The 57,157-nt window shown below is 68.8% G+C and carries 56 protein-coding genes (2 of these 56 cut by a window edge); 27 read left to right on the top strand and 29 right to left on the bottom strand.

The window, feature by feature from the left end; translation table 11 throughout:
- Nucleotides 1-611: the 3' portion of a glycoside hydrolase domain-containing protein gene (locus TY25_RS17825; RefSeq protein ID WP_052383035.1), read on the top strand. The gene continues 400 nt to the left of window position 1, outside the view; 611 of the gene's 1,011 nt are visible here — the last part of the coding sequence; the start codon falls outside the window, past its left edge; its stop codon occupies nt 609-611.
- A gap of 448 nt (nt 612-1,059) precedes the next feature.
- The gene (locus TY25_RS17820; RefSeq protein ID WP_029899998.1) at nt 1,060-1,284 is read left to right on the top strand and encodes a hypothetical protein; all 225 of its coding nucleotides are present in this window, start codon (nt 1,060-1,062) and stop codon (nt 1,282-1,284) included.
- Between the two features lie 55 nt (nt 1,285-1,339).
- Here TY25_RS17820 and rpmF read toward each other — a convergent pair whose 3' ends face one another.
- The 3 genes from rpmF to mrf are packed head-to-tail and all read right to left on the bottom strand — an operon-like array spanning nt 1,340 to nt 3,100.
- Nucleotides 1,340-1,513 carry a 50S ribosomal protein L32 gene (gene rpmF, locus TY25_RS17815; protein WP_042257679.1) on the bottom strand — a complete coding sequence of 58 codons (174 nt, stop codon included), beginning with the start codon at nt 1,511-1,513 and terminating at the stop codon, nt 1,340-1,342.
- A 1-nt stretch (nt 1,514) separates the two neighbouring features.
- Entirely contained in the window at nt 1,515-1,778 is a 264-nt protein-coding gene (locus TY25_RS17810; protein WP_042257676.1) for a type B 50S ribosomal protein L31, read from the bottom strand.
- Entirely contained in the window at nt 1,775-3,100 is a 1,326-nt protein-coding gene (mrf, locus tag TY25_RS17805; RefSeq protein WP_081868939.1) for a ribosome hibernation factor-recruiting GTPase MRF, read from the bottom strand. Before mrf ends, TY25_RS17810 begins: the two co-directional genes overlap by 4 nt.
- A gap of 96 nt (nt 3,101-3,196) precedes the next feature.
- Between mrf and rpmB the strand changes: the two genes are divergently transcribed.
- Genes rpmB through rpsR form a run of 4 tightly spaced genes read left to right on the top strand, consistent with a single transcriptional unit; the run spans nt 3,197 to nt 4,212 of the window.
- Nucleotides 3,197-3,433 (top strand): 50S ribosomal protein L28, encoded by a 237-nt coding sequence (gene rpmB, locus TY25_RS17800; protein ID WP_014988311.1) that lies wholly within the window; start codon nt 3,197-3,199, stop codon nt 3,431-3,433.
- 12 nt (nt 3,434-3,445) lie between these two features.
- Entirely contained in the window at nt 3,446-3,616 is a 171-nt protein-coding gene (gene rpmG, locus TY25_RS17795; protein ID WP_014988312.1) for a 50S ribosomal protein L33, read from the top strand.
- A gap of 1 nt (nt 3,617) precedes the next feature.
- Nucleotides 3,618-3,923: a 30S ribosomal protein S14 gene (rpsN, locus tag TY25_RS17790; protein ID WP_014988313.1), complete on the top strand. Its 306-nt coding sequence runs from the start codon at nt 3,618-3,620 to the stop codon at nt 3,921-3,923.
- A 34-nt stretch (nt 3,924-3,957) separates the two neighbouring features.
- Nucleotides 3,958-4,212, top strand: coding sequence for a 30S ribosomal protein S18 (gene rpsR / locus TY25_RS17785; RefSeq protein ID WP_014988314.1), 255 nt, complete (start codon nt 3,958-3,960; stop codon nt 4,210-4,212).
- A gap of 63 nt (nt 4,213-4,275) precedes the next feature.
- On the opposite strand, the gene TY25_RS17780 is transcribed toward rpsR, so the two are convergent.
- Nucleotides 4,276-5,163 carry a TIGR01777 family oxidoreductase gene (locus TY25_RS17780; RefSeq protein ID WP_042257673.1) on the bottom strand — a complete coding sequence of 296 codons (888 nt, stop codon included), beginning with the start codon at nt 5,161-5,163 and terminating at the stop codon, nt 4,276-4,278.
- A gap of 306 nt (nt 5,164-5,469) precedes the next feature.
- Here TY25_RS17780 and TY25_RS17775 point away from each other — a divergent pair, with 306 nt between their 5' ends.
- Genes TY25_RS17775 through TY25_RS17755 form a run of 5 tightly spaced genes read left to right on the top strand, consistent with a single transcriptional unit; the run spans nt 5,470 to nt 10,609 of the window.
- A complete protein-coding gene (locus tag TY25_RS17775) occupies nt 5,470-6,459 on the top strand; it encodes a beta-ketoacyl-ACP synthase 3 (protein WP_042257671.1) in 990 nt (329 codons plus the stop codon).
- Nucleotides 6,460-6,510: 51 nt separating this feature from the next.
- Nucleotides 6,511-7,500: an AvrD family protein gene (locus TY25_RS17770; RefSeq protein ID WP_042257669.1), complete on the top strand. Its 990-nt coding sequence runs from the start codon at nt 6,511-6,513 to the stop codon at nt 7,498-7,500.
- Nucleotides 7,497-8,165: an AAA family ATPase gene (locus TY25_RS17765; protein WP_042257667.1), complete on the top strand. Its 669-nt coding sequence runs from the start codon at nt 7,497-7,499 to the stop codon at nt 8,163-8,165. The genes TY25_RS17770 and TY25_RS17765 overlap by 4 nt, the downstream gene beginning before the upstream one ends.
- An 18-nt stretch (nt 8,166-8,183) precedes the next feature.
- Nucleotides 8,184-9,812 (top strand): MFS transporter, encoded by a 1,629-nt coding sequence (locus tag TY25_RS17760; protein WP_042257665.1) that lies wholly within the window; start codon nt 8,184-8,186, stop codon nt 9,810-9,812.
- An 8-nt stretch (nt 9,813-9,820) separates the two neighbouring features.
- Nucleotides 9,821-10,609, top strand: coding sequence for an AAA family ATPase (locus tag TY25_RS17755; RefSeq protein ID WP_029900019.1), 789 nt, complete (start codon nt 9,821-9,823; stop codon nt 10,607-10,609).
- 75 nt (nt 10,610-10,684) lie between these two features.
- On the opposite strand, the gene TY25_RS17750 is transcribed toward TY25_RS17755, so the two are convergent.
- Nucleotides 10,685-11,254, bottom strand: a complete 570-nt coding sequence (locus TY25_RS17750; protein ID WP_029900020.1) for a LysM peptidoglycan-binding domain-containing protein — start codon at nt 11,252-11,254, stop codon at nt 10,685-10,687.
- Between the two features lie 232 nt (nt 11,255-11,486).
- On the opposite strand from TY25_RS17750, the gene TY25_RS17745 reads away from it, so the two are divergent.
- Nucleotides 11,487-11,948, top strand: coding sequence for a hypothetical protein (locus TY25_RS17745; protein WP_226887160.1), 462 nt, complete (start codon nt 11,487-11,489; stop codon nt 11,946-11,948).
- Nucleotides 11,949-12,041: 93 nt separating this feature from the next.
- Here TY25_RS17745 and TY25_RS17740 read toward each other — a convergent pair whose 3' ends face one another.
- The 10 genes from TY25_RS17740 to sucC all read right to left on the bottom strand — a co-directional run bounded on the left by TY25_RS17740 (nt 12,042) and on the right by sucC (nt 23,917).
- Nucleotides 12,042-12,617 carry a family 20 glycosylhydrolase gene (locus tag TY25_RS17740; RefSeq protein ID WP_052383034.1) on the bottom strand — a complete coding sequence of 192 codons (576 nt, stop codon included), beginning with the start codon at nt 12,615-12,617 and terminating at the stop codon, nt 12,042-12,044.
- Between the two features lie 86 nt (nt 12,618-12,703).
- On the bottom strand, nt 12,704-14,287 hold the full coding sequence (purH, locus tag TY25_RS17735) for a bifunctional phosphoribosylaminoimidazolecarboxamide formyltransferase/IMP cyclohydrolase (RefSeq protein ID WP_042257661.1): 1,584 nt from the start codon (nt 14,285-14,287) through the stop codon (nt 12,704-12,706).
- Entirely contained in the window at nt 14,274-14,966 is a 693-nt protein-coding gene (purN, locus tag TY25_RS17730; protein WP_370466209.1) for a phosphoribosylglycinamide formyltransferase, read from the bottom strand. The genes purH and purN overlap by 14 nt, the downstream gene beginning before the upstream one ends.
- A gap of 56 nt (nt 14,967-15,022) precedes the next feature.
- Entirely contained in the window at nt 15,023-16,531 is a 1,509-nt protein-coding gene (locus TY25_RS17725; protein ID WP_052383032.1) for a cell division protein PerM, read from the bottom strand.
- 72 nt (nt 16,532-16,603) lie between these two features.
- A complete protein-coding gene (locus tag TY25_RS17720; RefSeq protein WP_042257659.1) occupies nt 16,604-17,692 on the bottom strand; it encodes a DUF5336 domain-containing protein in 1,089 nt (362 codons plus the stop codon).
- Nucleotides 17,693-17,952: 260 nt separating this feature from the next.
- Complete coding sequence (locus TY25_RS17715) at nt 17,953-18,183, bottom strand: hypothetical protein (protein ID WP_042257658.1); 231 nt, start codon at nt 18,181-18,183, stop codon at nt 17,953-17,955.
- Between the two features lie 45 nt (nt 18,184-18,228).
- Complete coding sequence (locus TY25_RS17710; protein WP_042257656.1) at nt 18,229-18,489, bottom strand: hypothetical protein; 261 nt, start codon at nt 18,487-18,489, stop codon at nt 18,229-18,231.
- A 102-nt stretch (nt 18,490-18,591) separates the two neighbouring features.
- The gene (locus TY25_RS17705) at nt 18,592-21,531 is read right to left on the bottom strand and encodes an AfsR/SARP family transcriptional regulator (RefSeq protein ID WP_146154128.1); all 2,940 of its coding nucleotides are present in this window, start codon (nt 21,529-21,531) and stop codon (nt 18,592-18,594) included.
- A 293-nt stretch (nt 21,532-21,824) separates the two neighbouring features.
- Nucleotides 21,825-22,739 carry a succinate--CoA ligase subunit alpha gene (gene sucD, locus TY25_RS17700; protein WP_042257652.1) on the bottom strand — a complete coding sequence of 305 codons (915 nt, stop codon included), beginning with the start codon at nt 22,737-22,739 and terminating at the stop codon, nt 21,825-21,827.
- A gap of 11 nt (nt 22,740-22,750) precedes the next feature.
- The gene (gene sucC / locus TY25_RS17695) at nt 22,751-23,917 is read right to left on the bottom strand and encodes an ADP-forming succinate--CoA ligase subunit beta (RefSeq protein ID WP_014988331.1); all 1,167 of its coding nucleotides are present in this window, start codon (nt 23,915-23,917) and stop codon (nt 22,751-22,753) included.
- 546 nt (nt 23,918-24,463) lie between these two features.
- Here sucC and TY25_RS17690 point away from each other — a divergent pair.
- Nucleotides 24,464-25,633 (top strand): M23 family metallopeptidase, encoded by a 1,170-nt coding sequence (locus TY25_RS17690; protein WP_042257650.1) that lies wholly within the window; start codon nt 24,464-24,466, stop codon nt 25,631-25,633.
- An 830-nt stretch (nt 25,634-26,463) separates the two neighbouring features.
- On the opposite strand, the gene TY25_RS17680 is transcribed toward TY25_RS17690, so the two are convergent.
- Both TY25_RS17680 and TY25_RS17675 read right to left on the bottom strand, forming a co-directional pair.
- Complete coding sequence (locus tag TY25_RS17680; protein ID WP_042257647.1) at nt 26,464-26,841, bottom strand: hypothetical protein; 378 nt, start codon at nt 26,839-26,841, stop codon at nt 26,464-26,466.
- Nucleotides 26,842-27,296: 455 nt separating this feature from the next.
- On the bottom strand, nt 27,297-27,689 hold the full coding sequence (locus TY25_RS17675) for a hypothetical protein (protein WP_042257645.1): 393 nt from the start codon (nt 27,687-27,689) through the stop codon (nt 27,297-27,299).
- 1,057 nt (nt 27,690-28,746) lie between these two features.
- Between TY25_RS17675 and TY25_RS17670 the strand changes: the two genes are divergently transcribed.
- Entirely contained in the window at nt 28,747-30,126 is a 1,380-nt protein-coding gene (locus TY25_RS17670) for a DUF1731 domain-containing protein (protein WP_081868937.1), read from the top strand.
- A gap of 112 nt (nt 30,127-30,238) precedes the next feature.
- On the opposite strand, the gene TY25_RS17665 is transcribed toward TY25_RS17670, so the two are convergent.
- Both TY25_RS17665 and pcrA read right to left on the bottom strand, forming a co-directional pair.
- On the bottom strand, nt 30,239-30,664 hold the full coding sequence (locus TY25_RS17665) for a hypothetical protein (RefSeq protein WP_042257642.1): 426 nt from the start codon (nt 30,662-30,664) through the stop codon (nt 30,239-30,241).
- Between the two features lie 68 nt (nt 30,665-30,732).
- On the bottom strand, nt 30,733-33,339 hold the full coding sequence (gene pcrA / locus TY25_RS17660; protein ID WP_042257640.1) for a DNA helicase PcrA: 2,607 nt from the start codon (nt 33,337-33,339) through the stop codon (nt 30,733-30,735).
- A gap of 384 nt (nt 33,340-33,723) precedes the next feature.
- Here pcrA and TY25_RS17655 point away from each other — a divergent pair, with 384 nt between their 5' ends.
- Complete coding sequence (locus tag TY25_RS17655) at nt 33,724-34,017, top strand: chorismate mutase (protein ID WP_014988338.1); 294 nt, start codon at nt 33,724-33,726, stop codon at nt 34,015-34,017.
- A gap of 138 nt (nt 34,018-34,155) precedes the next feature.
- Here TY25_RS17655 and TY25_RS17650 read toward each other — a convergent pair whose 3' ends face one another.
- Nucleotides 34,156-35,610 (bottom strand): NAD-dependent succinate-semialdehyde dehydrogenase, encoded by a 1,455-nt coding sequence (locus TY25_RS17650; RefSeq protein ID WP_042257638.1) that lies wholly within the window; start codon nt 35,608-35,610, stop codon nt 34,156-34,158.
- A gap of 146 nt (nt 35,611-35,756) precedes the next feature.
- Here TY25_RS17650 and pgi point away from each other — a divergent pair, with 146 nt between their 5' ends.
- Nucleotides 35,757-37,394 (top strand): glucose-6-phosphate isomerase, encoded by a 1,638-nt coding sequence (gene pgi / locus TY25_RS17645; protein ID WP_042257636.1) that lies wholly within the window; start codon nt 35,757-35,759, stop codon nt 37,392-37,394.
- Nucleotides 37,395-37,401: 7 nt separating this feature from the next.
- On the opposite strand, the gene TY25_RS17640 is transcribed toward pgi, so the two are convergent.
- The 4 genes from TY25_RS17640 to TY25_RS17625 all read right to left on the bottom strand — a co-directional run bounded on the left by TY25_RS17640 (nt 37,402) and on the right by TY25_RS17625 (nt 42,366).
- On the bottom strand, nt 37,402-38,079 hold the full coding sequence (locus tag TY25_RS17640; RefSeq protein ID WP_042257633.1) for a nucleoside/nucleotide kinase family protein: 678 nt from the start codon (nt 38,077-38,079) through the stop codon (nt 37,402-37,404).
- Between the two features lie 84 nt (nt 38,080-38,163).
- Complete coding sequence (locus tag TY25_RS17635) at nt 38,164-39,783, bottom strand: M4 family metallopeptidase (RefSeq protein WP_052383031.1); 1,620 nt, start codon at nt 39,781-39,783, stop codon at nt 38,164-38,166.
- Nucleotides 39,784-40,109: 326 nt separating this feature from the next.
- Nucleotides 40,110-41,729, bottom strand: coding sequence for an acyl-CoA dehydrogenase family protein (locus TY25_RS17630; RefSeq protein ID WP_042257632.1), 1,620 nt, complete (start codon nt 41,727-41,729; stop codon nt 40,110-40,112).
- On the bottom strand, nt 41,716-42,366 hold the full coding sequence (locus tag TY25_RS17625; RefSeq protein WP_042257630.1) for a TetR/AcrR family transcriptional regulator: 651 nt from the start codon (nt 42,364-42,366) through the stop codon (nt 41,716-41,718). Before TY25_RS17625 ends, TY25_RS17630 begins: the two co-directional genes overlap by 14 nt.
- 65 nt (nt 42,367-42,431) lie before the next feature.
- Here TY25_RS17625 and TY25_RS17620 point away from each other — a divergent pair, with 65 nt between their 5' ends.
- Together TY25_RS17620 and TY25_RS17615 are read left to right on the top strand one after the other, a co-directional pair.
- Nucleotides 42,432-43,193 (top strand): crotonase/enoyl-CoA hydratase family protein, encoded by a 762-nt coding sequence (locus TY25_RS17620; protein ID WP_172595718.1) that lies wholly within the window; start codon nt 42,432-42,434, stop codon nt 43,191-43,193.
- Nucleotides 43,190-44,437 (top strand): hypothetical protein, encoded by a 1,248-nt coding sequence (locus TY25_RS17615; protein ID WP_042257626.1) that lies wholly within the window; start codon nt 43,190-43,192, stop codon nt 44,435-44,437. Before TY25_RS17620 ends, TY25_RS17615 begins: the two co-directional genes overlap by 4 nt.
- Nucleotides 44,438-44,444: 7 nt before the next feature.
- Here the strand turns inward: TY25_RS17615 and TY25_RS17610 are convergent, their stop codons facing one another.
- The 3 genes from TY25_RS17610 to TY25_RS17600 form a co-directional block, all read right to left on the bottom strand.
- Entirely contained in the window at nt 44,445-45,641 is a 1,197-nt protein-coding gene (locus tag TY25_RS17610; RefSeq protein ID WP_146154127.1) for a PucR family transcriptional regulator, read from the bottom strand.
- Between the two features lie 141 nt (nt 45,642-45,782).
- Nucleotides 45,783-46,661 (bottom strand): DUF4436 domain-containing protein, encoded by an 879-nt coding sequence (locus TY25_RS17605; RefSeq protein ID WP_052383030.1) that lies wholly within the window; start codon nt 46,659-46,661, stop codon nt 45,783-45,785.
- A gap of 110 nt (nt 46,662-46,771) precedes the next feature.
- Entirely contained in the window at nt 46,772-47,464 is a 693-nt protein-coding gene (locus TY25_RS17600; protein ID WP_042257622.1) for a pyridoxamine 5'-phosphate oxidase family protein, read from the bottom strand.
- Between the two features lie 79 nt (nt 47,465-47,543).
- Between TY25_RS17600 and pdxR the strand changes: the two genes are divergently transcribed.
- From pdxR to TY25_RS17580, 4 genes are read left to right on the top strand one after another with little or no spacing between them, the layout of a single operon-like run.
- Nucleotides 47,544-48,911 carry a MocR-like pyridoxine biosynthesis transcription factor PdxR gene (gene pdxR / locus TY25_RS17595; RefSeq protein WP_042257620.1) on the top strand — a complete coding sequence of 456 codons (1,368 nt, stop codon included), beginning with the start codon at nt 47,544-47,546 and terminating at the stop codon, nt 48,909-48,911.
- A 10-nt stretch (nt 48,912-48,921) separates the two neighbouring features.
- Nucleotides 48,922-49,167 (top strand): DUF2630 family protein, encoded by a 246-nt coding sequence (locus tag TY25_RS17590; RefSeq protein WP_014988351.1) that lies wholly within the window; start codon nt 48,922-48,924, stop codon nt 49,165-49,167.
- A gap of 8 nt (nt 49,168-49,175) precedes the next feature.
- Entirely contained in the window at nt 49,176-50,609 is a 1,434-nt protein-coding gene (locus TY25_RS17585; protein WP_042257619.1) for a dihydrolipoyl dehydrogenase family protein, read from the top strand.
- A 13-nt stretch (nt 50,610-50,622) separates the two neighbouring features.
- Complete coding sequence (locus TY25_RS17580; RefSeq protein WP_042257617.1) at nt 50,623-52,140, top strand: carboxylesterase/lipase family protein; 1,518 nt, start codon at nt 50,623-50,625, stop codon at nt 52,138-52,140.
- On the opposite strand, the gene TY25_RS17575 is transcribed toward TY25_RS17580, so the two are convergent.
- Entirely contained in the window at nt 52,133-53,002 is an 870-nt protein-coding gene (locus TY25_RS17575; RefSeq protein ID WP_042257616.1) for an Fpg/Nei family DNA glycosylase, read from the bottom strand. The genes TY25_RS17580 and TY25_RS17575 overlap by 8 nt on opposite strands.
- 53 nt (nt 53,003-53,055) lie before the next feature.
- On the bottom strand, nt 53,056-53,793 hold the full coding sequence (cobF, locus tag TY25_RS17570; protein WP_042257615.1) for a precorrin-6A synthase (deacetylating): 738 nt from the start codon (nt 53,791-53,793) through the stop codon (nt 53,056-53,058).
- A gap of 43 nt (nt 53,794-53,836) precedes the next feature.
- Between cobF and TY25_RS17565 the strand changes: the two genes are divergently transcribed.
- The 5 genes from TY25_RS17565 to TY25_RS17545 all read left to right on the top strand — a co-directional run.
- Entirely contained in the window at nt 53,837-54,640 is an 804-nt protein-coding gene (locus TY25_RS17565) for a thymidylate synthase (protein WP_042257614.1), read from the top strand.
- Complete coding sequence (locus TY25_RS17560; RefSeq protein WP_081868936.1) at nt 54,637-55,173, top strand: dihydrofolate reductase; 537 nt, start codon at nt 54,637-54,639, stop codon at nt 55,171-55,173. Before TY25_RS17565 ends, TY25_RS17560 begins: the two co-directional genes overlap by 4 nt.
- Nucleotides 55,174-55,371: 198 nt before the next feature.
- Nucleotides 55,372-55,698 carry a cupin domain-containing protein gene (locus TY25_RS17555; RefSeq protein ID WP_014988358.1) on the top strand — a complete coding sequence of 109 codons (327 nt, stop codon included), beginning with the start codon at nt 55,372-55,374 and terminating at the stop codon, nt 55,696-55,698.
- A gap of 60 nt (nt 55,699-55,758) precedes the next feature.
- Complete coding sequence (locus TY25_RS17550; protein WP_014988359.1) at nt 55,759-56,778, top strand: Dyp-type peroxidase; 1,020 nt, start codon at nt 55,759-55,761, stop codon at nt 56,776-56,778.
- Nucleotides 56,775-57,157 carry the 5' portion of a family 1 encapsulin nanocompartment shell protein gene (locus TY25_RS17545; protein WP_042257611.1) on the top strand. It continues 418 nt past the right edge of the window, so only the first 383 of its 801 coding nucleotides appear in the window; its start codon is at nt 56,775-56,777; the stop codon falls past the right edge of the window. Before TY25_RS17550 ends, TY25_RS17545 begins: the two co-directional genes overlap by 4 nt.

Raw genomic sequence — 57,157 nt, 5'->3', positions numbered from 1 at the left:
ATTGGTCGGTGAGCCGCGCCCTGGACGCGGGCAGTGCCGAGTGGGCCTGGCAGACCGATGCGTGGTCGGGCGGCAACGTCGAGACCCGCCGCAATATCCATCAGACGTCGCGGCAGCAGATCGTCGGCGGTGTGGTCTGCGATGTGAACGTGGCCGAGACGACCGATTTCGGCCAGTGGGATTCCGGACAGGAGGGCGGCGACGTGACGCCGGAGCAAGAGGCAGTGCTGCGCGATATCCAGACCCAGTTGCGCGGACCGGGTTTGGCGGGCTGGCCGCAGCTGGGTACCGACGCGGAGGGCCGCAAGCGCACGGTGGTGGACGGGCTGGCCGCCGCCTTGGCGCGAATCGATGAGCTCGAGGGCGAGGTCGGCGAATTGCGCACCGAGATCAGCGAATTGGAGGCGACGACCGCCGACCTGGTCGAACAGGTGGAGCGGTTGAACGGCGGGCATTGGCCGTGGCCGTTCTCGCTGATCGAGGGGCCCGCGGCGTTGGTCGGCGAGCAGTTGGCCCGCCTGGAGGCACTGTTGCCCGACTTGCCCGGTTTGCCGGGTAATGACGCGGGCAAGCCGGGCAATAATGCCCGGGGATCGCGTACTGCGCGGTGAGTTCGGCTGCTGTCGCGGCTCGAGCCGCGGGCGAGAAGGCCTTGTAGCCAGGAAGTTTGGCGATGAGCGGGCTCTCCCGGGAACCGGGAGAACCCGCCCTCTCGCACGAGGGTACCGGCGTCGGGACACGAACGCATCACTTCATGAAGACTTTTCCGACCGCCAATAACCAACCCACAGTAGGTATTTCACCCATCAGCTATTCGGGCGCAATTCCATCGCCCACGAGGTCACCCAGTCACTTCGAACATGCCGATTGCTGCTCGATTGCGGATGGCGTTCTCGGTCGGCCGCCACCGCTCATCAACCCCGCGTGACAAGTCTCGCGAGCGGCTCGTCCGTCGCTCGGCGCGTTCATCGCCCACGACGGCACAGGGCGCGTTATCGTCGGCTGGCACAAGGCGCTCGATCGGGCGCCGCACATTCAGGTTCGTTCGAAGGAGTTCGCATGGCCGTCAACGTGGTGCTCGACAAGGCTCTCGACAAGGCGTACGAGAACAAGTCGCTGAAGGAAATCCTCTCCGCTCCGCCCTCGGCCCTCGCCGGTCTCACCGAAGCGCACGACAAGCAGCTGCTCGAGGCGCTCAAGATCAAGTCGATCGCCGACCTCGCCAACAACAAGTACTTCCGGCTCGCCGCGACGCTCGCGGACCTCGCCGAAAAAGAGGGATAACCGGTAACGACGGCGGGCCCGCAGAGTTTTCTGCGGGCCCGCCGTCGTGCACGCGCTAGAGCCGGTCCAGATCGATCAGTCCGCGCCGCACCGCCGCGACCAACCGGCGCGGCACCCTGTGCACGACACCGCCGACGGTCACCGGCACCAGGTCCGGCGGCGTCGCCTTCCACTGCGCCCGCCTGCTGCGCGTGTTCGAGCGCGACATCCTCCGCTTCGGCACCGCCATCTCAGACCTCCCCGCGCCGCGTGCGCTTGCCGTACTTGCGCTCGAACTTCTCCACCCGGCCCTGGCTGTCCAGCACGCGGTGCGCGCCGGTCCAGAACGGATGCGAATCGGCGGTCACGTCGACCTTGATCAGCGGGTAGGTGTTGCCGTCGGACCACTGCACGGTGTTCGCGCTGGTGGCCGTCGAGCGGGTGAGGAACTGCTTGCCGGTGCCTGCGTCCTCGAACACCACCGGGTGGTAGTCCGGATGAATCCCTGTCTTCATAGTGCTTCTCCTCTCGGGCTGTTGCTCTCTTCGACCGGCATGGGCACGTCGCTGTCGCAGGGGTCGGCGTGCCAGCTGCCGAACGGGTCCTCCCATTCGGCGACCCGCTCCGGCGACCGCTCGACCAGCCGCAGTTCGTCGTCCTCCACCAACGCCCAGTGCAGCGCCGTGCGGATCTCGGCCGGGTCGGCGTCGTGCACCAGGATCACCAGCGAGATGTCGCGATCGCCGAACTGGTCGTCCCAGCGCAGCGCGGCCATCGCCCGGCGATCCGGATCTGCCTGCGCCAGTTCCGCTTCCGACATGGCGGCCAGCCAGCGACCCGCACTGCCGACACGCAGGCCACCGCCCGCGGATTCCAGCCACGCCACCTCGTCCGGTTGGGTGGCCAGCCACATCCGGCCGCGCGCGGTCACCACGCCGTCGAAGAGCACGTCGAGCGCCTCGTGCAGGCGAGCCGGGTGGAACGGTCTGCTCGCGGCGAACTCCAGCAGGGTGACGCCGTAGTCGCTGCTGAGCGGCGGCTGGCCGCGCAGCAGTGGCGCATGCGCGTCGAACACCCGGCCGCGCCGCGCGTGCCCGGGAATCCGCGCGAGCAGTGCCTCGACCTGCGCGTTGTGCAGCGTGGCCGGATCGTCGACCCAGACCACCGGCGCGTCGGGCACCAGCCGGGTCAGCACCGCGGCCAGCCGGCCGCGATCGGCCTCGCCGCCTGCCTCGACCGGCCCCAAAGCCAGGACGGCATCGGCGAATTCGACCTGGCCGACGGCCAGCTGCGCCACCGTGCGCTCGTCGTCGGCCCGGGCCAGGCCACGCTCGGCGAGCGTCTCCTCACCGGTCGCATCGGCCAGCCAGGCACTCGCGTCCAAACAGGTCAGCACCGCTTCGATCCGTACGTCACGTCCGGCCGGGGCGTCGACCCGGCCCAGGATGCCCTCGACCACCACGTGTTCGATCGCCTGGCACACGGCCTCGGCTTCGAAAGCGGGATCCAGGGCGAGCACGATGCGATCGACGGAGTCCCGCGCGGCCAAGGTACGTAGCAGCGGCAGCAGATCCCGTCGCAGCGTGCACGAGACGCAGCCGTGCGCGAGCTCGAGCACGTCCGAGGTCTCGTAGGTCGCGCTGCGCACCGTGCGATGCACGATGCCTTCGCGCAGCTGCCGCAGGTCGTGCTGGACGACCACCGTGCCCGTGCCCGCGGATACCTGGCACAGCGCGGTCGCGACCTGGTGGACGCCTGCCTCGGCGAGCCCGGCGAAGCCCGCGAGCACTACGACGGGCGTGCGTCGGTCGGCCTCAGGTGGGAGCACGGACAGCACCTCTTTTCGATAACGATTTTCATTTGCCGTAAGCCGACGGTACATTGTCGAGCAGTCGTTGTCGAAAATGATTGTCATCTACCCGAAGGAGCCCGCATGTCGGCGCACTGCCAGGTCACCGGGCGCCGGCCCGGGTTCGGCAAGTCCGTTTCGCACTCGCACAAGCGGACGAGCCGCCGCTGGAACCCCAACATCCAGCGCAAGACCTATTACCTGCCCAGCGAAGACCGCCGCATCACGCTCACCGTGTCGGCCAAGGGCATCAAGACCATCGACCGGGACGGAATCGAAGCCGTGGTGGCGCGTATCCGGGCCCGCGGCGACAAGATCTGATCAGGAGCAGCCATGGCGTCCAAGTCGACCGAGATCCGGCCGATCATCAAACTCAAGTCCACCGCCGGCACCGGGTACACGTACGTGACCAGGAAGAACCGCCGCAACGATCCCGACCGCATGGTGCTGCGCAAGTACGACCCGGTGGTCCGCAAGCACGTCGATTTCCGAGAGGAACGCTGAGATGGCGAAGAAGTCGAAGATCGCCCGCGACGCGCAGCGCCGCGCCGTGGTCGAGCGCTTCGCCGACCGGCGCGCCGAGCTGAAAGAACTGATCCGCAAGCCGGGCACATCGGCCGCCGCGCGCGCCGAGGCCCAGGCTGAGCTGCGACGACAGCCGCGCGATGCCAGTCCGGTACGATTGCGCAATCGGGACGCCGCCGACGGACGACCGCGGGGTCACCTTCGGAAGTTCGGCCTCTCCCGTGTGCGTGTGCGCGAGATGGCCCATCGGGGCGAGTTGCCCGGTGTGCGCAAATCGAGCTGGTAGACAACCACTGTTCTCGTACGAAGGATCCCGTCATATGGCAGTCAAGCGAGCACCGTCGAAGAAGGTTCGCGCCGAGCAGGCCCGCCGTCCGAAGAAGAACCCGCTCATCGCCGCCGGCATCGAGAAGGTCGACTACAAGGACATCAACCTGCTGCGCACGTTCATCTCCGATCGAGGCAAGATTCGCAGCCGCCGGGTCACCGGGCTCACCCCGCAGCAGCAGCGCCAGGTCGCCGTCGCGGTGAAGAACGCCCGCGAGATGGCCCTGCTGCCGTTCACCAGCCGGTAGACCCAGAACCTCCCCGTCCGGCGACGCCCCCGTCCACGGGGGCGTCGCCGGTTGGCGTATCGGCTACTTCTCGGCGAAGGCCCAAGCGAAGGCGCTGCGCAACGTGGCGTGCTCGAATTCGAAGCCGTTGGCCACCAGCACGTTCGGACGCATCTTGTGCCCGTGCAACAGTTCCGCGCCCGCCTCGCCGCCGATCAGCTTCAGCACCGCCCCGGGCAGCACCAGTTTGGCGGGCCGGTGCAACGCGGCCGCGAAAGCTCGGGCGAATTCCGCGTTGGTGACCGCCTCCGGCGCCACCAGATTGACCGGCCCCGCAACCGTGCCGGTCAGTAGCGAGGCGACTGCCGCGGTCCAGTCACGCAGCGAGATCCAGGGCAGGTACTGCGTGCCGGAGCCGAAGCGGCCGCCCAGTCCGAGCTTGAAGATCGGCCGCAGCCGAGTGATCATCTCGGATTCCGCCGCAAGCACATTCGAGGTGCGCAGCAGCACCACGCGAGCACCCGCCGCGGCGGCGACCGCGGTGGCTGCCTCCCAGTCCCGGCACATCGTGCCCAGGAAGTCCGTTGCGGCAGGCCTGGACTCGTCCACGTCCTGATCACCGGTGTCACCGTAGAACCCGGCTGCCGACGCGTTCAGCAATACCGGCACACCGGCCTCGGCGACCGCCCGCGCGAGCACCTCGGTGGGTACGATGCGACTGTTGCGCAGCTCTGCTTTGTAGGCGGGGGTCCACCGCGCGCCCGCGACGGGGGCGCCGCAGAGGTTGAGCACCGCGTCGGCCTTGGCCACGATCTCCGCGCCGAAGGCCGGACCGTAAGGATCCCAGGTGATTTCGTTCACATCCGCGGCCGGGCGGCGCACCAGCCGGACCACCTCATGACCGCTACGGCTCAACTCGGCGACGATATCCCTGCCGAGGACTCCGGACGACCCGGCCACCACGATACGCATGGGCGTCATTCTGCCCCAAAGGAATCCGGTATGCGCGACCGGCGCACAGCACAGCGCCGCCGAAAACACGTGCACTGCTGGACACTTCGCATGAACCGAATGTTCACCTACCCGGCGGTAGCTCGAACACTTTGTCGCACAGCGGATTAACGGGCAACCCCCAGCGCTGTGACATCGATCACATCCGCCGGTAGTTCTGGTGTTATAGCCAAACGTACTCACACCCGGTCACGCGCAGAATGTTAGATTACCTCACTGGTAACAGACCAGTAACGGACCTTCGCCGGGTGATTGAGAGGTCGTGACATGACTTTGCAGGCCGGCATATCGATGATTGGCGTCTATCGGCCCGAAAGGATCGTGTCCAACGCCGAATTGGCACCCGGCCTGAACGTCGACAACGAGTGGATCATCCGCCGGACCGGAGTCGCCGAACGCCGCTTCGCCGGCGACCACGAGACGGTGACCTCCATGGCCGCCGCGGCGGCCGACGCGGCATTGCGCGCCGCCGAAATGCGGGCCGGTTCAGTCGATGTCGTGATGCTCGCCACCTCCACCGAACTCACCCAGACCCCGGCGGCCGCCCCGGCCGTCGCCGCGGAACTCGGCTGCGACCGCCCGGCCGCCTTCGATATCTCGGCAGGCTGTTCCGGATATTCCCACGGAATAGGCCAAGCCGCCGCACTCGTCAATTCCGGACAGGCCGACACGATATTGGTCATCGGCTCGGAAAAGCTCAGCAACAACATAGATCTGGCGCAGGCGTCCGTCGGGCCGATCTTCGGCGACGGCGCGGGCGCGGCCCTGGTGACCCGCGCGGAGACCGGCCATATCCGCCGTACGGTGTGGGGCAGTGCCGGCGCGTACGCCGGGTTGATCCGCCAAGAGCCGACCTGGGACGAGTTCCGCGCCGACCCCACGCTCGTTCGTCCGTCACTGCAGATGGACGGTACCTCCGTATTCCGCTGGGCCACCGCGACGGTTCCAGGATTGGTGCGTGAGATCGCCGAAGCGGGCGAGGTCGCGCTGAGCGAGGTGGAGGTGTTCATTCCACATCAAGCGAACCAGCGCATCATCGACAGCGTGGTCCGCGAACTCGGCTGGGAGAACCAGTCGGTCGCGATCGCCGACGACGTCCGTAGATCGGGTAACACCTCCGCCGCGGCCCTTCCCCTGGCCATCGACGACCTGGTGACCTCGGAGCGGGCAAAACCCGGACAGCTCGCGTTGCAGGTGTCGTTCGGGGCCGGATTGTCGTACGCGGGACAGGTATTCGGCCTTCCACCGGTCGCCTGATCCGCCCTGTGTCATCTGTTCGATCTGTGTTCGAAAGTGCGGTGCCAAAATATGAAACATTCATTCTCCAGTTATGACGAACCCCTTGGCCCGCACACCAGCCGATACTTCGGAGACGGCTACAAGAACGTCGGCCGGGAGTTCACCCGGCTCGCGCTCAGCAGATCGAATCAGTTGGGCGCCAAGCATTCCGGGCGGGCGCGTCTGACCTACCCGGCGGGTTGGTCCACCAAGCGCGAGGGCGAGCTCGTCCCGCACGTGAGCAGCGTCGACACCGTCATGCTCGCCGCGGCACTGTGCGACGCCGCGGTGGCCCGCTCCCGTGAACTCTCCGCGGCCGAGTCGGCGCGTTCCTGGGTGCGCCACGCCACCGTCCGCGCGGGCGCCTCGCCACACGAGGATCTCGCCGACGTGCCGGTGACCGCGGAGGTCGTCGGCGCCTCCGACACCACCGAATCCGAGATCGAAACCACCTTCAAGTTCCAGGTCGGCCCGCTGAACGGCACCCTGTCGATCGTGCACCCGCCCGGGTCCGGCGCGCAGTCCGAGCCTGGGTTGGACGAATTCGATGGCCTGGCCGATATTTTCGGTCCCGCACCGCACTACTACCTCAACGGCCTGGTCAATCACACGCTGACCGCGAGCGAACTCACGGTCGACGAGACCGGCACCAGGATCACCGGACAGCACCGGATCACCCCCGGCCAGGTCGGCGGGTTCGCCGGCGCCGAGTCCGCGTACTCGTACAGCTCCTCCCCCATCGATTCCGTGGTCGGCGCGGCCCAGTCGTCGCAAATCCTGCTCTATCACCTGGATTCGCTCACCCGGGCGAACAGCAACACCCTCTGGATGCGCAAACTCGAGTTCATCACGGCCGGTCCGCACCGCCCGATCGACGACTCCTTCGAGGGCATCCTGGAGATCCGGCGCGCATCGATCATCGATCGCGGCGGAAGTCGCTGGCGCAGTGCCGATATCCAGATCAAAGCGTTCAACGGCGTCACCGGCTCCTGCCTGCTCGCGCACCAGCTACCTGAATGACCGCCGACACCATGCTGCGGCCCGCACCCGCCCCGCCGCTGACCGAACTGCCCGCGGTGCGGCTGGCCGTCACGGGTGCGCCTGGCACCGGCAAGACCACGTTGACCACCGCGCTCTCCCTGGCGACCGGGTTACCGCACGCCGGATTGTCCTTGGAGACAACGGTGGTGACGGCCCGGCGGCGATTGGCCGAGACCGTCGAACTGCCGGTGCGCATGTTCGAACGCCGAGTGGACGCCGAAGCCAGGAGCGAATCCGGTTTCGTCTCCGACGGTTCCGTCCTGAACGAGTGGGCGCTGGCCGAAGCGGTCCGGCGCAGCCGCAGCCTGCTCAGTTTGCTGGCGCATCCGCGGGACTATCCGAATCGACTGTTCGAGAAGGGCTTTCTGGCCGCGCACGCCGGAATCGTCACCGGTCATGCGGTCAGGGCCTACGATGCGGTTGTTCATCTACGCATAGACCCGGCGACCCGGGACGGCGACGATGCCGACCGGCGCGCACTCATCGACCGCTTACTGCTGCAGACCCTGCACGCATCGTCGATCCCCTATTTCGTGTTCGGGGGACCGCTCGAGGATGTCGTCACCCACGTGACGCGGCTGTATCGCCTGCCCGAACTGGTACCGGCGGGTGCGGCGGTCGCCGCGGCGTCGAACGCCGCTTGAACAGAGGACAATTCGCTTATGGCCATCGGACCGACCGACACCTCGCACCAGCGCTCGGACGCCGCGATCTGGACCCTGGTCGGGGTGGCCGTCGCCACCTTCATGCTGATGCTCGATCTCACCGTCGTGAACGTGGCGCTGCCGGATATTCGTACGGCCTTCGATTCCTCGTTCTCGTCACTGCAGTGGATCCTCGACGCCTACGCGCTCGGTCTCGCAGCCATCCTGCTCGCGGCGGGCTCACTGGCCGACCGGATCGGGCGCCGCACGGTCTTCAACGCGGGCATGATCCTGTTCGCCGTCTCCTCGCTCGCGTGCGGCCTCGCGCCCAATGTCGCGGTGCTGGTGATCGCCCGGTTCGCACAGGGTCTGGGTGGCGCGATACTTTTCGCCGTCGGACCGGCCCTGCTCGGCCACGAATTCCGCGGCAAGGACCGTGGCATGGCGTTCGGCGTCTTCGGTGCGGTCACCGGTCTGGCCATCGCGTTCGGTCCGCTCATCGGCGGCGCCCTCACCGAGACCGCCGGCTGGCGCTGGATCTTTCTGATCAACGTGCCGCTCGCGATCGGCGCACTCGCCGCCGGCTATCTCAAGATGCGCGAATCCCGCAGCTACACCACACCACCGGTGGACTGGCCGGGCATGATCACCTTCTCCACCGGCCTGTTCTTCCTCGTGCTCGCGCTGCTGCGCGGTCAGCAGGACGGCTGGTTCAGCGTGCGCATCGTGGTGTGCTTCCTGCTCGCCGTCGCGCTGCTCGCGTGGTTCGCCCGGGTCCAGATCACCCGGCGCAGCCGCGCGATGTTCGATCTGAATCTGTTCCGCAACACCACCTTCGGTGGTCTGTCCGTGGTCACCGCGCTCTGCGCGTTCACGGTCATGCCCGCGCTGTTCCTGCTGATCTCGTTCGTGCAGAACCAGCTCGGCTACTCGGCGCTGGCCAGCGGAATCCGGTTCCTGCCTTTGACTTTGCTGCTCTTCGTCGCGGCGGCCGTCGCGGGCGGCCTGGTCACCCGGCTGGCGCCCGCGGTCCTGGTCGGCACCTCCCAGCTGCTCATCGCGGCGGGTCTGATCGCGTTCCTGTTCGTCGACGTGGATTCCGGCTGGACCGCGCTGATTCCGGCCATGGTCCTGATCGGCCTGGGCATGGGCATGTTCAACCCGCCGCGCGCGGCACTGTCCATCGCGGTCACCGTGCCGGACAAGGCGGGCATGGCGTCGGGGGTGAACGAGACCTTCCAGCAGGCGGGGCTGGCCATCGGCATCGCCGCGATCGGCGCGTTCTTCCAGAACCGGGTGGCCGACGCCTTCGCCGATTCCGAGGCCGCCGCGACGATGGCCGCCGACAAGGTGTCCGAGCTCGCCGACGTGATCGCGGCGGGCGGCAGCGCGCACGTGGCGACCACCGGGCCGGTCCGGACCGCCGCGGAGGCGGCGTTCCTCAGCGGGCTGCATCAGGCGATGCTGCTGGCCGGTGTACTGGCCGCGATCTCCGGCATCGTCGCCTTTCTCACCCTGCGCCGCGGCGACCTCAACGAGGCCGCGCTGGCGACCCCGGGTATCCCCGCCGAGGACGAGAACCTCACCCAGCCGCTGCGCCTGCCCGGCAAGGTGCCCGGCCGCAAGCAGATTCGCACGAAAAGCTAGGCGTATCCGTGTACCTGATCGGCGGGCAACGCCGCGCCCACATCAAGCTGGCGATCTCGGGCACCTACGGAGTCGGCAAGAGCACGACCACCGAGACTTTGTCGATCGCCACCGGCATCCCCCGCACGCACGCGCTGACCTCCCGCGAACTGCTCGTAGACCTGGCACCGGGCAAGACGGTGATGGAGTTGAACTCGATCGAACTGCTGCAGTTGGGGTTACGCCGGTTCGAGGAACGGGTGCACAACGAATCACGGGACGGCTCTTTCATTTCCGACGGTTCGGTGGTGCACGAGTGGGTGTACGGCACGGCCCGGATGGCGGTGGGCATCAACCCCGGCGCGTCGTGGCTGCTGCGCTCGGTGAAGTCGGTCGCGGGCATCGGACGCAAACAGCCGCTGCGCGAGTACACCGACATCATCGGCGATGTGGTCAAGGACCGGGCCCGCTACCTGTACGACGCCTTCGTGCATCTGCCGGTGGAGTTCCCGATGAAGCTCGACGGCCACCGCCCCGTCTCGGAGCCGTTCCGAAAGTTGTCCGACGACAGCCTGATCGGCGTGGTCGCCGAACTCGGCCTGCCCTACGAGATCGTCGGCGGTTCGGTGCACGAGCGGGTGTCCCGCATCATCGAGCTGTTCGATCTGGACACCATCATGCCGGTCGAGGAGGCGATCGCCCGCGCCCAGCAGCGGGTCGCGGGCGCGACCAAGGTGCTCGAGCAGGACGACAGATTCAAAGCGGCACAGCGCAAGAAGTCGCTGGCGCGCCGTATCTCGTACGCGATGCGGTACTGAACGCACCCGGGCAACGCCGTGGGGCCCGGCGCACATTCGCGCCGGGCCCCACGTTTTGCCTTGCCCCGCAGTGTTTTACGGGATGGTCAGCACCTGGCCGGGGTTGATCAGGTCCGGGTTGTCGATGCCGCTCGCGTTCGCGATCTCCTGGTAGCGGTTGCCGTCGCCGTAGAAGCGCTCGGCGATCGCCCACAGGGTGTCGCCCGGCTCGACGGTGTAGGTGCGCACCTCGGGGGCCGGCGGCGGGGGCGGCACCTCTTCGGCGGCGGGCGCGGCCTCGGCTGCGGGCTCCGGGGCGGGCAGCGGGTTGTCGGTCTTGGTGTCCGACGCCCACAGCGCGCTGCCGTCCTTGCCGTACAGCACGACGTTGCGGTCCGCCTGCACGACCAGGCGATCCGGGTCGCCCTTGCCGTTGGTCTCGGTGGACCAGGCCGCGCCCTCACCCTTGTACAGGACGAAGTTGCCGTCGGACTGCAGGGTCGCACGCTCGACACCCTGGTTGTGAGTCAGCGTGGACCACACAACATTTCCGTCCGGCTCGGTCAGCACGAGGTTGCCGTCGCTCTGCAGCGTGAGGCTGTACGCACCCCCTTGCAGAGACTGGCCCAGTCCGAGTTCTTCGCCAACGCGCAGCGTGTCGCCCACGGTTCTTCCTTTCGAAGGTTCTGAAGAGCATCCGACATCGACGCCCGCCGTCCACACCCAAGCGCGCATCTAGGCCGAAGATACTGCTCGAGTGGGAGTTACGGAGGGATTACGCGCATGGTTCGCCGAAAGTTCACTGTGGGGTGCGTCCTATTGCGGTCCCACGCCCGCTATGGGATGGGACCGGACGGCGGCCACACGCACCGGCGCATCCGCCACTAGGGTTGTCGCCATGACTCGGATGTCCGGCGGCCGTAGCGCCGCAACCCTGGCCGTCGTGCTCGGGTGTCTCGTTGCCGCAGGCTGCGGCAGTTCGGATGATGGTGCGGCACAACCGAAGACCAGCACGACGAGCAGCGCGGCGCCGAGCACCCCGACGGAGGACTCCGGCGCGAACCGGGGCCGCGAACTCAGCGCCGACCCGACCATCGTCGGCGCCCGCCCGACCCCGTTCACCTCGTGGACCCGCCTGGCCGACGATCGGATCGCGGTGAACTTCCAGACCGGCTCGCCGGAGTGCTACGGCGTGGACGCCACTGTGCGCGAGACCGATTCGACCGTCACCGTCGAGCTGCGCTCCGGCACCCGCGCCGACGCGGTCGGCCGGATGTGCACCATGATCGCCGTCTTCGCCTCGCTCGACGTGCAACTGAAGTCACCGCTGGGCAACCGTCAGGTACTCAGCGCGGTGTAGCGGCGTTCCGCGCTACGGTGCCGGTTCGCCGACCGCATCGCCCAGCGCGGCGAACTCGGGGTAGCTGCCTGCTTGCGGAGCACCCGCGCTGCGCTACTTCAGCTCCGGATGCGCGGCCAGAATGCCGTTCATGTGGCCAGGCAAGTCCACCTCGGGCACGATCTCGACCTGGTGCCGGGCCGCGTACACGATCAGGTCACGGATGTCCTGCTTCGAATAGTGCTGTGCGGCGGTGACTTCCGGATGACGCACGCTCTCGAGCCGGAACCCGGAGGTGTCCGAGAAGTGCAGGTGCAGCAGATTCAACTTCAGCTGACCCATGCGGCGGATCTGCGCACGCAACAGCTCCACCGGCATGAACTCGCGGCCGGCGTCCAGCATCAGGCTGCGCTCGCGGTAGCGTGGCCAATCCGTCACGGTGCCACCGGGTATCGCGGTCTGCCCGCGCAACATCTGCAGGGCCGACCTGGTGGCGTAGAACGCGCCCGCCGGGTCCGCGCCACGCAGCTCCAGCGTCTCGCCGACCGAGATGCGGTAGGCCTCGGGGGTTTCCGGGGCATCGGGTATCGGTCCGGTGGTCAGGACGATATCGCCCGCGCCGCCTGCCGTGCCGGATTGCGCGCGGACGTCGCGACCGGTGAAGACTCGTCCGCATCGCCATGTGGCCACTCTACGAACTCGCGCGCCCTTCGCTGCCCGCCTCCCGAAGCACAGGCGATTCGGGCGGCGAAGCGAAGGGCGCGCGGTGGTCTCGGCTAGTGGGCGAAGTGCCGCGAACCGGTCAGGTACAGCGTGACGCCCGCTTCCCGGGCCAGGTCGATGGTCTCCTGGTCGCGCACCGACCCGCCCGGCTGCACGATCGCCCGCACCCCGGCCTGGATGAGCTGCTGCGGGCCGTCCGGGAACGGGAAGAAAGCGTCCGAGGCCGCGACCGAGCCCTTGGCCCGATCACCCGCGCGCTGCACGGCCAACTGCACCGCGTCCACCCGGTTGACCTGCCCCATGCCGACGCCGACCGAGGCGCCGTCGTGGGCCAGCAGGATCGCATTGGATTTCACCGCCCGGCAGGCGCGCCAAGCGAATTCGAGGTCGGCCAGCGTCTCGGCGTCGGCCGCCGCGCCCGCCACCAGCGTCCAGTTGGCCGGGTCGTCGCCGGCGGCATCGAGGATGTCGCGCTGCTGCAGCAGCGCGCCGCCGCTGATCGGGCGCAGCTCGGCGCCTGCCCGGCGCGGCGGCTCGGCGACCAGGATGCGCACGTTCTTCTTGCGCTGCAACACTTCCACCGCGCCGTCGGCGTAGGCGGGAGCCACGATCACCTCGGTGAAGATCTCGGCGACCTGCTCGGCCAGCTCGACGGTGACCTCGCGGTTGGCCGCGATCACCCCGCCGAACGCGCTCACCGGATCACACGCGTGCGCCTTGCGATGCGCCTCGGCGATATCGGCGCCGACCGCGATGCCACACGGGTTGGCGTGCTTGATGATCGCGACGGTCGGGCCGGTGTGGTCGTAGGCGGCGCGCCACGCGGCGTCGGCATCGGTGTAGTTGTTGTACGACATCTCCTTGCCGTGCAACTGACGCGCCTGCGCGAGGCCGGCGCTGCCGCCGTTGTCGGTGTACAGCGCCGCCGCCTGATGTGGGTTCTCGCCGTAACGCAGCACGGCGGCGCGCTCCCAGGTGCCGCCGAGCCAGCCGGGGAACTGCTCGCCTGCCTCGGCGGGGGCCTGCGCGACACCGGGCACGAGCACCGAGGTCATCCAGCTCGCCACCGCGACGTCGTAGCTTGCCGTGTGCTGAAAAGCCTTGGCCGCCAGTGCCGTCCGCTCGGGCAAGGTGAACCCGCCGGACTGTGCCGCGGCGAGCACCTGGTCGTAGTCGCCGCTGTCCACGACGACCGCGACGGACGGATGGTTCTTCGCGGCCGCCCGCACCATCGACGGCCCGCCGATGTCGATCTGCTCGACGCACTCGTCGGAAGTCGCGCCGCTGGCGACGGTCGCTGTGAACGGGTAGAGGTTCACCACCACCAGTTCGAACGCCGCCACGCCCAGTTCGGCGAGCTGATCGGCGTGCTCCTGCTTGCGCAGGTCGGCGAGGATGCCCGCGTGCACCCGCGGATGCAGCGTCTTCACCCGCCCGTCGAGGGTCTCCGGGAAACCGGTGAGCTCCTCGACCTTGGTCACCGGGATACCGGCGTCGGCGATCTTGCTCGCGGTGGAGCCGGTCGAGACCAGCTCGATGCCCGCGGCGTGCAGACCGGTCGCGAGTTCGACGAGGCCGGTCTTGTCGTAGACACTCACCAGGGCCCGGCGCAACGGCTTGCGCTCATACTCGCTCATCAGGGATTACTGCCTTTCGTCCGTCGGAAACAATGCCCCGCGTCGCGGCGGCGGCGACCACCTGCGCCAGCAACCGCCGTTCGACAACCTTGATGCGCTCGTGCAGGCTCGCCTCGTCGTCGTCGGGCAGCACCGGCACCGCCTCCTGCGCGAGGATCGGGCCGGTGTCGACGCCCGCGTCGACCAGGTGCACGGTCGAGCCGGTGACCCGCACGCCGTAGGCGAGCGCGTCACGCACCCCGTGCGCGCCGGCGAACGCGGGCAGCAGCGCGGGATGGGTGTTGATGATCCGGCCGCCGAAGCGGCCGAGGAAGCGTGCGCCGAGGATCTTCATGAACCCGGCGGAGACCACGAGATCGGGCGAGTACTCCGCGACCGCGTCGGTGAGCGCGGCGTCCCAGGCGGCGCGATCGGGAAACTCGTTCAGCGCCACCCGGAAATGCGGCACACCCGCCGCTTCGGCATGCGCCGTCGCCGGACAGGGACGGTCGACCCCGACGGCGACGATCCGCGCCGGGAAGTCGGCGGCGGTGGCCGCGTCGAGCAGCGCGCGCAGCAGCGATCCGGTGCCCGAGGCGAGCACGACTACGGTCGCCGGAGTCGCGGTGGGGGTCCACCGGGCAGTGGGCGACGCGACGGGGTCGGCGGCCGGCGAAGGCGGCGGGGTGGGTGAGCTCAGGGCTCTACTCCTGCGGTCGATCGGACGGCGGTCGGAACGGCTCCGCCGGGTAGAGCCTAACGACCGTCTACCCGGTGACTTTCCGGCAGGTCCGCCTCGACCACCTCGGCATCGACGATGTCCGGTGTGGTATTCGCGCCGGGGGCGCGCACCGTCTCGATGGACGTCTGTTCCTCGACGAGTTCGCCGTCCAAAGCCTCGTCCGGGTCCTGGTACCGGTAGTCGTCGTACTCGTCGTCGAGGTATTCGCGGTCGTCGTCCGCGTAGTGATCGTCGGCGTAGTAATCGTCTTCGTAGTCGTCGGCGTAGTAGTCGTGCTCGTCGTACGGATCGGTGTAGTCCGCGGGCGCGGCGCCGACCGGGACGAGGAACCAGCGCGCGAACGCCAGGCCGGCATACCCGGGGATCGCCAGCCAGGCGAAGGTGACCGCGGCGAAGATCGGCAGGTCCAGTCCGACCCGGCCGAAGGTGCCGAGTTCGCCGCCTGCCACCGCCGCGAGCAACACCAGGACCAGGGTCGCCAGCGCGGCCGAACTCAGCGTGGCCCACGGCGCGCCGATCCGGTCGGTCGAGCGTCGCGCGAGATCGAGCCCGCCGAGCGCCCCGATCCCCGCCGGGATCAGCAGCAGCACCGGCCACCAGGCGGGCGCGGGTCCGGTCGGCACCGCCACCAGCAGCGGCAGCGCCGGAATCGGCCCGCCCACCACGGCGAACAGGCCGAACGAGGCGGCACCGATCTGCGCGGTCGACCCGACGAGCACACCGACCGCCTGCACCACCAGATTCGGCAGATAAGCCAGCGAGAGCAGGGTCAGCCCGAGCACGCCCGCGGCGTTGCCCGCCCCGGCGTAGGTGTCGCCGACCCGCGAGACGTGCAGCAGAAACGACACGAGCGTGAGCACCACCGCGGAGCCGAGCAGGCGCAGCACCGCACGGCCCGCGCCATACATTCCGGATATCGCCCAATCCGGTAGGCGCAGCAGCGCGAAGACCCCTCGCCGGTTGGCGGTCGCGATCCCGCCAAGGGCCGCAACCAGATACAGCCCGGCGACCCACGCGAAGGCGGCGAGCGTGTTCGGCGGTTGCAACGCGACGACGCCGGAGGCGTCCTCGGCGACCGCGAGACAGATGGCCGTGATCAACAGGGGCCCGGCCAGCGCGGCGCCGACGATCCAGCCGAGATCGGCTCGGGTACTGCCGGGTTCGACCGCTCGCGCGCATTCGCGGCCGGCCAGCCAGACCACGAGCGCCGTCGGCAGCAACGGCAGCAGGCCGAGCGAGGTCTTGCCGATCACCAGCGGAACCTGATGCACGCCAAGCCATCCCGCGGCGATAGCACCCGAGGTGCCGGACAGATTGCTGCCCGAGGAGAACAGGGCGGCGAGCATGAGGACGATGATCGCGGTGAGCGCGTAGGTGGCCGGTCGTCCGGCGACCAGCACGAGGACCCGGGCGCGCTCCGGGGTCAGCGACAGAAACCCGGCCCCTTCGGCATCGGCGTGCGCTTGCGGCACACCGCGGGACTCGGCGGTCCGGCGCGCGAGGGAGTTCCTGGGGGCGTTCATGACAATTCAGCGTGGCAGCTTCCCCGGCGCGAGCGGGTCAGGCGCGCCGCGAACTCGCGCCGGGAAGGACTGCTACTTGTTGTCTTCGGACGGCCGGAACGCCTGGGTGGCGTCGGAGGCCGGATCGCCGCTCTGCTCCCCGCCGAACGGCTGCGCAGACTGCTGCGCGCCCGGCTGACTCGGCTGCCCGTAGTTCGACGCACCGTACGGCGACTGCTGGGCGGGCTGCTGGGACGAGCCGAAATGCTGCGTGGCGCCCTCGTCCGGGCGGGCCTGCGGCACGCTCGGCTGACTCGGCTGGCTCTGGCCGTACGGCGAACCCTGCTGCGCCGCACCGAAAGCCGTGGTCGGCTGGCCGTAGGACGGCTGCTGACCGTAGGCCTGGCCCGGCTGCTGACCGTACGCGGGCTGGCCCGGCTGGCTCTGGCCGTACGGCGAAGCCTGCTGTGCCGCACCGTAACCGGCCTGCTGGCCGTAAGGAGACTGCTGGCCGTACGACTGGGCGGGCTGCTGCTGACCGTAACCCTGCTGCTGACCGTAGCCGGGCTGGCTCTGGCCGAACGACGCGCCGGGCTGCTGCTGGCCGTAACCGCCCTGGGCGTAACCCTGCGTCGCCGGGGCGGCTGGACGCGGCGCGGGAGCCTTGACGATGCCCGATTCGAACAGCACCGCACCGATCGCCAGCGCGGCCTGCGCGAAGGCGAGCACGAGCAGGATGTAGGCGCCCCACTTCAGCTCGATGCCGTCACTGAGCGTGAACGAGTGCAGCAGCAGCGCGAGGAAACCCGCGGTGGACCCGGCCGCGGAGGCCCCGGTCCAGCTCTGCTTCGGCAGCAGCGAGAGCGCGGCGAGCAGACCACCGAGCAGCAGGATGCCGAGCAGCGCGGCACCGGACGCCTCGAACAGGCTGGCCGTCTCGCTACCGGAAACCCGGGTGCCGCCGAAGTCGACCGGCTTGGTGCCGATGTAGGGCACGAAACCGAGCAGGAAGTTGATCACACCGAGCGCGGCGACACCGACCACCAGGAAGAACGGCAGACCCTTGGACTCAGCACCGGACGCGCTCGAGCCGGAGCTGGCACCACCTGCCGTCGAACCGAAGCTTGCGGATGTGGATGGCGCGGGTGTGTTGTACCCGGAGCCCCCGGACGGGTATGACATGTCGTCGTCTCCTAGGTCGAGTCATACGTGGTCTGTGCTGGCTGGATCTTCTCCTGACGCTACTGCACTCGCCCGCCCAGGTCACCCTCAACGGACCGGCCGGACGGCACGATCGTCCGTTTCCGAGCAGGTCGCAGGCCGTTTGCCGACGGCAAGCACTACCTCGTGGAAGCAGTTCCCGCGACCTTGTCCGGCCAGGGACGCGCGACGGCCCGGGGCCGTGTCATCGAACGGACACGACGCCGGGCCATAGGCACCCATCAGTACTGCGGCTTGATGTACCACGCCCCGGGGGTGCCCTCGCAGGTGTAGTCGGCCCATTCGCCGTTCTCCATGCCGAGATTGCCCTGGCGTTCGCAGGTCGCCAATTGCTCGTACGGGCCGAGACCGGTCTGCTCCGGTGCCGCCGCGGCGATGCCGTCGGTCAGTCCGGCGCCGAACAGTCCGGCGAAGGTGATCGCGGCGACGGCCGCGAAACGTGCGATGGTCATATCGAATTCCTTCGTGGTCGGTCGGATAGCGCTGAAGTGCGGTCGTCAGCGGGGGACGAGTCGCCAGGCGCCGTAGCTGCCGACGCAGTCGAAGTCCTGCCACTCGCCGGCCTCGACACCCTGGTTGCCGCGGCCGAGGCACTGGTGCTCGTATTCGAACGGGCCGAGGTTGCCAGGGGCCGCGGGGGCGGCCGAGCCGCTGTCGAACGGACCCGCGTGCGCGGGGGCGAGGGTGCCGAGCAAGCCGGCGACGGTCAGTGCGGCGGTCGCGGCGACGCGTGCGGCCGCAATGCGGGGAGTGGTCATGATCGTTGCTTCCTCTACGGGTGTATGGCGTTGTGCGAACCAGACTCCCGGCCGGCCGTCTCAGCGCGCTTTCACCTACATTTCACGAGGTAGGAAGCATTTTCACGACTGCGGCTCGGGGCCGGACAGCCGGTCGGCATAGCGACGCCAGCCGAAACCGGCGGCAGCGAACTCGGTGCGGAGTTCGGCCCGCAGCGCGCGGGCGCCCGCGTGATCGCCTTCCGCCTGCCGCGCTGTCACGGTGACCGCGCGGGCGGCGAACAACGGCACCCCGGTCGGCGCGGCGGCCATGAACTCGTCGAGCAGCGCCCGGGCCGCAGCCGGTTCGCCCTTGGCGAGGAGCACATCGGCCAGGTCGACCCTGGCGAAACCGGTCGCCTCCTCCTCGTGGGCGAGTGCGGCACGGCAATAGGATTCCGCCGCGTCGAGCTGACCGGTGGCGAGCGCGGCGCCGGCGCGGGTGAGATCGTTCAGCGGCAGGATCTGCCGATCGTCCAGGCGGCGCGCGTAGCGATCGGATTCCGCCACAGCCGCGAGTGCCTCGTCCAGCCGGCCGAGCTCGAGCAGGGCTTTGGCCTGGTTGCTCAGCCCACGTGAAAGGCCGTGCTCGTCCTCGTGCACCGCGTCCACCTTGGTGGAGCGGGTGTACGCGGCCAGTGCCTCGGCCGGATCGCCCGCGTACAGCAACGCCGTGCCGAGCGCGTCGGCGAACGACGCGCCCTGGGTGTCGCGCACGGCCAGATGTTCGCCCTGCTGCAAACGCTCGATCGCCTCGGGCAACCTGCCGCGTTCGATGTCGACGATGCCCTGGTAGTACCGCACCGTCTGGGCGAGCTCCGCGTCGTCCAGCGGCTCGGCCACCGCGCCGGCGCGGGCCAGCTGCGCGGCGGCGGTATCGAGGTCGCCGGTCATCAAAGTGTGGAAACCGTAGTGACTCAACGCCTCTGCCAACTCGTGCGGCGTAAGGGCGACGGCTTCGGTGCGGGCCGCGTTTTCGGTCGGCACCGCATTCTCCGTCAGCACCGCGTAGTGGCGTTGCGCCTCCCGGAACCAGGCCCGGGCCAGCCAGGGCACATGCATGTCGACCGCGAGCCGCAGAGCGTCGGCGGCGCGTGCGGTGCCCGGCGACTGTTCCAGCGCGGCAAGGATGTTCGGCCACTCCGCGAAGACGGCCGCCACCGATTCGGCGGCGGCGAAATCGTCGGACGCGCCGATCGAGCGCACCAGGTCGCGGCACCAGCGCAGGTGCCTGGCGCGCAGATCCTCGGTCTCCGCGGCGGCGGCGAGCCGGGACAGGGCGTAGTCGCGCACCGTCTCCAGCAGCACGAATCTTCTTGTCGCCCCCACGTTCTGCACGGTGACCAGGCTCCGGTTCACCAGATCGGCGAGTGCGGGGGCGATATCGCCGGACTCGATGTCCGCATCCGGTAGCACCGCCTCGGCCGCCTCCAGCGTGCAGCCGCCCGCGAACACCCCGAGCCTGCGCAATACCGTCTGTTCCCGTTCGGCCAGTAGTTCGTGGCTCCAATCCAGGGCAACGCGCAGGCTGGTGTGCCGCCCGCCCGCGGCGTCGCGCGCGCCGCCGACCAACAGCCGAACCCGATCGTCGATCCGTTGTGCCAGTTGGGAAATCGTCAGCGTTCTGGTGAGGCCGGCGGCCAGCTCGATGCCCAGCGGCAGCCAGTCGACCGCGGCGCAGATCGCCACCAGCTCGTCCCGCTCGGCCGCGGTCACCAGGCCGTGCAGGCCGGCGCGCTCGATGAACAGCGCCACGCCGACGCTGCGGTCCAGCGCCCCCAGCGGATACACCGACTCCCCCGGTACCCCGAGTGGCCGTTGCGAAGTGATCAGCACACTGAATCCCGCTGCGGCCGTGACGAGTTCGGCCACCGAATCGAGGACGTGCTCCGCGTTGTCGAGCACCAGGAGCGCGCCGGGGGCCGCGCCGAGCGCCGCGACGATTCCGGGCAACGGCCCGTTCGCATCGATCGCACCCTCCGTGGCCAACCCAGCCGCGGCCAAAGCCGCTGCCACAGCGGGCAATACGTCCTCGGCACGACCGAGCGGCGCCAGTTCGACCAGCACCACCGGCCGACCGGACGCGCTGATCGACCGCGCGAGTTCGGCGGCCAATCGTGACTTGCCACTGCCCGCGACCCCGACCAGCGTCGTGCGGGCCGGTTCGGCGAGCCGGGCGGTGAGCGTGGCGAATTCGCGACCACGACCGACAAAGCTGGTCAACGGCGCGGCCAGTACCACGCCCGGCCGCGGTTCGGCCACCGCCGAGTCGCCTGTCCGCGCGGCGCTCACCTCGGCACGCCCCATGTCGATCGGCTCGACTCCCCGGCCCGCAGCGGCCCGCAGCGCCGGATCATGGTCCAGGATGCGCAGTTCCAGTTGCGCGGTGTCGGGTGCGGGGTCCACGCCCAGTTCCTCCGACAGCGCGCGCCGCAACCGTGCCAGCCGTTCCAGCGCGTCGGCCTGCCGTCCGGTGCGATACAACGCCAAGGCCAGCAGACAGGACAGCGGCTCGTGCAGCGGGTGCCGCGCCACCAGCCCGGTCAGCTCCGTGACCACCTCACCGGCCGCGCCGAGTTCGAGATTGGCCTCCAGGCCCGCCACGGTCAGCGATAATCGCCAATCGTCGAGTCGTTCGCCCTCGGCCGCCGCGAACGGAATGGTCCGCAGATCGGCGAGCGCGGGTCCACGCCACAGCGCGAGCGCCTCCCGCGCCGCGCTTGCCACGGTGCGGTAATCACCCGCCCGGCGCGCGGTATGCAACCGTTGCGCGGCCGCCTCCGCGTCGAGCAGATCCGTCGCGCTCACCCGCGCCTGATATCCCGCGGAGGTCCGTCCGATCACGTCCGCCAACGGTCCGAGCGCAGCGCGCAGCCGCGACACCACGACCCGCAGCCGCTGCACCGGCCGCTCGACCTCGGCCCCCCACAAATCCTCGGCCAGCCGCCCGTCCGGCACCGGAACGCGATTCGCCAACGCCAATCGCACCAACACTGCCCGTTCCAGCGGCCGATCGACGGTCACCGCTACACCGTCAGCCCACGCCTGCACTGGACCCAACACCAGCACATCCACGCTGACAAGCATGCCCTGTCCGCTATGCCGCCGTCTGCTCGCGGCCGGTGAAAACTTCGTACTGAACCGAACACGCGCCGGTCTCGTATCCCCTACGCGGGCGAGTAACGTCCCGCGACCCGGAAATCTGCAGATGGTCGGTCAGGCCGCTCGGCTCCTGCCCAGGTCGAGCCCACCGCCATACATGACGAAGGCCGCCCCCGGAATCGGGAGGCGGCCTTCGTTCGGTGCTGCGCCGGCTGTCAGACCTCGACGCTGGCCTTCTCCAGGATCTCGCGCGCCAGCGCGGCGGTCTCGGACGGCGTCTTGCCGACCTTCACGCCCGCGGCCTCCAGCGCGTCCTTCTTGGCCTGGGCGGTGCCGGCCGAGCCGGAGACGATGGCGCCCGCGTGGCCCATGGTCTTGCCCTCGGGGGCGGTGAAGCCCGCGACGTAGCCGACGACCGGCTTGGTGACGTTGGCCTTGATGTAGGCCGCGGCCCGCTCCTCGGCGTCGCCGCCGATCTCGCCGATCATCACGATCAGCTTGGTCTCCGGGTCCTTCTCGAACGCCTCGATGGCGTCGATGTGGGTGGTGCCGATGACCGGGTCGCCGCCGATGCCGATGGCGGTGGAGAATCCGAAATCACGCAGCTCGTACATCATCTGGTAGGTCAGGGTGCCCGACTTGGACACCAGGCCGACCGGGCCCTTGCCGGTGATGTTGGCCGGGGTGATGCCGACCAGCGCCTCGCCGGGGGTGATGATGCCGGGGCAGTTCGGGCCGATGATCCGGGTCTTGTTGCCCTTCTCCACGTTGTAGGCCCACGCGAACGCGGTGTCCTGCACCGGGATGCCCTCGGTGATGACCACCAGCAGCGGGATCTCCGCGTCGATGGCCTCGATGATGGCGTCCTTGGCGAACTTCGGCGGCACGAACGCGATGGAGACGTCGGCGCCGGTCTCCTTGATGGCCTCGGCGACGGTGCCGTACACCGGCAGCTCGACCGCGTTGCCGTCCTTGTCGGTGTGCGCGACGGTGGTGCCCGCCTTGCGCGCGTTGACGCCACCGACGACCTGGGTGCCGGCCTTGAGCATCAGCGCGGTGTGCTTGGTGCCCTCGCCACCGGTGATGCCCTGGACGATGACCTTCGAATCCTTGTTGAGGAAGATAGACATATCCGGGTTCCTTACTTGGCCGCTGCCAGTTCGGCGGCCTTGTCGGCGCCTTCGTCCATTGTCTGCGCGAGCGTGATCAGCGGGTGCGCGGCATCGACGAGAATCTGCCTGCCCTCGTCCACCTTGTTGCCGTCGAGCCGGACGACCAGCGGCTTGTTCGCCTCGGCGCCCAGGATCTCCAGCGCCTTGACGATGCCGTTGGCGACCGCGTCACAGGCGGTGATGCCACCGAAGACGTTCACGAACACGCTCTTGACCTGTGCGTCACCGAGGATGACGTCCAGGCCCGCGGCCATCACCTCGGCCGAGGCGCCGCCACCGATGTCGAGGAAGTTGGCGGGCTTGACGCCGCCGTGGTTCTCGCCCGCGTACGCGACCACGTCGAGGGTCGACATGACCAGACCGGCACCGTTGCCGATGATGCCGACCTCACCGTCGAGCTTGACGTAGTTGAGGTCGTTCTCCTTGGCCTTGAGCTCCAAGGGATCGGTCGCGTCCTTGTCCGCGAAGGCCTCGTGGTCCGCGTGCCGGAACTCGGCGTTCTCGTCCAGGGTGACCTTGCCGTCCAGGGCGAGGATCTCGTCCTGGGGGGTGCGCACCAGCGGGTTGACCTCCACCAGGGTGGCGTCCTCCTTGACGAACACCTCCCACAGCTTCTGGATGGTCACGGCCGCGGCGTCGAGCACGTCGGCGGGCAGGTGGCCCTGCTCGGCGATCGAGCGGGCGAACGCGAGATCGACGCCCTTGACGGCGTCGACGGGAACCTTGGCGAGGCGCTCGGGCTTGGTCGCGGCGACCTCTTCGATCTCCATGCCGCCTTCCACCGAGCACATGGCCAGGTAGGTGCGGTTGGACCGGTCGAGCAGGAAGGAGATGTAGTACTCCTCCGCGATGTCCTTGGCTTCGGCGACAAGGATCTTCTTGGTGATGTGGCCCTTGATATCCAGGCCGAGGATGTTCTGCGCGTGCGTGAACGCGTCGTCCGCGGTCGCGGCGTACTTGACGCCGCCCGCCTTGCCACGGCCACCGGCCTTGACCTGAGCCTTGATCATCACCGGCTTGCCGATTTCCTCCGCGATGGCGCGGGCGTCCTCGGCCGTGTCCGTGACGCGGCCCTCGGACGAAGGCACTCCGTGCTTAACGAAGAGCTCCTTCGCCTGATATTCGAAGAGATCCATGTACTCACCGTCTCGTCTGCGTTGTGATGACAACGTCTTTGTTGGCGGCCCGACGTCGGAAGCGGGTCGGGTCGGACTCTAATCAGTCACATGGACGGCCAATCGGCCACGTTCATCCTAAGTGGCGCAGGTCACGGGCCGATACGCGCGGCGGAAAAACCGCTGGCCAACGCTACTCGCGAGTAGGTTGCTGGCACCGCGCCAGGTAGACCCGCCGAACCCGCGCACACAGCCGGATCTACTACACGTCGTCGTCGAAAAGTCGCGCCCGCATGCCCAATGCACAGATAGATATTCCGTGCTGTTAGCGTGATCAATCTCACATGTTCGGACAGATGGGCCGCAGCGCTTGCGGACCCTGCAATCGTTTCGTTACCGTCATTGCGGTCGATGTCACAGCACGGTCACGACTAGGAGGACGGCAAGCTTGACGCAGCACAGCACTCCGCAGATGGAGAGCCGTTCCGCAGTTGACCCGTCGAAGCCGCTGATCAGCAGGCACCTCGGCCCCGCGAACATCTCCCGCTTCACGATGTGGCACAGCCGATGAACCATCGCTCCGCCCTTATTCCTGAACATCGCGCCCGGACCGGTCATCGTTATCGCGACGACGAATCCTTCGGCGCGCAGGCCGCACAAGGCACGTCCCGTGGTCCGTCGGTTGACCGGCAACGGAACTCGCTCTACGCCGCGCCTGCCGCGGCGGCGCCGGTGGACTACAGCTCCCGCGACAACGCCTGGTCCACGAACGACTCGTGGTCCCAGCAGGATTCGTGGGCGCCGCAAGACACCTGGTCGCAGCAGGAGTCCTGGTCCGACGGCGGCGCCTGGAACTCGGGCGACGCCTGGGCCGAAGAAGAGACCTGGGCACCCGAAGACGGCACCTGGGCGCCGGAAGAATCCTGGGCGCCCGAAGCCGAGACCGAAACCCCGGACACTCCGGCTACACCGACCGTGATTCCCGGCCGCCGCCCCGCCAAACGTGGTGGCGCGCATCGGCTGCCCGCCCCGCCCGCCGCCCTAAAGGGTCGCGCCGCGGTGGCCGCCGTCGCCGCTGGTGCCGTGGTCGCCGCCGGACAAGCCGCCCTCGCCTCGCCGGAACAGCCGAGTCAGGCCGTCGACTACGAGGCCGCCGGGCAGATCCACGAGATCGCCGCCCAATCGGTCAGCCTCGCCGACCCCGCCGTCTCGGCGGAGTCGCCGCAGATCCTCAACGCCTCCGGGCCCACCCACCTCGGCGACTTCAACGACATCCTGCAAAAGGGTCAGAAGTACGCGCAGGACATGGCCGCCGCGGAAGCCGCGAAACTGCGCCCCCTGTTCACCAAGTTCGCCGCCGGTAACTTCACCTCCGGCTTCGGCGCCCGCTGGGGCGTACAGCATCTCGGCATCGATATCGCCGGCCCGATCGGCACCCCGATCGTCGCCGTCGCCGACGGCACCGTCATCGAAGCGGGCCCCGCCGCCGGCTTCGGCATGTGGGTTCGCCTGCTGCACGACGACGGCACCGTCACCATCTACGGCCACATCGACACCGCCACGGTCTCCCAGGGCCAGCGCGTCATGGCCGGCGACCAGATCGCCACCATCGGCAACCGCGGCTTCTCCACCGGCCCGCACTGCCACTTCGAAGTGTGGTTGAACGGTTCCGACAAGATCGACCCGGTGCCCTGGTTGGCCACCCGCGGAATCAGCTTGGGCCCGCAGCGGGACTAGGTTCGGGGTTTCCGTACGGCAGGTGTCGGAGCAGAGCTGACGGCGTGAGTTCTGCGCTGCTGCACCCGGTTCGGTGCTTACGCACCCGTTCTGAGTTGACGCACCGGTTCTGGGTTTACGTGGCCGCGGCGCACCATGCCCGTTGGGTTCGCTGCACCCGCTTGACGTTGACGCACCGGTTCTGATTTGCCGCACTCGTTCTGGATTGCCGCACTCGTTCTGGGTTGCCGCACTCGTTCTGGGTTGCCGCACTCGCTTTGGCACGCCGCAGCGAGTCTCAACTGACAGCACATCCCTGACACTTCGGTGACAGGACATCCCGGACACTGATCGGTCGATCGATGAGTGTTCATTGATGGGCCAGAAGGTAGTCACGATGGAGCAGAGGCTTGCTGCTGTGTTCGCCGAGGTTGCTGCTGGGCGGGCCACGGTCGTTGGAGTGTGTGCCGAGCTGGGGATCAGCCGGGACAGGTTTTATGTGTATCGGCGCCGCTTCGCCGAGGAGCAAGAACGGGTGCGGGAAGCGGCGTGTTCAGATGGTCGGTTGATGGCGGCGGGGGTTTCTCAGCCGATGCGGACGCATTCGCAGTGGGATGCCGCCGCGAGGGCAGGGTGAGAACGGCTGCCGCACGGTCGGCGGGTTGGCGGGGCAGCCGCTGCGGGCGTGTCGCGCGGCGTTTCCTTTGGTCGATTGATCAGGAGGAAATGGTGGCGGCATCGGCCGAGAGGGCCCCGCCACCAGTTCCTCCTGATCAACCGACCAGCTGTGTCGACTCGACGAAGTCGGTGGCGAAAGGTCGGCGCCGGCGTCGGGACGGTGGGCGCCTGCGTCAGGGGGTGCGCCGGGTTCCTTCTTCGCCTGGTTCGGGTAGGACTTCGCCGCCTTCCATGATCCAGCTGGCGGCGAATTCGATGAGGGTGATCTCAACGGCGGAGGGTGCCATCCCTGCGGCTGTGGCGATGGCGGTTTGCATGGCGTGTTCCAGGCGGGCGAACAGGTCGGGGGTGCGGTTTCCGCCACCGCGGACGCCCGCGATGACGGACAGTTCGATGCCGCGGCGGAGCGCGTGGCCGTGGAGCAGGACCACGCTGACGAATGCCGATGGCGCGCCGGTGATCTCACAGTGAGTGGCGGTGACAGCAGCCGCGACGGCTGCGTGCGTGGCGGCATCCGGGCGGACACGGCAAGCAATGTTGTAGAGCGGCATGTCAACTCCGATCACGATTCGCAGGACTCACGAGTCGACTCCGCGCAAGGCGACAGACGGCATGCTGGACGAGGGGGTCTAGGCAGGTACGACGAGCGACGTGGTAGAGCGGCATGTCAGCTCCGACGGCGAATCACAGGACCTGCGAGTCGACTCCGCGCAAGGCGACAGACGGCACGCTGGACGAGGGTGTCTAGGCAGGTACGACGAGCGACGTGGTAGAGCGGCATGTCAGCTCCGACCGCGAATCACAGGACCTGCGAGTCGACTCCGCACGAGACGACAGACAGCCTGCTGCGTGCCGATGTCTAGGCAGCACGACCGGCGACGTTGCATAGCAGCGCGTCAACTCCGATCACGATTCGCGGAGATCGCCGGCCCCTGGGTGAGGTGGAGGCAGCGAACGGAGGGGCGGTGCCTGGGTGGGTGCGGCGGTGGACGTTGTCGACGGCATATCAGCTCCGGGGATGGTTCGCGGGGATTGCGAAGCGGCCCTGGGTGGTACGGGAGACGGCGAGGTGGGTGAGGGTGCGGAGGAGGAAGACGGGGCGGGCGGTGGGGCGGATGCGGTCGCGGTTGAGGTGCAGATAGCGGGCGATCAGCGAGGTGTCGACCAGAGCGAGCATGAGGTCGTTGGGCCCGGCCCCCGTGACGGTGTTCCAGGCCTCGCTCATCGCGCGCATTGCAGGTTCGCGGCGAGCGGCAGGCAGGCCGTCCTCGGTTTCGACGAGCACCCACGACATGGTCGAGGGATGGTTGTCGGTGAAGGACTGGCCCCGCGGGATCTCGCACCACACCACGATCACCCGCTCGCCGCCGTCCAGCGCCTGCCGGTAGGCCTCGGCCAAGACACGCTCGGCAGCCCGGCATCTAGACCGGTTCAGGCTCCCCTGCTGGATCGTGCACAGTATCCGACGCACCGCTCCTCCTCACGACCCACGCCGTAGTCACCCCGGACGGTAGTGCACCGATCGTTCTACTTCAAGAGCGCACCGCTCCCACCAGCACAGACCTCCCGCCACACAGGCGAACGAAGCGCACACCACCCAGGCAGAGCGACAGCACAGATGCCCGTGCACATGTACGAACACCTCGGCCCGTATCCGAACAGTCCGCACCTGCGCAGACCTCGGTACACGCGAATTGCCTGGCGCGCACGCGAACGGGCTCGGCCCGAATCTGCCATCGGTTTGGGAACAAGGTCCCGCGCATCAGAGCACGTTCCCTCGGCCTTCGGACTGCTCCGCTGAATTGTTCGAGTTTCAACCCGGGCTCCGGCGGTCGCTCGCGTCCGCCACACCCGAAGCCGACCGATGCAGCGCCTGAATCATGCCCTCGAGCGGGATTCAGCGCTCAGCTCCGAGCCTTTCGACGGCCTCGATGCGCAAGCCGACCGCCGGGGTCAGGCGCAAGCGCGGGCAAAGCGTCGACGCAACGCGGTCGCAGGTCCAGACGCGGACGTGGCCGCGAGCAGCGTAACCGCAAGCGCGGGCACAAGGCGGACGCGGGCGCGAGCAGTACCAAGCGCGAGCAGAGGCGGGCGCGACCAAGCGCAGGCGCAAGCGGCGGGCAGGGACCGACGCAAGCGCGGGCAAAGCGACGCGGGCCAAACGTCGACGCAGCACGGCCGCAACGCGGGCGCCGACGCAGGTGCAAGCGCAGCGCAGGCACGGACGAGGGCCGGGGTTCAACGCGGCCCAAGCGCAGGCGCAGGCTCGGCCGCAAGCGCAGGTTCGGCGCGGCCAAGCGTGGCGCGGCGGGGTGCGGGCGCAGGCACGGGGGCTGGGACGGAGGTGTCGAAAGTTGGGGTTTTCGGAGGCAGGGTTGAGGCAGACGAATTGCCGGAGCGGGTGGGTGATGATGCGCACGTACTGTTCGGCGGGGGGCGGGGCTAGCGTCGGGGGTATGGCTAGTACAACGGTGTACACCCAGTTTGTTGCGGCGCCAACGGATGTCGTTTGGGGGGTGGTGGGGGATCCGCGGCGGTGGTCGGAGTGGAATCCCGCGGTGACCTCGGCGCGGCTGCATGGGGCGGTCGCGGTGGGGACGACGGGGGACTATCTGCCGAGGGGGCGGATTTTCGAGGCGTTGCACGGGCGGACGGCACCGCCGTTCGTGATCAGCACGCTGGTGCCGGGGCGGGCGCTGGCGATCGAGCAGCCGGAACCGGCGGGCCGGATGCGGCTGGCTTGGACGTTGACGCCGCGTGACGGCGGGACGGAGATCAGGCAGGAACTCACGTTCACCGGGCCTTCGGCGGGGATCGCGCGGGCGGTGGTCGGCTCGCTGCTGGAGACCGATGCCCGCGTCTGCTTCGCGCGACTGGCCCGCTTGGCCGGTCTGGAACCTGCGGCGAAGGCTCTGTCGGTCGTAATCGCCGGGGGCACCGGCGCATTGGGCAAGCACATTGCCGCCGATCTGGCCTGCCGTGGCCATCGGGTGACGATTCTCACTCGGCGGCGTGATCCCGGGTTACCCTTCACGCAGGTGGAATGGGACGGCAGGACAGTCGGCGATTGGGTTGCTGCCCTGCGCAATCCAGGCCAGACCGCGATCATCAATCTGGCAGGCAAGCTGGTCGATTGCCGGCCGACGCAGCGCAATGTAGACGAATTGCGGCGCAGCCGGGTGGATTCCACCCGCGCCCTGGTCGAGGCCGCCGCCACGCTGGAACAGCCGATCGACTATTGGGTGCAGGCCAGTACCACCGCCATCTGGTCGGATGCGGGCGAAACCCGTTGTACGGAAACAACTCCGCTGCCGGTCGGGTTGCCGCAGATGACCGGGGTGGCGCAGCCGTGGGAGCAGGCGTTCGAGGGGGCCAACGCCGCGCACTCGACGGTGCTGCGTACCTCGATCGTGCTCGACCCGCAGGCGCCCGCGCTGAAACGACTGAGCCAGTTGACGAAAGCCGGGCTCGGCGGCCGGGTGGGGCCGGGCGACCAGTGGTTCAGCTGGATCCACGTGGAGGACTGGCTCGCCATCGTTCGCGCCGCCCTGGGCTTGGCTCCAGCGGTGCCGTTGCCAGGTGGAATCCTGGTGGCCGCCACCGACTTTCCGGTACGCAACCGCGACCTGATGGCGGCACTGCGCAGACATCTGCGCCGTCCGCCCGCACCGCCCACCCCGACCGCGATCCTGAGGATCGGCGCGGTCTTCCTTCGCACCGACCCGGCACTCGGACTCACCGGCCGCCACGCCACCTCAGAAGTGCTCCGCAACAACGGATTCGTCTTCCGCTACCCCACCCTCGACGAAGCACTGACAGACCTCCTCCCCCGCTGAGGAAACCCCCGGCCCCTCCGCCGCTGCAATCGTCTCCTACACCGATCGACCGTGACCTCAGCGCCCCGAACCCACCGCCGGCATCCGGCACCGGCCGGACACAAGAATGCCCCTACGGCACAGCGCTGATCCCCAACCCGATCAGCCCGACAACCTTCACCACTTCCAACCCGATGTACCAGAAATGCGCATGGGAGCGGGGCAGCTCTGCACCGGCAAGTACTCGGTCGGCTCGTTTGCTGAGGGGCGGGCGCACGAGCACGATCTGTCCTGCCAGCACGACCACGGCGAGGAGCAACCAGATCCAGGTGCCGGTGGTGGCCTCGACGATCGCTGCTGCGATCACCAGCAGCACCGCGAGTACCGCTTCGACGGCGTTCAGCGCGCGGAACACCAAGCGCCCGATGCCCAGACCGAGCGGCACCGTGATCCCGGGCGCACGGAACTTCAACGGCGCCTCGAGGAACGAGATGGCCAGCACCATGCCCAGCCACAGCATCGGGAACAACCACAGGATGTGTTGCGCGACCGTGTCCATGGTCCGGACCCTACCGCCGTGCCCGGGCGGCACGACAGGGCCGAACAGCCCTGCCGTACGACCGCCGCTCAGAGTTTGACGAGCGTCCTGCTGTATTGCGGGATGAGCCGGATCTTGCCCGCGGTACCGAAGTCGATGGTGACGGTCGCCAACGGGCCGAAGCCCTCGGCGGCGACCACCTTGCCGAGACCGTACTTGTCGTCGCTGACCCGATCGCCCACGGCGAGTACCAGATTCGCGTTGTTCTTGCCCACGGCACCGGGCGCCGGGCGGCGCGGGCCCCGATCGGGACGCACGCCGGGGCGTTCGGACCAGCCGTCGCCGCGGGTCCAGTCGCGTTCCATGCCGTCGCTGTCGCCGCGCCTGCGGATGCCCCGGCTCGCCGGGGATCCGGCAGGCTCCAGTCGCCGCCAATCGATCAGGTGGCCCGGAATCTCTTGGAGGAAGCGGGATTCCGGGTTGGACACCGGTTGTCCCCAACCGGAGCGCACGACCGCGCGACTCAGGTACAGCCGCTTCCTGGCCCGGGTGATTCCGACGTAGGCGAGGCGGCGTTCCTCGGCCAGTTCGGTCGGGTCGCCGAGTGCCCGCATGTGCGGGAACTGGCCGTCTTCCCAACCGGTCACGAACACCACGGGGAACTCCAGGCCCTTGGCCGTGTGCAGCGTCATCATGGTGACCACGCCGGTGCCTTCGTCCGGGATCTGGTCGGTGTCGGCGACCAGCGAGACCCGTTCGAGGAACGCGGCGAGCGATCCGGGGTCGGGTTCGCCCTCGGCGACCTCGGGCAGCAGTCCCTCTTCCCGGGCCGCCTCCGCGTTGTTGTGCGCTTCGGAACTGAATTCCCGTGCGACGCTGACGAGTTCGTTGAGGTTGTCCAGCCGGGCGCCGTCCTGCGGATCGTCGGAGGCCTCCAGTTCGCCGCGGTAGCCGGTGCGCTCCAGCACCGCGTCGACCACATTCCCGACGTCGGGGAAGTCCAGGTCCTCCTGTACGCCCGCGGCCCGGATCTCCTCGAGCAGGTCGAGGAAGCCGGCGATCGCGCGCTGGGCCCTGGTGTTCAGCAGCGCCACTTTGCCGTCCGCCGCGTCCCGCAGCGCCGCGGCGAACCCGATGCCACGCTGCTCGGCGTGCACGGCGACGCAGGCTTCGGCCCGGTCGCCGATACCGCGACGGGGCGTGTTGAGGATCCGGCGCAGGCTCACCGCGTCGTCGGGGTTCTCCAGCACCCGCAGGTACGCGACGATATCGCGGACCTCCTTGCGCTCGTAGAACCGGACGCCGCCGACCACCTTGTACGGCAGGCCCATCCGGATGAAGATTTCTTCCAGCGCACGGGAGTTGTTGTTGGTCCGGTAGAACACCGCGACGTCGGAGTAGTTGGCTTCGCCCTGATCGACCAGCCGATCGATCTCCCGCGCCACGAAGGACGCCTCGTCGTGTTCGTTGTCGGCGACATAGCCGGTGATCAGGTCGCCTTCGCCGGAGTCGGTCCACAGTTTCTTGTCGCGCCGGTTCTCGTTGCGCGAGATCACCGCGTTGGCGGCGGAGAGAATGTGCTGGGTGGACCGGTAGTTCTGTTCCAGCAGAATGGTTTCCGCGTCCGGGAAGTCGCGCTCGAACTCTTCGATGTTGCGGATGGTGGCACCGCGGAACGCGTAGATCGACTGGTCCGCGTCACCCACCACACACAGTTCGCTCGGCGGCGCCTGGTCCTCGGTGCGCTCGGCCCGGTGATGCCCGACGAGTTCGCGCACCAGCACGTATTGCGCGTGGTTGGTGTCCTGGTATTCGTCGACCAGCACATGCCGGAAGCGACGCCGGTAGTACTCGGCGACCTGTGGGTGGTTCTGCAGCAGGGCCACCGTCTCGCCGATCAGGTCGTCGAAGTCGAGGGCGTTGGCCGCGCGCAACCGCCGCTGGTACTCGACGTAGACCCGCGCGACCAGGGCGGGCAGTTCGGTTTCATCCGACTCGGCGTCCGCGGTGGCCTGCTGCGGCCCGATGAGCTCGTTCTTGAGATTCGAGATCGCGGTCGCCAGCAGTCGTGCCGTGTATTTCTTCGTGTCGATATCGAAGTCACGACTGATCATGGTGAGCAGTCGCCGCGAATCATCGGCATCGTAGATGGAGAAATTCGAATTCATGCCCGGCAACAGGGCGGCTTGCATGCGCAATATTCGGACACAACTGGAGTGGAACGTCGATACCCACATGTTGTTGGCCCGCGGGCCGACCAGTCCGGTCACCCGCTCCCGCATCTCGGCAGCAGCCTTGTTGGTGAACGTGATCGCGAGCACCTGACCGGGCGTCACGCCGCGCGCGGCGAGCAGGTAGGCGATGCGGCGGGTGAGCACGGCGGTCTTGCCCGACCCGGCACCGGCCACGATCAGCAGCGGGGCGCCACTGTGCACAACCGCGGCGCGCTGCTGCGGATTGAGCCCGTCGAGCAGGCGCTCGGCTTCCTCGGCGCGCCGACGCTCCCGTTCGACACGCCGTTGCTCCTGCTCGTCGACCGACGGCGGCGGTTCCGGAACCGGCGCTCGCACCGCACGCACCTCCTCGACAGCCGACCGCGCTTCCTCGGCGTTACCACCGGTGACCTGCGGGTTATGGATCGAATCCGGCCGTGGGGCGCGACCGGCCTGCGTCTGGGGAGCCACCGTGATGTCCATCGTCCATCCACGCTACCGGCGCGCACCGACAGAGTTGAAGCCCCGGGTTGTCTCGCCGACGGTGCGGTGCCGCGCCGGCGAACGGATGGTGAACTCGCCCGGCCGCCCGTGCGATGAAACCGTGTCCTTCTTCTCAGCAGATTCACAAAACCAAACGTTTTGCACAGCCCCGGGGTCGTGGCAGACTGGCCAGATGATCAGTGGTCCTGCGATACCCCCGTTTCGGTTGACAACCGGATATCGTCATCGCGGCACTTGTATCTGAGCGCACATCCTGGGGGGACAATTCGAAGGCCCTACCAGGTCTGTTTCACGGTGAAAGAACCGATCGGTAACGAGCCGGGCTCACCCGCCGATCCATGTTCTGACACGAGGAGATGAATGATGAGCACCCCCGCAACGACGACTGGGTCCGATTCGGCTCTGCCGCAGAGCGACGCGGAGATCGACAAGCTCCGTAAGGAGATCGATCGCCTCGACGCGGAGATCCTTGCCGCCATCAAGCGCCGCACGGAGATCTCCCGGATCATCGGCCGGACGCGGATGGCCTCCGGCGGCCCTCGGCTCGTGCACAACCGGGAGATGAAGGTGCTGGAGCGGTTCAGCGAACTCGGCCAGGAAGGCCACACCCTCGCCATGCTCCTGCTGCGCCTCGGGCGCGGCCGTCTCGGTCACTGACCGCCAGTCCCCAACCTACTTTCGAACAGTCCTCCTCGGCCGCCACAGACGGCCACAGACCCATGCGGCTATCAGTACGACAACCGCATTCCCAAGGCCGCCCCGGGTGTATCTCACCCCGGGGCGGTCGTTTTCTGCTCAGGTGAGGGCGATGTACTTGGTGGAGAGGTATTCCTCGATGCCTTCGGTGCCGCCCTCCCGGCCGAAGCCGGACGCTTTGACGCCGCCGAAAGGCGCTGCGGGGTCGGAGATTACGCCGCGGTTGATGCCGACCATGCCGGATTCGAGCCCCTCGGCGACGCGCAGGGCGCGGTCGAGGTCGCGGGTGTAGACGTAGCTGACGAGGCCGAACTCGGTGTCGTTGGCGGCGGCGAGGCCCTCCTCCTCGGTGCTGAAGCCGACGATCGGCGCGACCGGCCCGAAGACCTCTTCGGTGCGGATCCTGGCCTGGGCCGGCACGTCGGTGAGGATGGTCGCCGGGTAGAACCAGCCGGGGCCGCCCGGGGCTTTGCCGCCGAGGCGGAGCTGGGCGCCCTTGGCCACGGCGTCCTCGACGAGTGCGCTCACCGTGTCGAGCTGTTCTTCGTTGATCAGCGGGCCGAGGGTGGTGTCCGGGTCGGTGCCGGGGCCGAGGACCACGCTGTTGCTCATGGCCTCGACCAGTTTGGTGGTGAACTCCTCGAGCACCCCCTGCTGCACGTGAAAACGATTGGCCGCGGTGCACGCCTCGCCGCCGTTGCGCAGTTTCGCCAGCATCGCGCCCTGGACCGCCGCGTCGACGTCGGCGTCGTCGAACACCACGAAGGGCGCGTTGCCGCCGAGTTCCATCGAGGTGCGCAACAGACCGTTGGCCGAGCTCTGCACCAGCTTCTTGCCCACCTCGGTGGAGCCGGTGAAGGTGAGTTTGCGCAACCGCGGATCATCGATCAGCGGCTGGGTGACCGCACCGGAACGGCTCGACGTGATCACCGAGAGCACCCCGTCGGGCAGCCCGGCCTCGCTGCACAGCCGGGCCAGCGCCAGCATCGTCAGCGGGGTCGCCGAGGCGGGTTTGACGATCATGGTGCAGCCCGCGGCCAGCGCCGGGCCGATCTTGCGGGTGCCCATGGCCAGCGGGAAATTCCACGGCGTGATCGCCAGGCACGGCCCGACCGGCTGCTTGTGCACCATGATCCGGCCGGTGCCCGAGGGCGCGTGCAGGTAGCGGCCGTGCACCCGCACGGCTTCCTCGCTGAACCAGCGGAAGAACTCCGCGCCGTATTTGACCTCGTTGCGGCTCTCCGGCAGCGCCTTGCCCATTTCCAGGGTCATCAGCAGCGCGAACTCCTCGGCCCGCGCGGTGATCTGCTCGAACACGGTGCGCAGGATCTCGCCGCGCTCGCGCGAGGGCCGCGCCGCCCATTCGGCCTGCACGGCGACCGCCGCGTCCAGCGCGCGCACCGCGTCTTCGGGTGTCGCGTCGGCGACCTGGGCCAGCACCTCCCCGGTCGCCGGATTGTGCACCGGGAAGGTGCCGCCGCCGGTGGCCGCTACGGGCCCACCGATCCACAGTTGCGTCGGGACGGATTCGAGAACTTCGCGTTCGGACACCATGCGCCCAGCGTAATCACCGGGCACCGCGACAGCCCTCGCGAGCAGGCCGGATATGGCCGGTATGTCGGGTGGGTGGCGCGCCACGGTCAACTCTCCGGCAGAGATTGCCGTGCGCGGACGGTGGGCGATGAGTAACCTCGGCGATCGTGAGCAGCGACATCACCGCGACGGCGGCCTGGCGGAAACTGCAAGAGCATTTCGACGCGATCGCGGGGCAGCACCTGCGGGAGATCTTCGCCGACGACCCGGCTCGCGGCAGCGAGCTGACCGTCGACGTCGCGGACCTGCACATCGATTACAGCAAGCATCGCCTCACGCGGGAAACCTTGCACCTGCTCGTCGAATTGGCGCGCGAGGCGAAGGTGGCCGAGCGCCGGGACGCGATGTTCGCGGGCGCGCACATCAACACCTCCGAGGATCGCGCGGTCGCCCACATCGCCCTGCGGGCGCCCGCTGGCGAGTCCGTCGTCGTCGACGGCGCGGACGCCGGCGCCGAGGTGCACGAGGTGCTGCGGCGGATGGGCGAATTCACCGACGCGGTGCGGGCGGGCCAGTGGCGCGGCGCCACAGGTGCGCGCATCGAGACCGTGGTCAATATCGGCATCGGCGGGTCGGATCTCGGGCCGGTGATGGTGTATCAGGCGCTGCGGCATTACGTCGACGCCGGCGTCGCCGCCCGGTTCGTCTCCAATGTCGACCCGGCCGACCTGGTGGCGAAGCTGGACGGACTCGACCCTGCCACAACGCTGTTCATCGTCGCGTCCAAGACCTTCTCCACGCTGGAGACCCTGACCAACGCCACCGCGGCCCGCCGCTGGCTGGTGGCGGCCCTGGGCGAGGACGCGGTCGCCAAGCACTTCGTCGCGGTCTCGACCAATGCCGAACGGGTGGCCGAATTCGGCATCGACACCGCCAACATGTTCGGTTTCTGGGACTGGGTCGGCGGACGCTACTCGGTGGATTCCGCGATCGGGCTCGCCGTGATGGCGGCCATCGGCAAGGAGCGTTTCGCCGAGTTCCTGGCGGGCATGCACGCCGTGGACGAGCATTTCGCGCAGGCGCCGCTCGACGCGAACGCACCGGTGCTGCTCGGCCTGCTCGGCGTCTGGTACTCGAATTTCTTCGGCGCGCAATCGCATGCGGTGCTGCCCTATTCGAACGATCTCGCGCGCTTCCCGGCGTATCTGCAGCAGCTCACGATGGAGTCGAACGGTAAGTCGGTGCGCGCCGACGGTACGCCGGTCAGCACCGCCACCGGCGAAATCTTCTGGGGCGAGCCCGGAACCAACGGACAGCATGCGTTCTATCAACTGCTGCACCAGGGCACGCGGCTGGTACCGGCGGATTTCATCGGATTCGCCCGTCCCACCGACGATCTGCCCACCCGGGACGGCACCGGCAGCATGCACGACATCCTGATGAGCAACCTGTTCGCGCAGACCAAGGTGCTCGCGTTCGGCAAGACCGCCGAAGAGATCGCGGCCGAGGGCACCGACCCGAAGGTGGTGCCGCACAAGGTGATGCCGGGCAACCGGCCGAGCACCACTATCCTCGCCGCGCAGCTGACACCGTCGGTGGTCGGCCAGTTGATCGCGCTGTACGAGCACCAGGTCTTCGTGGAGGGCGCCATCTGGGGCATCGACAGCTTCGACCAGTGGGGCGTCGAACTCGGCAAACAGCAGGCGCTCGCCCTGGCACCGCTGCTCAGTTCACCGGAAGAGCCTGCACCGCAAGGAGATTCGTCGACCGACGAGCTCATTCGGTGGTACCGCGACCGGAAATGACCGCGGGTCAGAGTTCGACGGGCTCGTACCGCCCGCCGCGCTGAACCAGCACGAGATCGGCGCGCGGCTTCGTGGCGGCGACGAGATCGGCGTTGCGCAGGTCGCTCTCGCGCACCTTGACCTGGGCCGCCGCCGGGGTGCGGCCGCCGTGCAGATGCCGGTGCAACAACCGTTTCTCCAGCACGTCGCGCGGGGCGTCGAGGTACCAGCATTCGTCGAGCAGCCGGCGGACCGCCGACCACTGCCGGTCCGCGACATCGTCGAGCAGCAGGTAATTGCCCTCGACGATCGCGATGGTCTGCCGGTCGAACACGACACCCGCCGGTGTCGGCTCGTCCAGGGTGCGATCGAAGACCGGCCACGGCACCGCCACGCCGACGTGGGTATCGCGCAGCAGGCGCAGATTCGCGAGGAAGGCCGCCGTATCGAAGGTGTCCGGTTCGCCTTTGCGCGCAAGACTTTCCGTGGCCCGCAACGCCGCGTTGGTCAGGTGGTAGCCGTCCATCGGCGCGACCTCGGCGACCGGGGCCCCCGCCTCGTGGTTCAGCGCGTCGCGCAGGGCTACCGACAGGGTAGACTTTCCCGCCCCCGGCGGGCCCGCGATGCCGAGCAGATACCTGCCGTCGCCACCGGCGGCGTGCGCGCGCACCCGTCCGGCGAGCGCCGACAGCGCTGGATTGTCCACCGTCGCACCTTACCGAGCACAAAAGGACGTCTCACCGAGCCTGTGGCGAGCTCGGTGAGACGTCCGTTCAACCGGTAATGGTTGTCAGGTGCGAGCCTGCTGCTGCGGCAGCTTGGTCGCCTTGGTGGCGTTGGCCACCTGCACGCAGTCGGCGGCCGTGGTGCCGGCCGTCTGGTTGCGCACGTTGGTGTTGCACGCGGTCTTCAACGCGGTGGACAGCGCCGCGTAGTTGGAGTTCGACGACAGGAGCGTCTGCGTCGTCCAGTACAGGGCCGCGGTCTTCGCGATGCCGATCGCGGTGACGGTCACGCCGTTGAGGCTGCCGCCGTCGACCATGATCTGCGCGGTCTTGTTGCCGACGCCGCTGTTGATGTGGACGCCGCCGTTGTCACCGGTGCCGGTGTACCAGTACCGGCCGCGGTAGGTGTCGGGATCCTGGTAGGCGTTGGGGTTCTGCATGTCCCGGATCACGCCGATCGAGCTGCAGGCGCCGAGCTTCCAGCGGTTGGCCGGGGTGTTGCACGGGTTGCTGGTGTTCACCAGGAAGGTGAGCTCGCCGAAGACGTCGGACATGGACTCGTTGATCGCGCCCGGCTCGTTGCGGTAGACGAGACCGTTGGTGTGCTGGGTGACGCCGTGCGTGAGCTCGTGCGCGGTGATGTCCTCGGTGGTCAGACCCGAACCGTAGGCCATGTAGCTGCCGGACCAGAAGGCGTTCTGGTAGGGGCATGCGGTGGTGGTGCAGAGGCGCACGGTGGCGCGCAGCGCCTTGCCTTTGCCGTCACCGGTGTCGGAGCCGATCAGGTTGGTCAGGTTCGGCACCTTGGTGTACTGAGCGTAGAACCGCTCGGTGTTACCCAGGTAGTCGTAGATCTTGTCGACATCCTGAATACCCGTGGGGCCCTGGCCCTCCGAGCGGGTCGAACGCAGGCTACCGGTGCCGCAACCGGCCCGGTTGGGGTCGATGCGCCGGTTCGCGTTGTCACACACGACGCGGTTGAGGTGCTTGGTCTCGCTCCAGCTGTCGAGCACCTTGCCGGTGTTGTTCGCGTCGACGAACACGACCCACGTCGCGGGCTCGCCCTTCTTCTCCGCGCTGACACCGGTGATGTCGACCTTGAACGCCGGGACGGCCACGCTCTGCGCGTCGTCCTTGGCGGCCAGCTTCGCGTCGTACCAGTACGCCTTGGTCTCGGTGACCGACAGCTGGTCCGGCGCCGCCTTGCTCTCCGCGGCGACCTTCTTCAGCGCGGTCTGCTGGACCTGGGACGTCGGTGCCGTGCTGGAGAACTTGCCCTCGGACTTCTTCGACAGGGCGCCGGTCACCGAGATCAGCGAGCCGTTCGCGGTCAGCGACTGCGCCGCGGACGCGCCGAACACCGGCACCTTGTCGATCTCCTGCCGCAGCCTGACGGTGGACCCCTCACCAACCGGGAACACCGACTCCACGACGAGATCGCCTGCGCTGTCACCGTTTCCGGCCAGCGCCTGCTCGACACCCTGGGCGTGCGCCTGGGCCGCGGCCGGAGCCTCGGCGGGCGTTCCCTGCGGCGCCGCGAGCGGCTCCTTGGGCACCACGAGCTGGACCGCGCCCTGCTGGTCGACGGTCACCTCTTTCGGCACCGCAGACAGGTCGGAGCTCGTAGGCGCCGACGGACTCGAAGGCGGTTGCGCGTACGCGGCCGGGCCGGACGCGAACACCATTGCCCCAGTAGCGATTAAAGCGAAGGCGGCATATCGCCCCGCTCGTTTTTGTGTGGGTTTCATGACCAAGTAGAACCACATTCGAGCGGTCAACTCGACTGGAGAGCAAACTGGGGAAACGGACAGCAGAGCCGGAATACGGTCCGGCAACCGTCCAGCTCAGCCCGGCAAATACGCTGTATCAAGATCTTTCGACGACGTCGTTGATCGAGTTACCAGCGACCTGCCGAGATATCTGCGAGATCGCCAATTTCATTATACCGAAACATGTTTGCAACACCGACAGCCGAATTACGCAGCGGCCGAATTGCTTTCCAGCGTATAGGTCAGAGCAACGCGCGATCGATGATGGCGCCGGTGTCCACCCCGGTGGGCAGCGTGCCGAAGGCGATGCCCCAGTCGTCGCCGAGCCGGGTGGCGCAGAAAGCGTCCGCAACCGCGGGGTGACCGTGCCGGACCAGCTGCGCGCCTTGCAGCACGAGCGCCATCAGCTCGACGATGCGCCGGGCGCGGTACTCGATATCGCCCAGGTCGGCGAGCTCCTTGCCCACCCGGCTGATCGCGTCGTCCAGCCGCGGATTCTCGCCCCGCGCCAGTGACACCTCGTGGAAGAACGCTTCGACCGTCTCCGGCTGACGACCCATGGCGCGCAACGCATCCAGCGCGGCGACATTGCCCGACCCTTCCCAGATCGACATGAGCGGAGCCTCGCGATACAGCCGGGGCATGCCCGACTCCTCGGCGTAACCGTTGCCGCCGAAGCATTCCAGCGCCTCCGCGGCGTGCGACGGCGCCCGCTTGCACACCCAGTACTTGGTGACCGCCAGCGCGATGCGGCGCAGCGCGGCTTCGGCCGGGTCGGTCGTCGCCCGGTCGGTGGCTCCGGCCAGGCGCATCATCACGGTGGTCGCCGCATCGGACTCGATCACCAAGTCGGCCAGCACGTTTCGCATCGCCGGTTGGTCGATCAGCTTGGCGCCGAACGCTTCCCGATGCCGGGCGTGATGCGCGGCGAAGACCGCGCCGGTGCGCATGCCGGTGGCCGAGCCGATCACACAGTCCAGGCGGGTCATGTTCACCATCTCGATGATGGTCTTGACCCCCGCGCCCTCCGCGCCGACCAGCCAGCCGGTGGCGTTCTCGTATTCGATCTCCGAGGACGCGTTCGACTTGTTGCCGAGCTTGTCCTTGAGCCGCTGGATACGGATCGGATTACGGGTGCCGTCCGGCAACACCCGGGTCAGCAGGAAGCAGGACAACCCGCCGGGCGCCTGGGCCAGCGTGAGGAACATGTCCGACATCGGGGCGGAGGTGAACCACTTGTGCCCGACGATCCGATACGAGCCGTCCGGTTGCGGCGTCGCCGTGGTGGTGTTGGCGCGCACATCCGAGCCGCCCTGCTTCTCGGTCATCGACATGCCCGCGATGAGCCCGGCCTTGCCCGAGGGTTCCCGCAGCCCGAAGTCGTAGACCCGGGAGCCGAGCAGCGGTTCGTATTTCGCGGACAGCTCCGCATTGTGCCGCAGCGCGGGCACCACGGCGTAGGTCATCGAGATCGGGCACATGTGCCCGGCCTCGGCAGCGCCCCAGGTGTAGAACTTCGCGGCACGGGCGACGTGCGCGCCGGGACGCTCGTCCAACCAGGGCGCGCCGTGCAGGCCGTGCGACACAGCGACATTCATCAGATCGTGCCAGTGCGGATGGAACTCGACCTCGTCGACGCGATGGCCGTACCGATCGTGGGTGTGCAGCACCGGCGGATACTCGTTGGCCAGCCGCCCCCACTCCTGGGCCACGGAACCGCCTGCGAGTGCGCCGAGTTCACGCACCTCGGGCTCCGCCCAGCCCGCACCTTCCCGATGCAGACCTTCGAGCAGGGCCGGGTTCCGCGAGACATCGAACGGCGCGATATCGGGCACCTGGTTGAACACTTCATGCGTCTGCATCGGATACTCCTGATTCCAGCCGAGCGAACGGGGCGCTCGATGCCGCGGGCACACCGAGTGCGCGCAGGGCGAAGACAATGAGTTCGGGGACAACGGATTCCGCGTGCGGCGCGGCGGCCAACGGACCGACCAGCACCTCGCCGATCGCACCGACCAGCGCGGCCGCGCTGGTCCGCGCGTCCTGGGCGGGCAGCTCGCCGCTCGAAACACCCTCCGCCACCGCCGATTCGAAGGCTTCGGCGAACGCCCGGCGGAAATGCAGCCGCTCGGTGTCGACCACGGTGTCCACCGGCTCGACGAGCAGCACATAGGCGAGTTCGGGGTTCTTCAGCGCGCGTCCGGCGAAGGTCTCCACCGCGGCGCTCACCCGCTCCACGGCGGTGCCGCCCGCGCTCGCCGCGGCGACCGCAGCGACCTCCCAGGCAACCACGCGCCGGAAGACGGCGCTGACCAGTTCCGCCTTGCCGGCGAAGTGTTTGTAGACGGTTCCGGTGGCCACGCCGGCTTCGGCCGCGACCGCCGCCATCGACAATCCGGCGTAGCCCGCCCGCGACAGGACGGTGGTCGCGGCCTGCACGATCAGGCCCGCCTGCGCGTCCAGGCGGGCCTGCACGGCGGGGGTTCTGCGGTAGGCCACGCAAGAAGTGAACCATAAATTCATTTCTTGCCACAAGGGCGGTTTTACGGCGTATGGTCGGGGTCGTGAACGTACGAATCGAGCGCAACGGCGCGGTGACCACGGTGATCCTGCACCGGCCCGAGGCACGCAACGCGGTCGACGGCCCGACCGCCGCTGCCCTGGCCGATGCCTTCCGCGAATTCGATGCCGACCCCGGCGCCGCGGTGGCCGTGCTGTGGGGTGACGGCGGCACCTTCTGCGCGGGCGCGGACCTCAAGGGTCTCGGCACCGAACGGTCCAATCAGGTCACCGAGGACGGCGACGGCCCGATGGGGCCGACCCGGATGCGCCTGTCCAAGCCGGTGATCGCCGCGGTCTCCGGCTACGCGGTCGCGGGCGGGCTGGAACTCGCGCTGTGGTGCGATCTGCGAGTCGCCGAGCAGGACAGCACCTTCGGTGTGTTCTGCCGGCGCTGGGGCGTGCCGCTCATCGACGGCGGCACCCTGCGCCTGCCCCGGATCATCGGCACCGGACGCGCGATGGACCTGGTGCTCACCGGCCGTCCCGTCGACGCCGCGGAGGCGCTGCAGATCGGCCTGGTCAACCGGGTCGTCCCGACCGGCGAAGCCCGCAGTGCCGCAGAACAACTCGCCGCCGAACTCGCCGCATTGCCACAGGCGTGCCTGCGCTCGGACCGTCTGTCGCTGCTCGAGCAGGACGGCATGGACGAGGAAGCGGCACTGCGCAACGAACTTCGGCACGGTATGACCGCGCTCGCCAACGGCGCCCTCGACGGAGCGCAGCGCTTCGCCTCCGGCGCGGGCAGGCACGGCACGAAAGCGTGAGCGCCCCCGGCCGGCTGAGCGTCGTCGACGAGATCTTCCTCCGGACCCACCGTGGACTGGGCACTCCCATTGCGCTGCAAGGCCTGTGGCGGACGGCCGATCGGATCGAGCCCGAGCTGCTCCGGCGGATCCACGCGACGCTGCGCACCGGCCCGTTGGGGCGCAGGGTCGTTCGCCCTCGCGTGCCCGGAGCGCGCCGCGCCTGGCGGGCCACCACCCGCGCGCACCCACTCGCGTGGCACGAACAGCCGATCCCGCGCTCCGCGTTGTTCACATGGGCCGACGCACAGGGCGACGACCTCGACCCCGAGACCGGACCCGGCTGGCGGCTGTCCGCTACCGCACTCGCCGACGGCGGTTCGGTTGTCGCCCTGACCTGCTCACACGCGCTCGCCGACGGTCGCGCGCTGGCGCTCGCGGTGGATGACGCACTGGGCGGCACGGAGCTGCCCGCCGGAGCGCCGGTGCCCGGATCGGACTGGGCCGATGCTCGCAGGCAGTGGTTCACCGTCGTACGCGGCACCGTGCGGGCGCTGCGGCGCGGCATCCCCGCGCGTCCCCTCGTCGCCCCCGATCGCGCCGACGCGCCATCCGGCGCTGCGGCCGCACACAGCGCGGTCCTGCAGTGCGCCGTGGCCGACTGGGATCGAACCGCCGAGGTGCACGGCGGCACCGCCAACAGCGTGTTCATCTGGTTGATCGCGAATACGCTGTGGGCCTGCGGTTTTCCCGCCGCGGTGATCGAGGCCAGCCTGCCGGTCGACACCCGCGACGAACCACGGGTGGACAACGACCTCGCCATGACCGCGATCGACGTACACCGCACCGACACCCCCGCCTCGATCCGCGCGCAGGCCCGCGCCGCATACGAGCGCCGCATGTCGAGCCCCGGCGGCATGCCCGAGGAACTGCTCCAGGTCATTCCGGATCGCTGGGCCTACGCGTTGTCCAGAGGTGCAGGAGAGCGAGACATCCTGTGCTCCAACATCGGAACGCTGCCCGCCACCCTCACCACATTGGGCGCACACCGTTGCACCGGCGTCGCCGCACGGGCCATCCACCCAGGCCTGACCGCCGGGCAGTTACCGCGGACCCGGCTGTCCGGCTACCTGTGCCGCATCGCCGACGACTACGTGGTCGCCCTGGCCGGCCTCGACCCCGTGCGTATCGAATCCAATAGTGCGCTAACCGATCTGGCGTCGAAGACCGCGGCAGCCATCGATCTTCCGGTGCGCACGTGGTGATCCGCGCTCACTCCATCGCGTCGATATCGTGCGCGGTGAGCGCGGCGGCGAACAGCTGCGCGTGATCCGGACGGTTGGGGTCGTAGCCGGTGACGGTGGCGATCCGGTTGAGCCGGTAGTTGAGCGTATTGCGGTGCACCACAAGGGCGGCCGCGGCTTGCTGGCGGTTGTAGTCGTTGTCGATCAGCGCCCGCAGCGCGTCGAGCAGATGCGCCTGGTCGTGCAGCGGCGCCAGCAGCGTGAGCAGCCAGGTACGCGCGGGACCGGGCCGGGCCAGCTGGTATTGCAGCGCCAGGTCCGCCATCCGATAGACCGCGCTGGGACGACGGAGTTGGTAAGCGAGCCTGGCGATTTCACCGGCCTCCTCGGCCGCCGCCGGAATGTCGGCGACGTCGGCGGCGGTCGCGAAACCCGCGACCGTGCGCACACCGGCCCCTTGGGCGACCCTGGCGACGAAAGTGTCCAACGCCGCGTCGGCGTCACCGTCCATGCCGGGCACGAGCAAGACACCGCCACCCCGCTCAACGGTGCTCAAGGCCCGGCCCGACACCGCGTCGACCTCGGCCTGCACGACGCGTAACACCGGCCGATTCGCGCCGGCCGGGTCCGACTCGGCCAGCCGGAACACCAAGACGCGAAACCCGCCGTCGAGCGAGATGCCGAACCGCTCGGCCAGCAGGTCGGCGGGCGTGCCGTGCACCAGCGCCTGTGCCACCGCCCGCTTGGCCTCCCGCTGCTCCCAGTGCAGATCCTGGCGTTCGCGCAGATAGGCGCTCGCGACGCCGGGCGTGACGGCACCGAGGTAGCCGAGCACATACGGCACCGCGGCCAGCAACTGCTCCCGCTGGGCCGGTGCGGTCGCGGCGGCGGCAACCGAGTTCCAGGCCGCGATCGCGCCGTGGTGATACACCGAAAGCACTGTGTCCAGCGGGATTCCGGCTCTGGCCCGGCGCACCGCGATCTCGATCAGCTCGGTCAGCGCGTCCTTGTCCGGCGGCCGCCGGTCCGACAGCGACCGCAGGAACAGCCGGAGATTGGCCTCCGCGGCCTGCGGCAGATCCTCCCTGGCGTCGGCGGACAGCTCCCGATAATCGGGCACCGCGCTGAGGACCTCGGTCAGGAGATCCCGGGTCACTTCGGGCAACACCGTCCGGACATATTTCGACAGGTCGTCCAGCGCAGCGGCATCAGTGCGAGCAGTCACCCGCACATTGTTTGCACAGACAAACCGTTCCGCACAATAGCGACGAGCGAACAAACTTCGTTAGTGCACCCGAACAAGATGACATCCCGTCGGATGCACAAATACCGTCACGAAATCCCGTCGCCCGAACGGTGACCGGCGTCACAATGTCGCATCGGACCGCGCCGCGGCGCGCTCGTTCCCGATCTCGTGTCGATAGCCGATCAACACCGTGCAGATCAACGACAGCGCCACCACGGTCTCAGCGATGAAGAACGAACCGAAGTCGATGACCGATCCGATGGGCGGCCCACCCGGAACCGCGTTGCGCAGCGGGATCATCGCGAACAGCACCGCGGCCATCAAGGTGTTGGCCGGCCAGATCAGCCCGCGCCGGCCGGACAGCACGTAGAACGCGGCGGTCGCGGCGGCCAGCGCCAGCCCGAGCATCAGCACCATGACGAAGAGCGCGAAGGTGCGCGACGCGGTCGAACGTGTCACTGTCACAACGCTTCCGACGACGTCACCACGCTGTTCGACGTTCACCTTCGGCGCCACCTTGAAGAAGGTGTCCAGGCTGTACAGATTGATCGAGATCGGCACTGCGGCCGCACCGCTGGTCGCGAGGACATCGATGTCGGCGGTGTATCTGTCGAACGGATAGTCGGTGATCATCCCGTTGCCGCCCATGGCGATCCGCAGCTCCGACGCGGACAGCAACTCACCGGCCTTCGCCTGAATCGGCTGCGACTTCAGCCCATACAGCTCGATCGCCGTGTCCGCTCGGAACCGCCCGGACTCGTCGGCGAGCGCGCCGCGCGGAGTCGGCAGCACCTGAACGCTCATTTCCTGCATGACGGCATCGATCTGGATGATCGTCACGTCGAGATCGATGCGGTCCGGGGTGTCGATATCGCCGATCATGTGCATGGTCTGGCCGTGATCTTTCTGCACGGCGTACAACTGCAGACTGATCGCCAGCGCGATGACGACGATCACGATCGCCGCGACCGCCGCGAAGGTCTTCCGATACCTCGTCACGCTCGCCTCCGGGCCTGAGGGGGTGGTGCGGAACAAGCAGCCACCCCACCATAGGGTCCGCAGGATTCAGTGCACAGCTACGACTCGGCAACCGAATATTGTGTCCGGATTCAGCGCACCGGGATCAGGGTGCGGTCGGCTCGGTCGAGCACGTCGGCGGGCACCTCGACGCCCGGATCCAGGTCGGCCGAGCCGATCGGCGCGTCCCAGACCTGCCGCACCGGCAGCACACCGGCCCATACGCCGCCGGTCTCGATATCGGCTGCGTCGTCGTTGGGTCCGCCCGACCGGACTTTGACCGAGGCCTCGGTGAGATCCAGCGCGAGCACCATGGTGGCGGCGAGTTCCTTCTTGCTCGGCGGCCGCACTCGCGACCAGGCCCCCGGCGCGGCATGCTCGGTGATCACCTCGAGCGCGCGCACCCGCTGCGCCGGATCGGTGACCTCCACCGCACGACCGTGCACCACCGCGGAGCGGTAGTTCATCGAGAAGTGCATCGCCGAACGGGCGTAGACGATGCCGTCGACCAGGGTGACGGCGACCGAGATGGGCCCGGTCATGGCCGCGCGCAGGTTGCCCGCGCCGGTCGAGCCGTGCAGGTAGAGGGTGTCACCCGCGCGCCCGTAGATGGTCGGCAGCACCACCGGCGCGCCACCGAGCAGCACGCCGAGGTGGCAGATCAGGCCCGCGTCGAGCACCGCGTCGAGTTCGGCTCGATCGTCGCGCGCCCGCTCCTTCGAGCGCGTCACGGTGCTGCGCGGGGTCGGCGAGAGCGGGGTCCGGGGATCGGCTGAGCGGGTCATATGACCAGGATCGGGCGCATAGTGGCATTATCAAAGTGCCAATTCAGCGAAATCTATACAGTCCACTTTTGAGGTCACCGTGCTCGACGAACTCCCCCTCGATCTCGACCGCGCGCTGCCCGCACCGTTGTCGGTCCAGGTCGCCGACGGGTTGCGGGCCGCGGCGACGAACGGCCTGCTGCGCGGGGGCGACCGGCTGCCGTCCTCGCGTGCGCTCGCGGTCCGGCTCGGCGTCAGCCGGACCGTGGTGGCCGCGGCCTACGACCAACTGCACGCCGAGGGCTGGATCGACGGCAAACGCGGCTCCGGCACCTACTTGACCACCGCGCCGCCCGCCACGCCCACCCGCGCGTTCCGGTCCGGAGCCGCGGACAACGAACCGCAACTGCGCGACCTGGAACCCGGCGCACCGTGCTCCGATGCCATCGACCGCGCCGCCTGGCGGCGTGCGTGGCGCTCGGCCGCCGACCTGTCGCCGATGGTGCGCCGCGACCGCGCCGGTGAGCCCGAGTACCGCACCGCGATCGTCGAACATCTGCTGCGCCACCGCGGCTTGGGCGCGGGCAGCGACACCACGCTGCTCGCGACCGCCGGAACCAGTTCCGCGGTAGGCGAACTCGCCGCCGCACTGCTGCGGCCGGGTGACGCGGTGGCGTTGGAGGATCCCGGATACCACCGGGCCGCAGGCGCTTTCGCGGCGGCCGGGGTGCGCGTACTCCCGGTTCCGGTCGACGCGCACGGCCTGCGCGTCGACCAGCTGCCGCCGCAGATCAAGGCCGTGTATTGCACGCCGGCGCACCAGTTTCCGCTCGGCCCGCGGCTGCCCGCCGCGCGCCGCGTCGCCCTCGTCGAGCACGCGAGGCGGCACGGCCTGCTGCTCATCGAGGACGACTACGACGGCGAATTGCGTTACGACACCGCGCCTTTGCCGCTGCTCGCAGCGATGGCACCGGACGTCGTGGTGCACCTCGGCACGACGAGCAAGATCCTTTCGCCGACTCTCGGCGTCGGCTGGCTGGTCGCCCGGCCCGCGATCGCCGACGCGGTGGTCGCGCACCGGAACCGGACCGGCACCTGCCCGAGTCCGGCGGGTCAGCAGGTTTTCGTCTCGCTGGCCGCGCACGGCGATCTGGCTCGGCACCTGCGCAGGCTGCGCCGCGAGCTGCCGCCGCGCCGGGCCTTGGTGGTGGCCGAGCTGCGCCGCCATGGACTCGACGTGCTCGGCGACGACGCGGGCACCCACGTCGTGGTGCCGCTCGGCTCGGCCGAGGCCGAGGAGCGCGGCGTGACGCTGGCCCGCGCACAGGGCGTCGCGCTGGACGGATTGGCCCGCTACCACCTCGGCCCGCGTCGGCACTTCGGTGTCGCGCTCGGTTACACCGCGTTGTCCTTGCCCGACCTCGCCGCGGCCGTCCCGATCGCCGCCGCGTGCCTGGCGCGGTCGTAGCATGGTCGACATGACCGAACAGGACGTTCTGGCACGCATCAAGGCACTGGTCGAGCAGGAGCACGAGCTCCGCGCACAGGCCACCAAGGGTGAGCTCGACCCCAAGACCGAACGCCGGCAGCTCGCCGAGCTCGAGGTGATGCTGGACCAGGCGTGGGACCTGCTGCGGCATCGCAGGGCACGGATCGACCAGGGCGAGTCCCCGGACGGCGCCGAGCCGAGTTCACCGGCCCAGGTCGAGGGCTACCTGCAGTAGCCGCGACGATGCCGAGCGAGACGACCGAATACGACGTCATCGTGATCGGTGGCGGACCGGCGGGCGAGAACGCCGCCGTCTACGCGATCGCCGGGAGCGAGCGCACCGCCGTGCTCGTGGAACGCGAACTCGTCGGCGGCGAATGTTCCTACTGGGCCTGCATTCCCAGCAAGGCGCTGTTGCGGCCGGGTCATGTGCTCGCCGCCGCGCAGGCGATGGACGGGATCACCGCGACCGGCCTCGACGTCGCCGCGGTGCTGCGGCGCCGCGATTCGTTCGCCGGGCACGACGACACCTCCCAGGTGAAATGGGCGAACGACAATCGCATCGACGTGGTGCGCGGCACCGGGCGACTCGCCGGTCCGCGCCGCGTCGAGGTCGACGGCCGGATGCTGACCGCACGCCACGCGGTGGTGCTGGCGACCGGCACCACCGCGAACATTCCCGACATACCCGGCCTGCGCGCCGCGCTGCCGTGGATCTCCCGCGACGCCACGAATCTGCACGAGGTGCCCGAGCGGGTGCTCGTCATCGGCGGCGGGGTCGTCGCCTGCGAGGCGGCGACCTGGTTGGCCGCGCTCGGCGCGCAGGTCAGCCTGGTCGTGCGCGGCGACAGGGTGCTGGCCACCGCGGAACCTTTCGCGGGGGAACGCGTCGTCGAGGCGCTCACCGAGCGCGGCGTGCGTGTCCTGCTGAACACCGCTCCGGTGCGCGTGCACCGGCCCGACGCGAAAGACACCGGCGAGGGACACGTGCACGGCGGCCCGGTCACCGTGCGGCTGCGCAGCGCGCAGGGTGCGGACGAAATCGAGGTCGACGAGATCATCGTGGCGGCGGGACGCACGCCGGCCACCGCGGGTCTCGGCTTGGCCGAGGTCGGCCTGCCGGACGGCTATGTCGAAGTCGACGACCAACTGACCGTGCGGGGCGTGGACGGCGACTGGCTGTACTGCGTCGGCGACCTGAACCACCGTGCCGCCCTCACGCATATGGGCAAGTACCAGGCCAGGGTGTGCGGTGACGTGATCGCGGCCCGCGCCGAAGGGCGTCCGCTCACCGACGCCCGGTTCGCCGCGAGCGCCGATCACGCGCAGGTCCCCCAGGTGGTGTTCACCGCGCCGGAGGTGGCCTCCGTCGGGCTCACCGAGGCGGCCGCGCGCGCCGCGGGCCACGCCGTCGAGACGGTGGAACTCGATATCGCCGTGGCCGGATCCTCGTTGGCGCGCAACGACTTCGCGGGCCACGCCAAGCTGGTCATCGATCCGGCCACCGACACGCTGCTCGGCGCCACCTTCGTCGGCCCCGAGGTGGGCGAGCAGCTGCACGCGGCCACCATCGCGGTGGTGGGCAAGGTGCCGCTGGCAACTCTGTGGCACGCAGTGCCTGCGTTTCCTGCCGTGAGCGAGTTCTGGTTACGTCTGTTGGAGGCCCGCCGCGCGTAGCTACCATCGGTGAATGGTGGCATCGACAGATATCCAGACCGCCGACGGAGTCGTCCGGGGTCGTCGTGGCCGCCGCGTGCTGCGCTGGCGGTCCGTCCCCTACGCGGCCGCACCGGTGGGTGACTTGCGTTTTCGCGCCCCGCAGCCGGTGGTCCCCTGGGCCGGGGTGCGCGAGTGCACCGAGTTCGGGTTCGCCGCGATGCAGCACCGCACCGGCGCGCGGATCGGGCCGCGGCGCTACCAGCCCACCAACGAGGACGCGCTGACACTGAATGTCACCGTGCCCGTCACACCGTCCGCCACGCCGCGTCCGGTCCTCGTGTTCATCCACGGCGGCGGGTATCTCATCGGCACCTCGGCGCTGGGCCTCTACTCCGGTGCCCGGCTGGCCCTGCGCGGGGACGTGGTCATGGTGTCGCTGAACTACCGGCTCGGCGCGTTCGGTTACGTCGACTTCAGTGAATTCAGCACTCCGGAGCACACTTTCGAGTCGAACCTGGGCCTGCGCGACCAGGTCGCCGCGTTGCGCTGGGTACGGGCCAATATCGCGGCGTTCGGCGGCGATCCGGACAACGTGACGATCTTCGGCGAATCGGCGGGCGCGCATGCGGTATTGAGCCTGCTCGCCACGCCCGCCGCGAAAGGCCTTTTCCATCAAGCTATTTCGCAGAGCCCACCGGCGGACTGGGCAATGACCGCCGAGGACGCCCAGGCCTTCGCGCGCCGGTGCGTCACCGAACTCGGCGCCACACCGGAGACCGCGGCGCGGACGCTGCGCACCGCGAGCGCCAACGATATTCGGCGCGCGGTCGACCGGAGCAGCAATAGGGTGCTGCGCGAACATCGCGGCTTGTTCCCGGTCGCTCCGGTGGTCGACGGCGATTTCCTGCCGCAGGCGCCGATCGATGCGATCGTCGACGGCAACGCGCACCGGGTACCGCTGATCATCGGCACCAACCGCGACGAAGGGACGCTGTTCGCGAAGTTCGCCGACTCGCTGCCCACCACGGCGGAGCGCCTGCGGGCCGCGGTCGGTTCCGCCGCGGCTGAATCCCGGATCGCCGCAGCCTATCCCGGGTATCCAGCGGCGCGGGCGGCGGTGCGCGCGGGCGGCGATTTCGTCTTCTGGCGACCCTCGGTCCGTGTGATGGCGGGACACAGCAAGTACGCACCCACCTACGCCTACCGGTACGACTTCGCGCCGCGCGCGTTGCAGCTCCTCGGACTGGGCGCCTCCCATGCCACCGACCTCGTCCCCGTCTTCGGCGGCGGCGAGGCCTCGTTCGGCATCGCCTTCACCGCGGCGGGTGGCCGGCGCGGGCTACAAGCCGTGACCCGCCAGTTCCAGGACAACTGGCTCGCGCTCGCGCGCACCGGCGCGCCGCTGCCGTCCTGGCCGCCCTACACCGAGTCCCGGCGCACGACGCTGATCATCGACTACCCCACGCGCGTGGAGCACGACCCGGACCAGGCCAAACGCCTTGCCTGGCAGGACATCCGAATTCCCACCCTGCGCGCGCGGGCTACTTGAGCAGGCGCGACATCCGGCGGTCGGCCAAGATCTTGCCGCCGGTCTGACAGGTCGGGCAGTACTGGAAGGAACGCTCCGCGTAGGAGACCTCGCGGACGGTGTCGCCGCAGACCGGGCAGGGCAGCCCGGTCCGGGCGTGCACCTGCATGCCGGAGCGTTTCTCGCCCTTGAGCCGGGCGGCGTCCTGACCGACCGACCGTTGCACGGCATCGGACAGCACCGCCCGCATCGCCGCGTACAATTCGGAGACCTTTTCCGCTGCAAGGGTTTTGGTGTTGGCGAACGGCGATATCCGTGCGGTGTGCAGTATTTCGTCGGAGTAGGCGTTGCCGATGCCCGCCAGCAGGGTCTGGTCGACGATCGCGGTCTTGATCCGCTGCGAGGTGCCGCGCAGGATCTCGGCGAATTCCTCCTCGGTCACGGCGAGCGCGTCGGGCCCGAGCCGGGCGATGCCGGGGACCAGCTTCGGGTCCTCGACGATGTACACCGCGAGCCGCTTCTTGGTGCCGGCCTCGGTCAGATCGATCGCGGGCGTCGCGCCCTCGGGGGTGAAGAAGTGCACGCGCAACGCCAGCGGACTCTTGCCGCCCGGCTTCGGCGGCGTCTGGCTGGGTTCGTCGATCCAGCGCAACCAGCCACCACGGGACAGATGCGTGATCAGCCACAGCCCGCCGCAGTCCATGCCGAGGAATTTGCCCCAGCGGCCCGCGCCCGTCACGTCCCGGCCGGACAGCGCGGTCACCGGCGGATCGAAGGTCTTCACGGCGCTCAACGCCGCGACATCCACACGCCCCACCACGGCGCCGACCGCATGTTCCCGCAGGAACTGCGCCAACGCCTCCACTTCAGGTAGTTCGGGCACATGCCCAGGCTACCGGCGACCACCGACATCGGCAGGCCGGTCCGGCCCGCAGTTCAGCCGCGACGCAGCAGGTAGACGTCCATGATCCAGCCCTTTTCGGCACGCAAGCGGCTCCGGCGCTCGACGATCTGCTGTTCGACCTCGCGCAGCGGGCCCGCGATCAAGGTCTCGTCCGGCATGCCGAGATAGGCGCCCCACCAGATGTGCACGTCGTTCCCCGGCACCTCGGTGAACGTGCACTCGCCGTCCAGCATCACCACCGCCGAATCGGCGAGCCCTTCCGCCCGCAGCCGCCGGCCCGTCGTGATGTGCACCGGCTCGCCGATCCGATGCAGCACCATCCGATGCCGCGCGGCCAGCGCCTGCACGCTGGTGACGCCCGGGATCACTTCGTAGTCGAACCGCACGGCGCCGCGGGCGAGCACCCGCTCGATCATCCGCAGCGTGCTGTCGTACAGGGACGGATCGCCCCACACCAGCATGCCGCCGACGCCCTCGGCCGCCGCGAAAGCCGCCTCCAGCAGCGCGGCCCGGCGCTCGTGCCAGTCCTCGACGACACCCTGATAGTCGGCCGGCGCGCGGTCTCGCGGCGGATCGGCGATCTCCACGATCCGATACGGCCGCTCGACGTGCTCGGCCAGGATCGCGGTCCGCACGTCGACCAGCTCCTGTTTCTCGGCGCCCTTGCCGATCACGAAGAACACGTCGACCTGGCGCAGCGCCTTGACGGCCTGCATGGTCACCTGGTCGGGGTCGCCCGCGCCGATGCCGATGACCGAGAGCTTGTGCATGCGCCGAGCTTGCCAAACGCCACGAAGGCTAGAGTTGGCAGGCGTGGCGACGACCGATACCCAGTACGAGGACCTGCTCCGACTGGTACTCGCATCCGGCACGAACAAGGCGGACCGCACCGGCACCGGCACGCGCAGCGTCTTCGGTCACCAGCTGCGCTATGACCTGTCCAAGGGCTTCCCGCTGATCACCACCAAAAAGGTGCATCTGAAATCGATCGTCTACGAGTTGCTGTGGTTTCTGCGCGGCGATTCCAACGCGACCTGGTTGCAGGAGCACGGCGTCTCGATCTGGGACGAATGGGCCGATGCCGACGGCGAACTGGGCCCGGTCTACGGCGTCCAGTGGCGGTCCTGGCCGACGCCGGACGGCACCCACATCGATCAGATCGCCGAGGTCCTGCAGACGCTGCGCACCAACCCGGACTCGCGGCGCATGCTGGTATCGGCTTGGAACGTCGCTGAATTGCACAAGATGGCGCTGGCCCCATGCCACGCCTTCTTCCAGTTCTACGTGGCCGACGGGCGGCTGTCCTGCCAGCTGTATCAGCGCAGCGCCGACCTCTTCCTCGGCGTGCCGTTCAATATCGCCAGCTACGCGCTGCTCACCCACATGGTGGCGCAGCAGACCGAACTCGAACCCGGCGATTTCATCTGGACCGGTGGCGACTGCCATATCTACGACAACCACCTCGACCAGGTCGGCGAGCAGCTGTCCCGGGATCCGTACCCCTTCCCGACGCTGCGCCTGCGTCCCGCGCCGACGCTGTTCGACTACGTCTACGAGGACGTGGAAGTGGTCGGCTACCAGCATCATCCGGCGATCAAGGCACCGGTCGCGGTGTGAACGACCACGCCCGTATCCGGCAGCACGGCAGTGGCGCCCGCACGATCGGCTTGATCTGGGCGCAGACGCCCGACGGCGTCATCGGCGCCGACAACGCCATTCCCTGGCGGGTGCCCGAGGACATGGCGAACTTCAAGGCCGTCACCATGGGTCACCCGGTGATCATGGGCAGGCGGACCTGGGATTCGCTGCCACCTCGATTCCGGCCGCTGGTGGGTCGCCGCAATATCGTGGTGACCCGACAGCCCGACTGGGCCGCCGCGGGCGCGGAACGCGCGGGCTCGGTGCCCGAGGCGCTGGCGCTGAGCGGCCAGGACACCGTGTGGATCGCCGGCGGCGGTGAGATCTACCGCGCCGCCCTGGCTTTCGCGACCGACCTGCTCGTCACCGAGGTGGACACCGAGGTCGTCGGCGATGCCTACGCGCCCGCCATCGGCCCCGAGTGGAAGGACGCGGACACGTCGCCGTGGCAGACCTCGACCTCCGGGGTGAACTATCGAATCCGCCGTTATATCCGCAGGTCTGCCGACTGATCGCGGTCGAGTCACCGATCGTCGCGCCGCGCACGACACCGTTCGATCACAGAACGCCGCCACCCTGCAAACCGGACACGAGAGGCTGCGCGGTCGGGCATACTCCAGGGTAAGTGGCGCCCGGGCCCAGTCCGCCCGAGTCCCCGAGCCGATGCGACCAGCCCTCGCACCGGCTGCTGTCATTGCGAAAGGCGGTCCATGGACAAGAAATCGCTGACTGCGGTTGCTCGGCAACAACTCAAGTTGGCCAGCACCGCCACGAGCGGACGCAGTTCGCAGACGATCTACGGCGGTCACGCGAACACCCTGCGCCAGACCGTGGTCGGCCTCAGTGCCGGCCAGAGTCTGGCCGAGCACGACAACGCGGGCGAGGCCACCCTGCTCGTGCTCAGCGGCACGCTCACCCTGATCAGCGGCGCCAACGAGTGGAAGGGCTCGACCGGCGACCTGCTGGTGGTGCCCAAGGCCAGGCACAGCGTCAAAGCCGTCGACGACGTGGCCTTCCTGCTGACGGTCGCCAAGTAGTAGCCGGGGAGCCCGTGCCGCCTGCTCGGTGATCTTGGTACGGGCATTAGGCTCTTGGCTATGAGCGAGCCGCAGTCGATTCTTGAACCGCTCACACCGGCCGCGATCTTCCTCGTGGCCACCATCGACGAGGGTGGCGAGGCGGTCGTGCGGGACACGCTCGCCGATATCGCCGGACTGCGCCGCTCGGTCGGCTTCCGCATTCCCGGCGCCGGCCTCAGCTGCGTCACCGCGATCGGCGCCGCCGCCTGGGATCGGCTCTTCGCCGGACCCAAGCCCGCCGAACTGCACGAGTTCCCCGGCTTCGTCGGCGCACAGCACCGTGCCCCCGCGACGCCGGGCGACCTGCTGTTCCACATCCGGGCCCAGAATCAGGACGCCTGCTTCGAACTCGCCATGACCATCGGCGATCGGCTGGCGGGCGCGGCCACCATCGTGGACGAGACCATCGGCTTCCGCTACTTCGAACAGCGCGACTTGCTCGGGTTCGTGGACGGCACGGAGAACCCCGAGGGTCAGTCGGCCTACGCGGCCGCGCTGGTCGGCGACGAGGACCCCGAATTCCGCGGCGGCAGTTACGTCATCGTGCAGAAGTACCTGCACCCGCTGGCGGACTGGCGAGCGCTGACGGTCGAGCAGCAGGAAAAGATCATCGGCCGTACCAAGCTGGACGATTTCGAGCTCTCCGACGCGGACAAGCCGGCGGACTCGCACGTCGCGGTGAACACCATCGTGGACGCCGACGGCACCGAGCGTGAGATCCTGCGCGCCAACATGCCGTTCGGCAGCGTCAAGGACGGCGAATTCGGCACCTACTACATCGCGTACGCGGCCACGCCCAGCGTCACCGAGCTGATGCTGACGCGGATGTTCGTCGGCACCGAAGAGGCGGCATACGACCGCATCCTCGACTTCTCCATCGCGGTCACCGGCACCTCGTTCTTCGCGCCGACCGTCGATTTCCTCGAAGAACTTCCCCCACCGCCGGACGACACCGCAGCAGCAGAAGACGTGCAGCCCAACGACATCGGCGCTGGCTCACTCGGTATCGGCACGTTGAAAAGGAGCAGGCAGTCATGAACAACCTCCATCGCGAACTCGCGCCGATCACCGACGAGGCATGGTCGGCGATCGAGGAAGAGGCGACGCGCACCTTCAAACGGCATATCGCGGGCCGCCGCGTCGTGGATGTGTCCGGGCCGCACGGCCTGGACTACGCGGCCGTCGGCACCGGGCACACCAACTCGATCGCATCGCCCGCCGACGGCGTACTCGCCCGGCAGCGCGTGGTCGCGCCGCTGGTCGAGTTGCAAGTGCCGTTCCGGTTGTCCCGCGAGGAACTCGACAACGTGGAACGCGGCGCCAAGGACACCGATCTGGATCCGGTGAAGGACGCCGCGCAGAAGATCGCCTTCGCCGAGGACCGGGCCATCTTCGAGGGCTACCCGGCCGCGAATAT

It is taken from the genome of Nocardia brasiliensis NBRC 14402 (genome assembly GCF_000308475.2).
GTDB classification, from domain to species: Bacteria; Actinomycetota; Actinomycetes; order Mycobacteriales; family Mycobacteriaceae; genus Nocardia; species Nocardia brasiliensis.
This window is presented reverse-complemented; position numbering and strand designations above follow the sequence as displayed.

Coding starts and splice junctions, on each gene's coding strand:
- rpsN (WP_014988313.1), top strand. CDS start 3,618: ATGGCGAAGAAGTCGAAGATCGCCCGCGACGCGCAGCGCCGCGCCGTG.
- rpsR (WP_014988314.1), top strand. CDS start 3,958: ATGGCAGTCAAGCGAGCACCGTCGAAGAAGGTTCGCGCCGAGCAGGCC.
- TY25_RS17670 (WP_081868937.1), top strand. CDS start 28,747: ATGGCTAGTACAACGGTGTACACCCAGTTTGTTGCGGCGCCAACGGAT.
- rpmB (WP_014988311.1), top strand. CDS start 3,197: ATGTCGGCGCACTGCCAGGTCACCGGGCGCCGGCCCGGGTTCGGCAAG.
- TY25_RS17770 (WP_042257669.1), top strand. CDS start 6,511: ATGAAACATTCATTCTCCAGTTATGACGAACCCCTTGGCCCGCACACC.
- TY25_RS17590 (WP_014988351.1), top strand. CDS start 48,922: ATGACCGAACAGGACGTTCTGGCACGCATCAAGGCACTGGTCGAGCAG.
- TY25_RS17760 (WP_042257665.1), top strand. CDS start 8,184: ATGGCCATCGGACCGACCGACACCTCGCACCAGCGCTCGGACGCCGCG.
- TY25_RS17725 (WP_052383032.1), bottom strand. CDS start 16,531: ATGAACGCCCCCAGGAACTCCCTCGCGCGCCGGACCGCCGAGTCCCGC.
- rpmG (WP_014988312.1), top strand. CDS start 3,446: ATGGCGTCCAAGTCGACCGAGATCCGGCCGATCATCAAACTCAAGTCC.
- sucC (WP_014988331.1), bottom strand. CDS start 23,917: ATGGATCTCTTCGAATATCAGGCGAAGGAGCTCTTCGTTAAGCACGGA.
- TY25_RS17630 (WP_042257632.1), bottom strand. CDS start 41,729: ATGCAGACGCATGAAGTGTTCAACCAGGTGCCCGATATCGCGCCGTTC.
- TY25_RS17820 (WP_029899998.1), top strand. CDS start 1,060: ATGGCCGTCAACGTGGTGCTCGACAAGGCTCTCGACAAGGCGTACGAG.
- TY25_RS17600 (WP_042257622.1), bottom strand. CDS start 47,464: ATGACCCGCTCAGCCGATCCCCGGACCCCGCTCTCGCCGACCCCGCGC.
- TY25_RS17715 (WP_042257658.1), bottom strand. CDS start 18,183: ATGACCATCGCACGTTTCGCGGCCGTCGCCGCGATCACCTTCGCCGGA.
- TY25_RS17710 (WP_042257656.1), bottom strand. CDS start 18,489: ATGACCACTCCCCGCATTGCGGCCGCACGCGTCGCCGCGACCGCCGCA.
- TY25_RS17580 (WP_042257617.1), top strand. CDS start 50,623: ATGGTGGCATCGACAGATATCCAGACCGCCGACGGAGTCGTCCGGGGT.
- sucD (WP_042257652.1), bottom strand. CDS start 22,739: ATGTCTATCTTCCTCAACAAGGATTCGAAGGTCATCGTCCAGGGCATC.
- TY25_RS17655 (WP_014988338.1), top strand. CDS start 33,724: ATGAGCACCCCCGCAACGACGACTGGGTCCGATTCGGCTCTGCCGCAG.
- TY25_RS17665 (WP_042257642.1), bottom strand. CDS start 30,664: ATGGACACGGTCGCGCAACACATCCTGTGGTTGTTCCCGATGCTGTGG.
- TY25_RS17720 (WP_042257659.1), bottom strand. CDS start 17,692: ATGTCATACCCGTCCGGGGGCTCCGGGTACAACACACCCGCGCCATCC.
- TY25_RS17780 (WP_042257673.1), bottom strand. CDS start 5,163: ATGCGTATCGTGGTGGCCGGGTCGTCCGGAGTCCTCGGCAGGGATATC.
- TY25_RS17810 (WP_042257676.1), bottom strand. CDS start 1,778: ATGAAGACAGGGATTCATCCGGACTACCACCCGGTGGTGTTCGAGGAC.
- TY25_RS17550 (WP_014988359.1), top strand. CDS start 55,759: ATGAGCGAGCCGCAGTCGATTCTTGAACCGCTCACACCGGCCGCGATC.
- TY25_RS17775 (WP_042257671.1), top strand. CDS start 5,470: ATGACTTTGCAGGCCGGCATATCGATGATTGGCGTCTATCGGCCCGAA.
- TY25_RS17635 (WP_052383031.1), bottom strand. CDS start 39,783: ATGGTGTTCGCGTCCGGCCCGGCCGCGTACGCGCAACCGCCTTCGAGT.
- TY25_RS17765 (WP_042257667.1), top strand. CDS start 7,497: ATGACCGCCGACACCATGCTGCGGCCCGCACCCGCCCCGCCGCTGACC.
- TY25_RS17650 (WP_042257638.1), bottom strand. CDS start 35,610: ATGGTGTCCGAACGCGAAGTTCTCGAATCCGTCCCGACGCAACTGTGG.
- purH (WP_042257661.1), bottom strand. CDS start 14,287: ATGAGCGAGTATGAGCGCAAGCCGTTGCGCCGGGCCCTGGTGAGTGTC.
- rpmF (WP_042257679.1), bottom strand. CDS start 1,513: ATGGCGGTGCCGAAGCGGAGGATGTCGCGCTCGAACACGCGCAGCAGG.
- cobF (WP_042257615.1), bottom strand. CDS start 53,793: ATGCACAAGCTCTCGGTCATCGGCATCGGCGCGGGCGACCCCGACCAG.
- TY25_RS17680 (WP_042257647.1), bottom strand. CDS start 26,841: ATGCCGCTCTACAACATTGCTTGCCGTGTCCGCCCGGATGCCGCCACG.
- TY25_RS17690 (WP_042257650.1), top strand. CDS start 24,464: ATGAACCATCGCTCCGCCCTTATTCCTGAACATCGCGCCCGGACCGGT.
- pcrA (WP_042257640.1), bottom strand. CDS start 33,339: ATGGACATCACGGTGGCTCCCCAGACGCAGGCCGGTCGCGCCCCACGG.
- TY25_RS17585 (WP_042257619.1), top strand. CDS start 49,176: ATGCCGAGCGAGACGACCGAATACGACGTCATCGTGATCGGTGGCGGA.
- TY25_RS17555 (WP_014988358.1), top strand. CDS start 55,372: ATGGACAAGAAATCGCTGACTGCGGTTGCTCGGCAACAACTCAAGTTG.
- TY25_RS17745 (WP_226887160.1), top strand. CDS start 11,487: ATGACTCGGATGTCCGGCGGCCGTAGCGCCGCAACCCTGGCCGTCGTG.